At 65.9% G+C, this 44,706-nt stretch carries 35 protein-coding genes and 1 pseudogene (1 of these 36 cut by a window edge); 19 read left to right on the forward strand and 17 right to left on the reverse strand.

What is annotated here, in order from left to right; translation table 11 throughout:
* The 3 genes from ACFQ36_RS00750 to ACFQ36_RS00760 all read left to right on the forward strand — a co-directional run.
* Positions 1-580: the 3' portion of an Ldh family oxidoreductase gene (locus tag ACFQ36_RS00750; protein ID WP_377009579.1), read on the forward strand. It extends 398 nt beyond the left edge of the window; the window shows 580 of its 978 coding nt (coding positions 399-978); the start codon falls outside the window, past its left edge; its stop codon occupies positions 578-580.
* Positions 581-651: 71 nt separating this feature from the next.
* Positions 652-1,800: a proline racemase family protein gene (locus ACFQ36_RS00755; protein WP_377009581.1), complete on the forward strand. Its 1,149-nt coding sequence runs from the start codon at positions 652-654 to the stop codon at positions 1,798-1,800.
* A 193-nt stretch (positions 1,801-1,993) separates the two neighbouring features.
* Positions 1,994-3,106: an MFS transporter gene (locus ACFQ36_RS00760; protein ID WP_377009583.1), complete on the forward strand. Its 1,113-nt coding sequence runs from the start codon at positions 1,994-1,996 to the stop codon at positions 3,104-3,106.
* Positions 3,107-3,625: 519 nt separating this feature from the next.
* Here ACFQ36_RS00760 and ACFQ36_RS00765 read toward each other — a convergent pair.
* Positions 3,626-4,972, reverse strand: a complete 1,347-nt coding sequence (locus ACFQ36_RS00765; RefSeq protein ID WP_377009585.1) for an MFS transporter — start codon at positions 4,970-4,972, stop codon at positions 3,626-3,628.
* 480 nt (positions 4,973-5,452) lie between these two features.
* Here ACFQ36_RS00765 and ACFQ36_RS00770 point away from each other — a divergent pair, with 480 nt between their 5' ends.
* Positions 5,453-6,421: a LysR family transcriptional regulator gene (locus ACFQ36_RS00770; RefSeq protein WP_377009587.1), complete on the forward strand. Its 969-nt coding sequence runs from the start codon at positions 5,453-5,455 to the stop codon at positions 6,419-6,421.
* 120 nt (positions 6,422-6,541) lie between these two features.
* Here ACFQ36_RS00770 and ACFQ36_RS00775 read toward each other — a convergent pair whose 3' ends face one another.
* Positions 6,542-6,775 carry a hypothetical protein gene (locus tag ACFQ36_RS00775; protein WP_377009589.1) on the reverse strand — a complete coding sequence of 78 codons (234 nt, stop codon included), beginning with the start codon at positions 6,773-6,775 and terminating at the stop codon, positions 6,542-6,544.
* A gap of 1,022 nt (positions 6,776-7,797) precedes the next feature.
* On the opposite strand from ACFQ36_RS00775, the gene katG reads away from it, so the two are divergent.
* Positions 7,798-10,092 (forward strand): catalase/peroxidase HPI, encoded by a 2,295-nt coding sequence (gene katG / locus ACFQ36_RS00780; RefSeq protein WP_377009591.1) that lies wholly within the window; start codon positions 7,798-7,800, stop codon positions 10,090-10,092.
* Between the two features lie 501 nt (positions 10,093-10,593).
* A complete protein-coding gene (locus ACFQ36_RS00785) occupies positions 10,594-11,001 on the forward strand; it encodes an SRPBCC domain-containing protein (protein ID WP_377009593.1) in 408 nt (135 codons plus the stop codon).
* Between the two features lie 322 nt (positions 11,002-11,323).
* Here the strand turns inward: ACFQ36_RS00785 and ACFQ36_RS00790 are convergent, their stop codons facing one another.
* The 4 genes from ACFQ36_RS00790 to ACFQ36_RS00805 form a co-directional block, all read right to left on the reverse strand.
* Positions 11,324-13,015 (reverse strand): APC family permease, encoded by a 1,692-nt coding sequence (locus tag ACFQ36_RS00790; protein ID WP_377009595.1) that lies wholly within the window; start codon positions 13,013-13,015, stop codon positions 11,324-11,326.
* Positions 13,016-13,163: 148 nt separating this feature from the next.
* Entirely contained in the window at positions 13,164-14,666 is a 1,503-nt protein-coding gene (locus ACFQ36_RS00795) for an aldehyde dehydrogenase family protein (protein ID WP_377009597.1), read from the reverse strand.
* Between the two features lie 8 nt (positions 14,667-14,674).
* Positions 14,675-16,414, reverse strand: coding sequence for a choline dehydrogenase (gene betA / locus ACFQ36_RS00800; protein ID WP_377009599.1), 1,740 nt, complete (start codon positions 16,412-16,414; stop codon positions 14,675-14,677).
* Positions 16,415-16,939: 525 nt separating this feature from the next.
* Positions 16,940-17,524 (reverse strand): TetR/AcrR family transcriptional regulator, encoded by a 585-nt coding sequence (locus ACFQ36_RS00805; protein WP_377009601.1) that lies wholly within the window; start codon positions 17,522-17,524, stop codon positions 16,940-16,942.
* Between the two features lie 791 nt (positions 17,525-18,315).
* On the opposite strand from ACFQ36_RS00805, the gene ACFQ36_RS00810 reads away from it, so the two are divergent.
* The 9 genes from ACFQ36_RS00810 to aes all read left to right on the forward strand — a co-directional run bounded on the left by ACFQ36_RS00810 (position 18,316) and on the right by aes (position 27,755).
* Positions 18,316-19,125, forward strand: coding sequence for a TetR family transcriptional regulator C-terminal domain-containing protein (locus tag ACFQ36_RS00810; protein ID WP_377009603.1), 810 nt, complete (start codon positions 18,316-18,318; stop codon positions 19,123-19,125).
* The gene (locus ACFQ36_RS00815) at positions 19,122-20,009 is read left to right on the forward strand and encodes a 3-keto-5-aminohexanoate cleavage protein (RefSeq protein ID WP_377009605.1); all 888 of its coding nucleotides are present in this window, start codon (positions 19,122-19,124) and stop codon (positions 20,007-20,009) included. Before ACFQ36_RS00810 ends, ACFQ36_RS00815 begins: the two co-directional genes overlap by 4 nt.
* A 4-nt stretch (positions 20,010-20,013) precedes the next feature.
* Positions 20,014-20,985, forward strand: a complete 972-nt coding sequence (locus ACFQ36_RS00820) for a 3-hydroxyacyl-CoA dehydrogenase NAD-binding domain-containing protein (protein WP_377009607.1) — start codon at positions 20,014-20,016, stop codon at positions 20,983-20,985.
* Between the two features lie 11 nt (positions 20,986-20,996).
* Entirely contained in the window at positions 20,997-21,452 is a 456-nt protein-coding gene (locus ACFQ36_RS00825) for a thioesterase family protein (protein ID WP_377009609.1), read from the forward strand.
* A gap of 107 nt (positions 21,453-21,559) precedes the next feature.
* Positions 21,560-23,083, forward strand: a complete 1,524-nt coding sequence (locus ACFQ36_RS00830; protein WP_377009645.1) for an ABC transporter substrate-binding protein — start codon at positions 21,560-21,562, stop codon at positions 23,081-23,083.
* Positions 23,080-24,036, forward strand: a complete 957-nt coding sequence (locus ACFQ36_RS00835) for an ABC transporter permease (RefSeq protein WP_377009611.1) — start codon at positions 23,080-23,082, stop codon at positions 24,034-24,036. The genes ACFQ36_RS00830 and ACFQ36_RS00835 overlap by 4 nt, the downstream gene beginning before the upstream one ends.
* Positions 24,033-24,920 (forward strand): ABC transporter permease, encoded by an 888-nt coding sequence (locus tag ACFQ36_RS00840; protein ID WP_377009612.1) that lies wholly within the window; start codon positions 24,033-24,035, stop codon positions 24,918-24,920. Before ACFQ36_RS00835 ends, ACFQ36_RS00840 begins: the two co-directional genes overlap by 4 nt.
* Entirely contained in the window at positions 24,917-26,596 is a 1,680-nt protein-coding gene (locus ACFQ36_RS00845) for a dipeptide ABC transporter ATP-binding protein (RefSeq protein ID WP_377009614.1), read from the forward strand. The genes ACFQ36_RS00840 and ACFQ36_RS00845 overlap by 4 nt, the downstream gene beginning before the upstream one ends.
* Before the next feature lie 172 nt (positions 26,597-26,768).
* Positions 26,769-27,755 (forward strand): acetyl esterase, encoded by a 987-nt coding sequence (gene aes, locus ACFQ36_RS00850; protein ID WP_377009616.1) that lies wholly within the window; start codon positions 26,769-26,771, stop codon positions 27,753-27,755.
* A gap of 182 nt (positions 27,756-27,937) precedes the next feature.
* On the opposite strand, the gene ACFQ36_RS00855 is transcribed toward aes, so the two are convergent.
* The 9 genes and pseudogenes from ACFQ36_RS00855 to ACFQ36_RS00895 form a co-directional block, all read right to left on the reverse strand.
* The gene (locus ACFQ36_RS00855; protein ID WP_377009618.1) at positions 27,938-28,201 is read right to left on the reverse strand and encodes an SDR family NAD(P)-dependent oxidoreductase; all 264 of its coding nucleotides are present in this window, start codon (positions 28,199-28,201) and stop codon (positions 27,938-27,940) included.
* 72 nt (positions 28,202-28,273) lie between these two features.
* Positions 28,274-29,134, reverse strand: a complete 861-nt coding sequence (locus ACFQ36_RS00860) for a fumarylacetoacetate hydrolase family protein (protein ID WP_377009620.1) — start codon at positions 29,132-29,134, stop codon at positions 28,274-28,276.
* A gap of 97 nt (positions 29,135-29,231) precedes the next feature.
* On the reverse strand, positions 29,232-30,017 hold the full coding sequence (locus ACFQ36_RS00865; protein ID WP_377009622.1) for a 2-keto-4-pentenoate hydratase: 786 nt from the start codon (positions 30,015-30,017) through the stop codon (positions 29,232-29,234).
* A gap of 85 nt (positions 30,018-30,102) precedes the next feature.
* Complete coding sequence (locus ACFQ36_RS00870; RefSeq protein ID WP_377009624.1) at positions 30,103-31,683, reverse strand: aldehyde dehydrogenase (NADP(+)); 1,581 nt, start codon at positions 31,681-31,683, stop codon at positions 30,103-30,105.
* 81 nt (positions 31,684-31,764) lie between these two features.
* The gene (locus tag ACFQ36_RS00875) at positions 31,765-32,181 is read right to left on the reverse strand and encodes an ester cyclase (protein ID WP_377009626.1); all 417 of its coding nucleotides are present in this window, start codon (positions 32,179-32,181) and stop codon (positions 31,765-31,767) included.
* Entirely contained in the window at positions 32,178-32,720 is a 543-nt protein-coding gene (locus ACFQ36_RS00880) for a flavin reductase family protein (protein WP_377009628.1), read from the reverse strand. Before ACFQ36_RS00880 ends, ACFQ36_RS00875 begins: the two co-directional genes overlap by 4 nt.
* A 43-nt stretch (positions 32,721-32,763) precedes the next feature.
* Complete coding sequence (locus ACFQ36_RS00885) at positions 32,764-33,273, reverse strand: flavin reductase family protein (RefSeq protein WP_377009630.1); 510 nt, start codon at positions 33,271-33,273, stop codon at positions 32,764-32,766.
* Positions 33,270-34,595: pseudogene (locus tag ACFQ36_RS00890) on the reverse strand (flavin monoamine oxidase family protein); the annotation flags it as partial. The gene ACFQ36_RS00885 and the pseudogene ACFQ36_RS00890, both read right to left, overlap by 4 nt.
* Positions 34,596-34,615: 20 nt before the next feature.
* The gene (locus tag ACFQ36_RS00895; protein WP_377009632.1) at positions 34,616-36,016 is read right to left on the reverse strand and encodes an LLM class flavin-dependent oxidoreductase; all 1,401 of its coding nucleotides are present in this window, start codon (positions 36,014-36,016) and stop codon (positions 34,616-34,618) included.
* Between the two features lie 298 nt (positions 36,017-36,314).
* Between ACFQ36_RS00895 and ACFQ36_RS00900 the strand changes: the two genes are divergently transcribed.
* Both ACFQ36_RS00900 and ACFQ36_RS00905 read left to right on the forward strand, forming a co-directional pair.
* Complete coding sequence (locus tag ACFQ36_RS00900; RefSeq protein ID WP_377009634.1) at positions 36,315-37,673, forward strand: MFS transporter; 1,359 nt, start codon at positions 36,315-36,317, stop codon at positions 37,671-37,673.
* A gap of 706 nt (positions 37,674-38,379) precedes the next feature.
* Entirely contained in the window at positions 38,380-39,252 is an 873-nt protein-coding gene (locus ACFQ36_RS00905) for an IclR family transcriptional regulator (RefSeq protein WP_377009635.1), read from the forward strand.
* Positions 39,253-39,330: 78 nt separating this feature from the next.
* On the opposite strand, the gene ACFQ36_RS00910 is transcribed toward ACFQ36_RS00905, so the two are convergent.
* Both ACFQ36_RS00910 and ACFQ36_RS00915 read right to left on the reverse strand, forming a co-directional pair.
* Complete coding sequence (locus ACFQ36_RS00910; protein WP_377009637.1) at positions 39,331-40,089, reverse strand: SDR family NAD(P)-dependent oxidoreductase; 759 nt, start codon at positions 40,087-40,089, stop codon at positions 39,331-39,333.
* Between the two features lie 341 nt (positions 40,090-40,430).
* Positions 40,431-40,787: a hypothetical protein gene (locus tag ACFQ36_RS00915; protein WP_377009639.1), complete on the reverse strand. Its 357-nt coding sequence runs from the start codon at positions 40,785-40,787 to the stop codon at positions 40,431-40,433.
* A 470-nt stretch (positions 40,788-41,257) separates the two neighbouring features.
* On the opposite strand from ACFQ36_RS00915, the gene ACFQ36_RS00920 reads away from it, so the two are divergent.
* Both ACFQ36_RS00920 and ACFQ36_RS00925 read left to right on the forward strand, forming a co-directional pair.
* Positions 41,258-42,499, forward strand: coding sequence for an MFS transporter (locus ACFQ36_RS00920; RefSeq protein WP_377009641.1), 1,242 nt, complete (start codon positions 41,258-41,260; stop codon positions 42,497-42,499).
* Positions 42,500-42,564: 65 nt separating this feature from the next.
* Positions 42,565-44,328, forward strand: coding sequence for an IlvD/Edd family dehydratase (locus ACFQ36_RS00925; RefSeq protein WP_377009643.1), 1,764 nt, complete (start codon positions 42,565-42,567; stop codon positions 44,326-44,328).
* The last annotated feature ends 378 nt before the right edge of the window (positions 44,329-44,706 follow it).

Consider the following 44,706-nt stretch of genomic DNA (forward strand, 5'->3'; position numbering starts at 1 on the left):
CATCGCGGTGGCCGCGGCCAACAGCCCCGCCCTGATGTCCATCGGAGGCGCCCCGGAGCGCATCCTGGGGACCAATCCGCTGGCGTACGCCATCCCCAGGCCCGGCATGCTCCCCATGGTCATCGACCAGGCATCCTCCTCGACCGCCTTCGTTAACATCCGGCGTGCCGCCGAGGCGGGCGAGCCCATCCCGGCGGGCTGGGCGCTCAACGCCAACGGGGAACAGACCGTGGATGCCAACGAAGCCCTGGCAGGAACCCTGCTGCCCTTTGGCGGACACCGCGGCGGAAACATCGCCCTGCTGGTGGAGATCCTCGCAACGCTCTCGGGAGCCTCGTTCTCCCTGGACGCCGCCCCCTTCGAGCGCGGCTCCACCCCGCCGGACATCGGTGTGTTCCTGCTCGGTATTGATCCGGCCGGTTTCGCCGGCTCGGTCGAGCGCCTGTCCAAACAGCTTGGAGTCCTGCGCGACGAGCACCGGGTCCGCCTCCCGGCCCTGGAACTTACCGAACTGCCCGACAACATCGATCTGGATGCGGACATCCTCCAGCGCCTGCGGCAAGCCGCCGAGTCCCGCTGACGCCGCATCGAAGCCCCCACACCCGCGGCCGCCCGCACCCAGGCCCGAATACAACCAGGAAGGCTGCCAGCATGACTTTTCGACGGATGATCCACGCGGTGGAGACCCACTCCGGGGAACCCATGCGCGTCATCACCGGGGGAGCGCCCCACATTCCCGGCAACAGCGTCTACGAGCAGATGAAGTGGCTCGAGCAGAACGACGACCAGCTGCGGATGCTGATGCTGCGCGAACCCCGCGGCTACCCGCCGCTGTGCTGCAACCTGATCGTCCCGCCAAAGCACCCCGACGCGGCGGCCGGTTTCATCATCATGGAACAGGTCGAGTACCCGGTCATGAGCGGCGGAAACACCATCGCGGTGGCCACCGTCCTGCTCGAGACCGGCATGATCCCGATGCAGGAGCCTTTCACGGAGTTCAAACTCGAAGCGCCGGCCGGCCTCATCGCCATTAAGGCCGAGTGCCGCAACGGCAAGGTCAGGCAGGTCACGTTCGAGAACGTCCCGGCCTTCGCCGTCTACCTCGACGCCGTCATCGACGTCCCGGAGCTTGGCAAGGTGACGGTCGACGTTGCCTGGGGAGGCATGTTCTACGTCATCGCCGACGCCGCGCAGTTCGACTCCCTCCAGCTGGTGCCCGAACGGGGCCGGGACATCACCCGCATCTCGGCGCTCATCCTTAAAGCGGCCCAGGACCAGCTGCCGGTGGAACACCCGGACTACCCGGGCATCGGAATCACCATCTCCCAGCTGTCCGGGATTACCGACAACCCCAACGCCGACCGGAAGAACGCCGTCATGGTGGCCAGCGGCCCCGTTGATTTTGACAACCCCGCCACCTGGACCGGAGGAGTCGACCGCTGCCCCTGCGGAACCGGCACCTGCGCCAAAATGGCCACGCTGCATGCCAGGGGCGAACTCGGGCTCCACCAGACCTTCCGGCACGAAGGACTCCTGGGCACCGTCTACACCGGCGAACTGGTCGACGAAGTCCACATCGCCGGCCGTCCAGGAGTCGTTCCCAGGCTCAGCGGCCAGGCCTGGATCACCGGATTCAGCACCCACGTGCTCGACCCGGACGACCCCTTCCCCAATGGCTTCACGGTCGGCGACATCTGGGCCCCCTCCTCCCAGGACGAATGCGCCCCGCAGTTCGACTCTGCAAGCCTCAGGAACCTGGACAACGACCCAACAGGCGGGGACGTCGAAGCTTCGGTGTAAGTGCAGGCGCAGGTACCCCGATCCCGGATCTGGGTATCTGCGCTCCTGTCATCTCTCCCCGCCATCTTCATGGCCTACCAGAACCCGCAATCGGTTTCGCGAATTTCTCGGTTCCGGATAAGACTTGGCGTGAAAGGATCTTCAATAAAATATGGGCGCGTTCGGATATCTCGCCGCTTCTGTTCCACCAAGAATGGCGAGTGCCGGAGCGGCTGTAGCGCTTCCCATCCTGGCCGTGGAACAGATGAATGACGTCGCGGTCGGAGGTCTTCTGGTTGCTGCCTCGCTGGGTCCAAGCGTCCTGGCTGCCCCGTTGGTGGGCGCAGCCCTGGACCGGGCGCGCCGGCCAGGCCTTTTGGTCGCGGCGGCGGGGACGCTGACCGCCGTAGCCTTCGCGGTGACCGCCTTCGTCGGCCAGCTCCCATTGCCTGTTGTCTTGGCCTTCCTGATTGTGGCTGGGGCGGTGTCTCCCTTTTACATGGGCGGACTCTCCAGCTTCGTGGCCGGTGCTGTTCCGGACGTCCGCCGGGCCTTCGCCTACGACGCTCTCTCCTACAACGTTTCAGCAGTAGGCGGACCCGCCCTTGTAGCCATTATTGCCGCATTCCTGCCAGCCCAGGTTGCCCTCTGGGTTCTGGCGGCCGCCGCCGCCCTTGGCTCCCTGGCAGTACGCGCCGTCCGTCTTCGCCCGCATGTTCGGGCCGGGGGCTCGCCATGGCAGGCCATCAAGTCAGGTCTGCGCAGAATCTTCAGTCATCGGCCCCTGGCCGTCGTCACCGCCTCATCCACCCTGACCCAACTCGGCCAGGGCGGCCTGGCTGTCGCGGCAGTTGCACTCTCCATCGAGAGAATCGGATCACCCAGCGAGGGGGCCGCCGTAATGACTTCCTTCGCCATTGGCAGCCTCTTGGGCGCCCTCTGCGAGACAGCCCGCCCAACACGGCACCGCCCCCAGTACGTCATGATGGCCGGCTTCTTCGCCACGGGGTTGCTGACCATCGCGGCCGCATTCGATCTCGGGACGATGTGGACCATCATTGCCATCGGTCTATCAGGTGTCTTCACTGCATCCACGGCGGCAGCAATGCTCTTCCTGCGCAACCGGCACAGCCCGTCCCACCTCAGGTCGCAGGTATTCACGGTCAGCGCAGGGCTGCGAGTAAGCGCCTCGGCAGCGGGGGCAGCCTTGGCCGCTGCAGCCATCGGGTTCGGGGGAGCGGTCATTGTGGGCGCCGTGGGCCTCGTTTGGATTGTGTCAGCCGGTCTCATGAGCGCCTACCCGCGGGGCCTCCAAGACGAAGTGTAGAACGGTTCCAACCGGCCGCAGCGAATGCTGACGGTGCCTGGCGGGCAGTGCGACTTGGGCGGTCCCTACGGCGGAATTAGGCTCGATGGACTTAGAAGCTTTGCGCCTGGCTGCCGATCTTGGTCGAGGCGTCCGGGGTTCGTTCCCGGGCGGCTTCGCCAACCAGGCGCGGTGTCTGAGCGCCCAGCCGGGTTGGAGTCATTCGCTCGACTGCTACCTGGGCGGCCGTAGCTTCCCCCGCGGCTCGAAGCCAATACGGATTGTGCGCTGTATCTGGAGCAATTTCCAGGACGGAAGCCCCTTTGTGCGCCGGGCAGGTAATGCCGCCGTCGGACTCAAGCAACCTGGTGCCTCGCCGCAGACGGGTGTGGCGGGGGCAACAATCGCGTTAGCGGGCTCCTGGAGGAATGTGTGACTGTTCCCGACAGGTTCCAGCTGACAACCGGAGGTCCTCGTTTTGCGTCTATCCCGTCCCGTGTCACAGACTTCCCGGGACAGTACAACAGGCGCCGGCGTCGGTTAGTGCGAGAACCCGGCAGCCGTCTCGGTAAGGGTCTTCCCCTTGGTCTCGGGAGCCAGCCACTGCGACAAGATGGCACCGACAAGAGTGATCCCGGCGGCGATCAGCATGGTGGCCTGCGGCCCGTAGGTCACCATGGACCAGGGCAGCAGGAAGGTTCCGGCACCGGCCCCTACGCGGCTGACTGCGGTCGCGAACCCTGTTCCAATCCCGCGGATCTCGGTCGGGAAGACCTCCCCGGGGTAGATCCCGGTCAGCGTGGTGTATCCAGCATTGAGGAAAGAGAAGGCGAGGAAGCACGCCAGGACGACCCAGGCCGGTGCGCCCGCCCACAGGCCGATGATCAACAGGAGTACGAAGCACACCCACTGCGGCGGGACGGTCAGGACGCGGCGGCCGGCCCGGTCGATCAGGACCACCGTGAGGATAACGCCTGCGGTGGCGACCGCCGAGAGCCCCACCCCGCCGGCGAGTCCATGGCTGAGTCCGTAGCCCTCCAGCACGCTCCCGGCGAAGGTGGCGATAGCGAAGTAGGGGGTGACTGCACAAAGCCAGAACATCGAGCAGAACAGGGTGGCCCGCCAATACTGGTGTGAGAAAAGCGCCCTGATCTTGCCCTCGGCACGGTCGGGTTCGTGCTCGACGTCGTCCATATCGGAGGCATCGGCCATGTACCTGTGCGCCACCGCGCGGGCCTCGTCGTGGCGGCCCTTGTTCCACAGCCAGCGCGGCGACTCGGGCAGGCCGAGGCGGGCAAAGAACAGAATCACGGCAGGAAGGGTGCTCGAGCCCAGGATGATCCGCCAGTCCACCGTGGCGCTGGTGGTCAGCGCATAGCCCATAATGAAGGCGACCGTGAACCCGACATAGAAGGCGACCAGGGTCAGACCCATCAGCCGTCCCCGTATTCTGGCGGGGGCGAACTCCGACATCAGCGGCCAGCCGACGGAGTATTCGACGCCGACCGCGATGCCCATCAGCAGTCGGACCAGGAACAACTGCCACGGTTCGTGGACGACGAACTGGAGGGCTGAGCCGATGACGAACAGGCCCATGTCAATCATGAACAGCGGCTTGCGACCGAACCTGTCGCCGAGCCACCCGCCCACGGGTGAACCGACCAGGATGCCAACCAGCGAGGAGGCCACGATCAGGCCCTCCCACAACGGGGTGAAGCTCAGTTCGGTGGTAATGGTGCCGATTACCGTGCCGATGATCCCGAGGATGTAGCCGTCCAGGAACATTCCTCCGATCAAAACGGCGGTCAGCCTGATCAGGAAGCGGCGTTTGAAGGCCGCGACTGTGGCGTCGTCAGTAGTTGGCGTTGTGTTCTTCGTGGCATACACCGGTCGCTCCTTGCACTCAGGATTGATGACATGGGGTCTCTCCTTCTTCGTTGGGGAGAGATGTGCTTGCAAAAAGCCAGATTGGGTTCGACGACGTTTTCGTGGTCGCGGAGTTCCTCGCCCACGGGGTGGCCCTCATCGCCACCACTGTAATATGTGATCACATATCAGGTCAATGGAGCCGGCGACCCCGTGTAGATTTGTCCTGCGGCTCTTGGGAATCCTGCCGTGTCCTGCCGTGCCGCTCGGCGAGGCACAGCCAAGCCTTCGCTGCTTTCCTCAGCGGCGCAGAGATCCACGAGGTACTTGTCCGGGTTGGTGGCGAAGTCCTCCGGATCCTGGACCATACGGCGGTCCAGAGTTGCCGCCAGCATCGCATCGGCCTCTCTGCACGGACGAGTGGGTTCAGCTGCAATGATGGGTGGCCCCGGCCTTTAGATTGGTTGAAGTTGCTATAGATATGGTTTATGAATACTGAACATGGATATCGATCCGCGCCGGCTGCGCGTGCTTCTGGCCATTGCCCGCACGGGCGGGGTGCTTGCCGCCGCTGACGAGCTGCGGATCACCCCGTCGGCCGTATCCCAGCAGCTGAACAAGCTGGAGGACGAGACGGGGCATGCCCTGGTGGTGCGGACGCCGAGAGGCTCGGTGTTGACACCCGCCGGTCTGGCGATAGCTGAGGCTGCCGAGGAGATCGAGCGCGCGCTCAACGTCGCCCGCGCCCGGATGGAAGGCGGGGCAGAGCTGGCAGGAGTCGTGCGGGTGGGCGGATTCACCAGCTTTCTTCGGACCGTGGTGATCCCACATCTGCCCCAATGGCGCCTCCAGTACCCGCAGCTGCAGATCCGCATCGTTGAGGACGACCTGCCGGCGCTGATGCGGCTGCTCCGCCAGCGCGAACTCGACGCCGTGGTGGTCGAGCTCGATTCGACGGCGGCCGAGCAACGCCCGCTTCCCGCCGGAGTATCCGAAGAGCCGCTGCTGGACGAGCCATGGAAACTGGTCGTCCCCTCCGGAGCCCTGTTCGCCACCGAGAACATCGACCTTGCCCGCCTGCCGATTCCCTGGCTCGGCGTCGAGCCCACGGCAGCCAACGCCTCAGTAATCGGCCGGCTGCGCCGGGCGACGGGTGCCCAGGTGGAGACAATCCATCAGTACCAGGAGACGCTGACCGCCCTCGCACTGGTGGCTGCGGGGGAAGGTGTCGCCGTCATACCCGCCCTGGCGCTGAGCGGCGTGGTCCAGGACGGCGTCGACGTCCTGGACGTCCCCGGACTCGGCACGCGGCGCATCGTTCTGCGGCGGTTGGACCGGCGAAGGTCCATCAGCATGCCGGTGGACACAGTCGCACGGCTTCTACGGGAATCGGTTGCGGCGTTTGACACGCTGGCCGTGGCGCCGAGATCGGGGCCGCCGGGGTACGCCGAGCGCCGACCGCCGTCCTGACACCCAAAACGTCTCGGACCACATCCCGGTATAGCCATGATTCCCATCCCTCGGCGTAGTGGTAGTCATGGCAGTTGCGGGACCACGCAGCCAGGATGGCGGTTGAGGCCCGGCAATCGCCTAAGCGCGCACGGCCCGGCCAAGCGAACCGCCGGCCACCGCGGGATCCCGGACCCCGGTGCCCGGCGTGTGGCCGCAGGTCACCGGTGCGGGACCTGGAATCCCGTCCACCCGGGGCTTGAGGCGGCGCCGGCGGTATGCGCCGACCACGGAGTGAAGGCCCAGGGCGGCCCAGGCGAAATTGGACGCCGCACTCGGCCACGCCCCGTAGATCGCGCAGGCGGTCCCGGCCATCAGGCCGCCGACCGTGTTCAGGGCCCCATACCGGCACGACTCCGATGTGAGCCAACCTTTCCACAGCATGGCGTACGCCACAAAAGTTCCGACTGTTCCCAACCAGCCCAAAGCTGCCGCCAGCATCGCATCTCCCCTCTGCACGGACGTGTGATTACAGCAGCAATGATCGGCAAACAAGCCCTTTAGATCAATTGCATTCTGCTGCAGCCATGGTTTACCAACACTGAACATGAGACCCATCCGCCCCGGCTGCCCGTGCAGCTGGCCCTGATCCGCCTGTGCGGGGCGTCTCCCCGCCCGAGCGCTCCAGCGTCTATACCCATGCCGTGGAGGGCGGCGGCATGCTCACCGCCCGCACGTTTGGCGAGGATCGCGCCCCCGCCACGCTCAGATGGGGGAGCCTGCCCTCGAGGAGATGGCGGATACCTCTGCGGCCGGGCGGACGCCGACGCCGGAAACAGATCAGGCACGTCCCCTGTTTCCGTCCCACGGAAAAGACCGGAGCTGATGCTCACGGCAGGGAGCAAAACCAGCCAAAGGTTGGGCAACCTCTGGCAGCCTTACAGTTTCCGCCGGATGGCCTCGCGTCAGGTGCACGCGCAAGGTTCCGCAGTAGGGGCGTTGCAGTGCCTCGCCGAGGCTACCTTCGGCCAGGGGCAGGGGTTGCCGCCGTGCAGAGCCGGCTGGGGCCATGGTGCGGATGCGGATGCGGACCGGGCCGCAACCGGCCTGGCAAAACCAGCCTCTACGAGCGGCCGATAACCCCAAATGTCCGGACCGGTACCGGGCGCGGCCAGTGGCATCTTGCTTCCGCTGCGTTCATTTCGCGCTGCACTACGCGCAGGCTGTTGAAGACGTGGAACCCTTCGCTGTGGAGAGGCGGATGATGTCGCCGCGGGAGAGTCTTGTCCAATCAGCGCCAGGGGGACTCTCCCCGCACCGTCCGCTCATGGTCAAATAGGAGGGCTAGACCGGATGCCCGAGTCCGACCGCGGCCTCGGCCATATGGAAGGAAGCACATGACCGATCGCCAGGACCACCCCCCGATCCCCACCCCGGGAAGCGCCCAGGGTCTGGACCGCAAGGTTGAGGGTGGGTGCCCCATCGCCCATGACAGCGTGACCTCGCGCGGCAGCGAGAGCGAGAACCCGGCGATCGACTCGCCGCAGCCCAAGGCGCACCGGCCGCGGACCATCGCGGACTGGTGGCCGAACCAGCTCGACCTCTCCGTGCTCCACGGCCACCACCCGGCGGGCAACCCGCTCGGCCCCACGTTCAGCTATCGCGAGGAGTTCCAGAAGCTCGACGTCGAGGCGCTCAAGCAGGACATCATCCAGGTCCTGACCACTTCCCAGGACTGGTGGCCCGCGGACTTCGGCCACTATGGCGGCCTGATGATCCGGATGAGCTGGCACGCTGCCGGCACCTACCGCGTCCACGACGGCCGCGGCGGTGCGGGGGGCGGCAGCCAGCGGTTCGCGCCGCTCAACAGCTGGCCGGACAACGCCAACCTCGACAAAGCCCGGCGGCTGCTGTGGCCGGTGAAGCAGAAGTACGGCCAAAAGCTCTCCTGGGCCGACCTGCTCGTCCTCGCGGGCAACGTCGCCCTCGAGTCGATGGGCTTCAAGACCTTCGGCTTCGCCTTCGGCCGCGAGGACGTGTGGGAGCCCGAGGAGATCTTCTGGGGGCCCGAGGACACCTGGCTCGGCGACGAACGCTACATCGGCGAAGGCCAGATGGCGGAGGAGGTCGGCTCCACCGAGATGGGCCTGATCTATGTCAACCCCGAGGGGCCGATGGGCAATCCGGACCCGCTCGCGGCCGCACCGTTCATCCGCGAGACCTTCAAACGCATGGCGATGAACGACGAGGAGACTGTCGCGCTGATCGCCGGCGGCCACACCTTCGGCAAGACCCATGGCGCCGGCGATGCCGACGCGCACGTCGGCCCCGAGCCGGAGGCCGCCAACCTCGAGGCGCAGGGCCTGGGCTGGCTCAGCACCTACGGGACCGGCAAGGGGCCGGACACGATTACCTCCGGCCTCGAGGTCACCTGGACGGACAGGCCGACCGAGTGGAGCAACCGCTTCTTCGAGATCCTGTTCGAGCACGAGTGGGAGCTGGTCAAGAGCCCCGCCGGCGCCCACCAGTGGGTGGCCAAGGACGGCCCGAAGATCATCCCGGACCCCTACGATCCGGAGAAGAAGCACCGGCCGACGATGCTCACCACGGATCTCTCGCTGCGCTTCGACCCTATCTACGGGAAGATCTCGCGGCGTTTCCTGGAGAACCCGGACGAGTTCGCGCTGGCATTCGCCAAAGCGTGGTACAAGCTGCTGCACCGCGACATGGGCCCCGTCGGCCCCCACCTGCTCGGACCCTGGGTCCCCGAGCCGCAGCTCTGGCAGGACCCCGTTCCGGCAGTCGACCACGAGCTGATCGACGAGCAGGACATCGCCTCGCTCAAGGCCCAGCTCCTGGACTCAGGCCTGTCCGTCTCACAGCTCGCCAGCACGGCATGGGCCGCGGCGTCCACCTTCCGCAAGACCGACAGGCGCGGCGGCGCCAATGGGGCACGGATCCGGCTGGAGCCCCAGCGCGGGTGGGAGGTCAACGAGCCCGAGCAGCTGGCGACTGCCTTGCAGGCGATCGAGACGGTGCAGCAGCAGTTCAACTCCGCCCAGACCGGGGGCAAGAAGGTCTCGCTGGCAGACCTGATCGTCCTCGGCGGCTGCGCGGCGGTGGAGAAGGCTGCGAGGGACGCCGGCAGCACCGTCACCGTGCCGTTCCGGCCCGGCCGTACCGACGCCTCCCAGGACCAGACCGACGTCGAGTCGCTCCAGTACCTGCAGCCGCGGGCGGACGGGTTCCGCAACTACGTCCGCCCCGGCGAGAAGCTCCAGCCGGAGACCCTCCTGCTCGACAAGGCATACCTGCTGGATCTCTCCGCACCGGAGATGACAGCGCTCATCGGCGGCATGCGCGCCCTGGGCGCCAACATCGGCGGTTCCGCCCACGGCGTCCTCACCGACAGGCCCCAGGTCCTGACGAATGACTTCTTCGTCAACCTGCTCTCCCCGGGCACCCGGTGGAAGGCATCGGAGGCGGAGGAGAACGTCTACGAGATCAGCGACGTCGTCACCGGCGAGCTGAAGTGGACCGCCACACCGGTCGACCTGGTCGTCGGCTCCAACTCCCAGCTCCGGGCGCTGGCCGAGGTCTACGCGAGTGACGACGCCGGGGAGAAGTTCGTCAACGACTTCGTGGCGGCCTGGGTCAAGGTCATGGAGCTGGACCGCTTCGACCTGCACTGACCGAGGCGTCCGGGGCCGGCCGCAGATGCGGCCGGCCCCGGAGCGGCCGGCCGACGGCGTCCAGGGGATCGTGGAGGATGGACCCGATCTGCTAGCCAGCGGGCGCCGCCGCAATTGTTTGCCAGGCTGTTGAACGAATTGGCCAGCAGCTTGCTGACCGTGCCGGGAAGGCGGAGTTCAGCGAGGAAAAGCGCGCCGGTAATTGACGATATGTCGAGTACGGATTGAGTCCGCGAGGGACCGGTCCCTGCCTGGTCGTCGCTATCATCCCAAGCACTGCGGGAGGCGGCGTTCCGTCATATGCGCCGTTATGAGGCAGTTGCCTGCCGACCTGGCAGATGCGTTGGTGATCGGCCGGAGCGCGGAGCGGGCCGGGTGGCGGTGTCCCGCGACGAGGGCACCGGCGGGCCCGACCGGCTTGGCGGGGGAATTCCCAGGCTCCGGGCCGGTCCGTGCCATGATTGGGTGTTTGTTGCCGGACCTTTTTGAGGAGAAAGTGCCATGACCGAGAACACGATCCGGCTCGAGCGCCGCTTCACATATCCGCCTGCAGTGGTATGGACCGCCCTTGTTACCCCGGACCTGTTGGCGCGCTGGTGGGTGCCCGGCGACATTGCGCCTACGGCCGGGCACCGGTTCACGCTGGATATGGGTCCCTGGGGTAAGCAGCAGTGCGAAGTCCTGGCCGTGGAGCCGGGGGAGTCAATCACTTTCCTTCTGGCCGAGGGACAGCTGGACACACCCGTGACGTGGCGTCTTGAGAGTGCCGACGGCGGGACCGTCCTCCATCTCGAGCACGCCGGCTTCCGGGTTGACACCCCTATGGGCCGGCAGGCCTTCCAGGGCATGGGCAGCGGCTGGCCCGAGGTCCTCTCCCGGATCGACCAGGTCCTCGCCGACGCGAAGTAGGCGAACGGTTGGGGCATGTCTGATAAATGCCTGGTCCGGGCGACCGGGGAGTCCGGGACGGCGGCTGACGCGCAGGCGCCGTTACCGGCAGCGGGGCGGCGTGGGCGGCATGCCTTGCCGGCAGGTGCCGGTGGTTTCGCCGTGCCGGGGTGGTTCCCGGCCCTGCGGGCAGATCGCGGTGGTCGTTGGCAGCACCGGCCCGGACGCCGCCCCGAGACACCTGGACGAGCATCCCTCCGCCGGTGGACATTGGCGAAGGGATGCTCGTCCAGGGCTACGGGTGCCGTCCGGCCCTCGTGCCCATTATCCGCAGCGGCCCAACCTACGCCCCGGGACCCTTCTCTGACATGGCAGCATTGGCTGCCAGTGCGTCAGGGATCTCACTGACAATGCCTGCAGGGGACAGGGTGGCTCCGGGGACAGGGCCCGACACCGGTTGGGTGGCAGCCGAAGGTTCGGCGTGGGCGGAGCCCGACGACGGATGTGCTGTGACGGCCGCGGCGTGCTCGACCAGCACACCCGTTTGGTGGCGGATCTTCAGGCGGTAGAGGAGCGCGCCGCCAATCACGACGGCACCAACGAACAACACGCCGCCCCACTGCAGGTACCACTCGAACGGCGGAACGGAGTTGTAGATCTCCTGCCGCGGCCAGATCAGGTTCAGGGTCATGGCCCCGCCCCAGAGCACGGCCAGGATGTTCACCGGCAGGCCCCACTTGCCCAGGCTGAAGCCGGCCTTGCCGGCCGCTTCCTCCTTCAGCGGCCACTTCCGCAGGAACCTGTTCCGCAGCAGGGGCACGGTGACCAGCAGGTAGGACAGGTAGATCAGCACGATGCTGATGCTGGACATGATGGTGAAAATCGCCGGCTGCATCACGTTGACGACCAGCGGGATCACGGCGATGACCCCGATGACGATGGCTGCCACGGTAGGTGTCCGGCGGACCGGATCCACCTTGCTCAGCTGCCGGCTGAACGGCAGGTTGTTGTCCCGGGCCATGGCGAACATCATCCGGATGGCGGCGGCGTGGACCGCCAGGGTGCAGACGACCACGGCCACGACGATGCACACCAGGAAGGCCTTGCCGAAAGGGCCGCCCAGCACCGAGAGCACGACGTACTGCAGGCCGCCGTCGGCAGAACCTACCTTCGGATCGCTGAGGTCCGGAGCTGCCAGCAGCCCGCCGAGCAGGATCAGGCCGCCCAGCACGAAGGAGGCGGTGACAGCGCGCAGGATGGCCTTCGGCGCCGTGCGCTTGGGGTCCTTCGTTTCCTCGCCAAGGGAGCTGGCGGTGTCAAAGCCATACATGACGTAGCCCGATGCCATGGCGCCGATCAGGAAGACGCCGAAGAAACCCAACGGGTGCCCTTCGCCGTAGCCTGCGGTGTCGAAGAGGACTTCCGGACCACGGACCACATGCCAGCCCAGCGCCAGGACCAGCAGCACGGCCGCAACCAGCTCAACGAATACGCCGACGCTGTTGATCAGGGTCATCAGCTTCACGCCGAACGCGTTGATCAGCGTGGAGACACCTATCATGATGCTGGCCAGCAGTACGCCATTGACCGCAAAGTCGTACTCACCGGTGCCGTCGCCGATGATCTGGAAGCCGGACCAGATCTGCGGCAGCGTGATTTGGAGGGCCAGCGCGACTGCTCCCAGGGCCATCATCGAGGAAATCAGCAGGAGCCAGCCTGCCAGCCAGGCGTAGGTGCCGGAGGAGAGCCTCTTGGCCCAGTTGTAAACCGATCCGGCCACCGGATAGCGGCCGGCTAGTTCAGCGAAACAGAGTGCGACCATCAGCTGGCCGACGAAAACGATGGGCCAGGACCAGGCGTAGGCGGGTCCGGCCATGGAGAAACCAAAATAGAAGAGCTGAAATACGCCGGTGAGGATGGAGATGTAGCTGACTCCGGCGGCGAAGCTGGCGAATTTGCCGATGCTGCGGTCCAGGGTTTGGGCGTAGCCGAACTCGTCCATACCGCCTGAGTCAGTCTTTGTGGGTTCCAACATCTGAGCTCCTAGTCGAAATAGCACGATGGTTCCCGCGCGGGCGCGGGTGTTGGTTTCGGCAGGGTTGCTCCGGTGGCGGGCGGCGCTGCCCACGGCCGGAGTCCTGCCGGTTTCCCCTTGTGTTGGTGCTTGGCTGGTAATGCCCGTCTTAGCCTTCCGAGCCGAACCAGCGGCTGGGGCCGGGCTGGATGTTCTGCCAAATGTGTTTTGCCTCGCGGTACTCGTCGAGTCCCGCGCGGCCAAGCTCGCGGCCGATGCCCGACTTCCCGAAGCCGCCCCATTCGGCCTGCGGGACGTAGGGGTGGTAGTCGTTGATCCAGACCGTTCCGTGGCGGAGGGCGGACGCCACGCGCTGCGCCCTGGATGCATCCGAGGTCCAGACGGCGCCGGCCAGGCCGTATTCGGTATCGTTTGCGATGGTAACGGCCTCAGCCTCGGTCCGGAATGTTTCGACCGTCAGCACCGGACCGAAGGACTCCTCCTGCACCACGCTCATGCCCGCGCGGCAGTTGCCCAGGACGGTGGGCGGGTAGAAGAATCCGTCGGCGAGCGGCCCCTCGTCGGGGATGTATCCGCCGCAGAGCAGTTCGGCGCCTTCGGCGATTCCGGCCTGGACGTAGGCGTGGACCTGGTCGCGGTGTTTTGCGGAGATGAGCGGGCCGGTCTCGGCGCTGGCATCGAACAGGCCGCCCATCCGGATTTTCTGTGCCCGTTCCACCACTTCGGCCACGAAGCGTTCGGCGATGGATTCCTCGATGACGAGCCGCGCCCCTGCCGAGCAGACCTGGCCGGAGTGCAGGAAGACGGCGGTCAGCGCGTTGTCGACGGCTGCGTCCCAATCCGCGTCCGCGAAGACAACGTTGGGGTTCTTTCCGCCGAGCTCGAAGGCGACGCGCTTGACGGTTTCGGCGGCCGCGGCCATGATCGTCTGGCCCGTCGCCAGGCTCCCGGTCAGCGAGACGAGGTCCACACGCGGGTCCGAACTCAGCGGAGGGCCGACTTTCGACCCGGTTCCCGTCACGAGGTTTGCGACGCCGGCGGGCACGCCGGCTTCTGTGAGCGTCTCCATGAGCAGGATGGACGTGGAGGGCGTGAGCTCGCTCGGCTTCAGCACGAAGGAGTTCCCGGTGACGAGGGCGGGCGCCACCTTCCACGCTGCCTGCAGGAGAGGGTAGTTCCACGGTGCGATGAGCGCGCACACGCCGAGCGGTTCGTAAACCACGCGGCTGATGGCGTTGGGCCGCCCCGTGTCGATTACCCGGCCCGCGTCGAGACCTGCGATCTTTCCGTAGTAGCGGAAGCAGGCGGCAATGTCGTCAATGTCGTACTCGGCCTCCACCAGGCGCTTGCCCGTGTCCAGGGCCTCGGCGCGGGCGTATTCAGCCTTGTCCCGCTCCAGCAGGTCGGCGACCCGGAGCAGGACCGCGCCGCGCTCGATGTCGCTAAGCCGCCGCCACGGACCGTGGTCGAACGAGTGGCGCGCACTCGCAATCGCCCGCTCCGCGTCCTCTGGTGTGGACGAAGCGACAACCGCCACTTCACGCCCGTCCGCAGGACAGCGCACGACTGTCTTCCCGCCGTCGGACGCTTCCTGCCAGGCGCCGTCGAGGTACAGGCCGGGGGCCAGGGACAGTTCGGTATCCAAGCTCATGCGCTGCCCTAGCCCTTCGCCGCGACGGTCTCGGATTCGGCGGCGCGGCGTCCTGCCTGGTGTCCTGCACGCGCGCCCCGCTCCAACGGGCTGGTCCCGTGCCGGTAGAACTCGGCATGCAGGGGCGCCAGGGGCGTCTTGCCGGCGATCAGGTCGGCGGCCTTCTCGGCGAGCATCATGACCGGGGCGTAGATGTTGCCGTTGGTCACGTAGGGCATCGCCGAGGCGTCCACCACCCGCAGGCCGCTGGTGCCGTGGACCGACATGTCCAAGGGGTCCACCACGGCCAGCGGATCCGAGGCCGGCCCCATCTTCGCGGTACAGGACGGGTGAAGCGCCGTTTCGGCGTCGCGGGCCACCCAGTCGAGGATCTCGGCGTCGGTGCGGACTTCGCGTCCCGGGGACAGCTCCCCGGCGTTGAACGGCGCCAGGGCGGACTGGCCGAGGATATCCCGGGCGATGTGGATTGCTTCGACCCATTCCCGGCGGTCCTGCTCGGTTGAGAGGTAGTTGAACAACATGGACGGGTGGACGGTCGGGTCCGTGGACTTGATTTTCAAGGTTCCGCGGGCGTCGGAGTACATCGGACCGATGTGCACCTGATAGCCGTGCTTCGCATCGGCCTTCTGTCCGTCGTAGCGCACCGCCACCGGCAGGAAGTGGAACATCAGGTTCGGGTAATCGACGTCCTCGTTGGACCGGACGAAACCACCGCCTTCGAAATGGTTGGTGGCCGCAGGGCCCTTGCGCCCCAGGAGCCACTGCAGGCCGATCAGCGGGTACCGCCACAGGTCCAGGTTCGGCTGCATGGACACCGGCTGGCTGCAGGCATGCTGGATATACACCTCCAGGTGATCCTGCAGGTTTTCGCCGACGCCGGGGAGGTCCACCACGGGGCGGATGCCCAGCGACTTCAGGTGCCCGGCTTCGCCCACCCCGCTGAGCTGGAGCAGTTGTGGAGTGTTGATGGCTCCGCCGGACAGAATGACTTCGCCGGCGTTGACGACATGGGTCTTGCCATTGCGGCGGAAGGTGACACCGGTGGCCACGTTGCCCTTGAAGTTGACCTTGGTGACCAGGGCGCGGGTGAGGACCGTGAGGTTGCGGCGGTTCCTGTTGGGGCGCAGGTAGGCGCGGGAGGCCGAGAGCCGCCGGCCCTTGTGGACGTTGCGGTCGAAGGCGGCGAAGCCCTCCTGGCGGTAGCCGTTGACGTCGTCGGTCAGCGGGTACCCGGCTTCCTGGGCTGCCCTGAAGAACGCCTGGAACAAGGGGTTGGTGGCAGGGCCGCGCTCCAGCACCAGCGGGCCGTCGTGGCCGCGGAGTTCGTCGTCGGGGTCCGCGGCGAGGACGGTTTCCATGCGGTTGAAGTAGGGCAGGCAGTGGGCAAAGTCCCAGGTTTCCATGCCCGGGTCCGCACCCCAGCGCTCGTAGTCGAGAGGATTGCCGCGCTGGAAGATCATGCCGTTGATGGAGCTGGAACCGCCGAGGACCTTGCCACGGGCGTGGGCGATCCTGCGGCCGTGCATGTAGGGCTCCGGGTCGGACTCGTAGCGCCAGTCATAGAACGGATTGCCGCTCGGGAAGGTCAGGGCAGCAGGCATTTGAATGAAGAGATCCCAAGGGTAGTCGCTTCGTCCCGCCTCGAGGACCAGGACGCTGCGTGTCCCTCCGTCGCTCAGGCGATCGGCGAGCACAGAGCCGGCACTTCCCCCACCTACGATGACGTAATCGTAGTTCATATCTGTCATGCTGCAAACTCTCCTTCTACTCGGTTGCTTGGTGCGGATCAGTCGCCGAGGCGCCGCTGATAGCCCTGGCGCCGTCAGGGCCCAAACCCCGACGCTGGCAGCAGGAATCAGCACCCGGGCGCGCTTAGCACATCCAAAGGTGGTCAGTATCAGTGATTTATTTGGGGAGCATCACTTGTGTATGCGCTCCCCGCGGAGGTAAAGCCCTCCGTTCGACCCACGAGCCACAGCGCGACGACGTGTTCCCCTAAGCCCGGCTTTGCGGATTGCCCGCATGGTCCGGAATTGCGGGCAAGCCGGGTGTTCCCTGGGCCGGGAACCGGGGATCGGCCGTGAAGCCCGCTTTATTTCCGCGGACCCCGTTCGGTGTGGCGTAGGTCATACGATGCAGATTAGTGCAGGTTGAACAAGTGTTCAAGACTTGCGGTTGAACAAATGTTCAAGAATAATTGCGCTCGCTGCCGCCGGATGAAGTGAACCTCGGGACTCCTGAGGCTTGTCGGCCCAGGCCATGGCCTTTTCCCGCTAAGCGGCGAAGGCGATCTCCTCCGTGCGGGCGATGCTCCTCTGGATGGATGCTTTGTCTACGCCAAGGAGCGCTGTTAGCCACATGCCGTTTTGTACAACGACAATGTCGGCTGCCCGCTCCCTGCATTCATCGCGGGAAAGCCCGGGTCTGGCATTGCCGATCAGCGTCGCGAGCCCGTCCAGGTACCGCTCGAACGCCGCCGCATTAATCAGGGCGAAGCCCTCATCGGCCTGCGCCAGGGCCCACAGGTGCAGGCGCAGGGACAGGTACTGGGTGGTCAGGAATTCCGGGCCGGCAACGCGCCGAAGGGCCTTGCGGAGCTGTTCGTCCGGGGACAAGGCCGGATCGGGGGCGACCAGCATGAGGTCGTGCTCGTCGATCCGGTGCAGGGCCGCACGGATCAAGCTCGACTTGTCTTCGTAGTAGTAGTTCACCAGCCCCAGTGCGACGCCGGCTTCGCGTGCTACGGCGCGCATATTGACACCTGAGATGCCGTGGCGCGACAGCAGGCCCAGTGCCGCTTCGAGAATGCGCGACTGCCTATCAACCTGTTCGCCGGAGTTCACGGTGCTTGTATCCACCCGGCCAGACTATTGCGAAACCCGCCGCGGGCGCATCCCGCCCGCCGGCGGCGCGGCCAGACCGGAGGCCGCCGAGGGAGATGGGGCCGGGCGCGAGGAAGTGCATGGGGAAGGACTGCGTGGAGAAGAAGTGCCGGCCGCCCCAGGGCAGCAGTCCGGGCCGGCCGCTCGGAGGCACCGTGGTGCGCGGTGTCGCCATGGGGCTGTCCCCGCGAGGTTCCGGGTTCTGGCCCGCCCGTCCTGCACCATGAACTCCCAGCAGCTTATGCCTGATGCTCTCTTTGACAAACGGTCAGATTCGGTTCGGCCGTGTCTATGGGTTGGCCGGGCCGGATGAGCGTGAGATGGGAAATATTGGCGAATGCCATTCGCCTGACCGCTCCCTCCATCGTCGAGACGGAGGGCGCGACAAACCAGGACATCGCCTTGGCCCCATTCGGCGCGGCGTCCGATCTAACGGGCGCTGCGCAGCAGCTGAACTGTCGGCGATAGAGGCCGATGGTTCATCGAGCGTGCGGTCGAGGATGTTGCCTTTCCATGAGTGCCACCATCAAGACCGAGAGGCCCGCCGCTGGTTCTTCCGTCAGTCAGAGGCGGGTGGCTGTTTAGGCCTTCGGGGTCCGCCACTGTTGGCCGCAGGGAGCGCGGGGGCCGGTCCACGACAATCGCAATTTTCTGACTTTTAGTTAAAAGGCATTGCTAAAATCGCAAACGTGGACTAGTTTCGGTCCATGGCAATAAATGAGATCGAGGTCACAGAGCGCGTCCGGATGTCTATCCGGAACTCTGGAATGGCGCAGCGTGAGGTCGCGCACCATATGGGTTTGGACGAAACGAAGCTCTCCAAGGCCCTCAATGGGACGCGGCGCTTCCATCCGGAGGAGCTGACCAATCTGGCAGACATCACCGGCGTGACGGTGAACTGGCTGCTGTCCGGTTCAGACGAGGCGCACGGTCCGTCCGTGCCACCGCCAGCGAAGATCCTTCCGACGAGGCATTCGGAGAACAACGAACACGCCCAAAAGAGGCGTGCGATCATCGAGGCGGCCTGGTGGCTCCTGGCTCGCCGCGGGTATTCGGCGGTACGCATCGCCGATATCGCCTATGCCTGTAACATGAGCACGGCCGCCGTCCACTACTACTTTCCCACGAAGCGCGAGATCTTCGCCGAAACGCTGCGCTACTCGATCAAGCTGGCTTTTGACCGCCAGATTGCCGAGCTGCACTCCATCACGGATCCGGTCCGCCGGCTTAAGCGGCTGATCGAAATCCAACTTCCGGCCGGTGAGCGGGGCAGCGCGGAATTCTCCATCTGGCTGCAGACTTGGGCTGACGTGGCCGTCAATCCGTCGGGGAGAGAGAACCATGCGCAGGGCTATCGGCGTTGGTACAAGACCGTGGAGGACGCGATCGTCCAGGGCCAGGAGGCGGGCGTAGTCGTCGATGTGCCCTCCGACCAGCTGGCCATGGAACTCACCAGCCTCATCGACGGCCTGGGCATCAAGGTCCTGACCGGCATCCTGCCTTCGGATCAGATGTTCAGCCATATCGAAAGTTTTATTGACCGAAATATCGTCCTACCACAAGGGAGTCCTGCATGAACCGCAAGGTCATTGTCACCTGTGCCCTCACCGGTGCCGGGGATACCACCGGCAAGAGCGAGCACGTACCCGTCACCCCCGAGCAGATCGCGGACAATGCCGTCGCGGCCGCCCGTGCGGGCGCATCGGTGGTGCATATCCATGTGCGCGACATTGAAACAGGACGGGGCTCGCGCGATGTGGCGCTCTACCGCGAGGTGGTCCGTCTGGTCCGCGAGAGCGATGTGGACCCGGTCATTAACCTGACGGCCGGGATGGGCGGTGACCTGGTCCTGGATCCCGGGCAGCCGACCAAGCAGCTGCCCGGAACGGATCTGGTCAGCGGCCTGGAGCGCCTGGCACACGTGGAGGAACTGCGGCCGGAAATCTGCACGATCGACTGCGGCTCGCTCAATTTCGGCGAGGGAAGCCAAGTCTATATCAGCACCCCGGACATGCTCCGCGAGGGCGCCGAGCGCATCCGGGAACTTGGTGTAAAGCCCGAGATGGAAATCTTCGATACCGGGAACCTGTGGTTTGCCAACATTATGGTGGAGGAGGGGCTGATCGCCCCGCCGCCGCTCTACCAGCTCTGCATGGGCATCCCGTACGGCGCGCCGGCCAATCCCGGGCTGCTGCAGGCGATGGTCAATATGCTGCCCGAAGGCGCACAGTGGACTTCCTTTGCCATCGGCCGTGACCAGCTGCCCTGGGTGGCTCAGTCCGTCGTGCTGGGCGGGCACGTCCGGGTAGGGCTGGAAGACAACCTCTACCTGAGCAAGGGCGTGAAGGCGACCAATGCGCAGCTGACCGAACGTGCCATCCAGATCATCCATGACCTCGGAGCCTCGGTGGCCACACCGGACGAGGCCCGCGAAATCCTGCAGCTCGAGAAGAAAGCCTGACGCCATGACTACCGAAGAGTTTGCGCCCTTGGATATGAACGACGTCGACACGGTCGCCTGCGTGGGGATCGGCACCATCGGTGGCGGCTGGGCCGCCTACTTTCTGGCCCGCGGCTACCGGGTGAAGGCGTGGGACCCCTCGCCGGATGCCGAAGTGAAGCTGCGCCGGCTTATCGACGCCGCGTGGCCTGCTTTGACGAAGCTGGGGCTGGCGCCGACGGCGTCGAAGGACAACATCACCGTCCATGCGGACTTGGCCGAGGCCGTTTCCGGCGCCGGTTTCGTGCAGGAGAGCGCGCCGGAGGTCCTGGAGCTGAAGCAGTCCCTGCTGGCGCAGATTGACGCGGTGGCCGCACCCAATGTCGTTATCGCCTCCTCGACCTCCGGCTACGGCATGACGGAAATGGCCACGGCAGCAACGGACCCGTCCCGGCTGGTGGTCGGCCACCCCTTCAATCCGCCCTACCTGATCCCGCTGGTGGAAGTGGTGGGCGGCGAGAACACTTCGGCGGCAGCTGTGAAATGGGCCTCGGCCTGGTACGAGCACATCGGCAAGTCGGTGATCACCATGGACCGGGAAGTGCCCGGATTCATCGCCAACCGTCTCCAGGAGGCCCTGTGGCGCGAGGCGCTGCACATGGTGGACAACGGCGAGGCGACAGTCGAACAGATTGATCTGGCCATCACGGACGGACCGGGGCTTCGCTGGCCCATCCAGGGCCCTATGCTCACTTTCCATCTGGCCGGGGGCGAAGGCGGCATGGCCCACATGCTCGATCATTTCGGCCCGTCCCTGAAGTCCCCGTGGACACGGCTGGATGCGCCGGAGCTGACCGCCGGACTGCGCGACGCGGTGATTGCCGGCTGCGACGAGGAGGCCAATGGCCGGTCGGTTGCCGACCTGGTGGCCGAACGGGACGAGGCGATCATTGCAATCCGTAATGTGCTGGCGGCGCTCAAGGCGGACCAGCCATGACGGGTACGGCGGTGGGTGTACTGCCAGCCTACCGGTGCGCGGTCCAGCCGGACTGGATTGACTACAACGGGCATATGTCGGAGGCGTTCTATGTGCTGGTCTTCGGCTTCGCCACCGACCAGGTCATGGACCGGTTGGGGATGGACCAGGCATATCGGGCAGCGGCCGGCAGTTCGCTCTACACCGTTGAGGCGCACGTGCGGTACCTGGCCGAGACAGGGCTGGGGGCCGAGCTGACCGTGACCACTCAGATTGTTGGTGCCGGGGCGAAGAAGCTTCATCTGGCCCACGAGATGCGTACCGGGGAACAGGTCATAGCCACCGAGGAATTGCTGGCCCTGCACGTGGACCAGAACTCGGGCCGCAGCACCCCGTTTCCCGTTCCCGTCCTGGGCAGCATCAGCAGATTCAGAACCGGCCTCGAAGGCGAGGCACCGGATTGGATCGGCAGGAAAGTCACCTCCTAGCCGCTCCCTCTGAGAAAGAAGGATCCGTGGAAGCATCTTCTCTGCGCAGCCTGCCGCCTGGCGCAGCTGCGCTCCATCCGACCCGCCGCCGGGTGCTGGGTCTGGGAATGGCTATCGGACTCGGCGGCCTGCTGGCGGCCTGCGGGGCGAATCCGGCCGCCGTCCTGGTCAATCCGGACGGGCCGCCGCAGCGCGGGGGCCGGCTGCGGGTGGGACTGGCCGGAGGCGGTGCGGTGGACAGCCTGGACGCCCACTCCTCCGTCAGCACCACCGACATTGCCCGGGTAGTGAACTTGTACGAACCGCTCCTCTACCGGGACGAAAACTACGAACTCAAACCGCTGCTGGCCACCCGGGTCACGCCGTCCGCCGACGCCCGGGTTTGGACAGTGGATCTGCGCCGGGGCGTGAAATTCCATGATGGCCGTCCCATGACCGGACGCGACGTTGCGGCCAGCTTCAGGCGCATTGTCAATCCGGACGATCCCAAGAGCGGGGCCGCGGCGCTGGCCATCCTGGATGAAGTGGCTGTACTCGGTGAGCACAGGGTGGAATTCCGGCTCAGCAGTCCCAGCGCGACGTTCGATGATTCGCTGGGTCAATACACGCTGGGCATCGTCCCGGAGGACTACGACCCGGCCGGCCCCGTGGGCACCGGCCCCTTCAAATACCGGTCCTTTTCCCCGGGGCGGAACAGCGTCTTTGTCCGCAACGAGCATTACTGGCGGGAGGGGGAACCCTACCTGGACGAGCTGGAAATCCTGAACTTCAGTGACGACGATTCACTGATCAACGCCCTGCTCTCCACCCAGGTGGACGCCATCGGCCAGATTCCGCTCGCACTGCTGGAAGTCATCGAGGCCGACCCCCGGATCAGCATCCTCAAGTCCGAAACGGGTGCCTGGATGCCTTTCACCATGCGCGTGGACAGGCCGCCCTTTGATGATGTCCGCGTCCGTCAGGCTTTCCGCCTGGCGGTGGACCGCGAGCAGATGATCGACCAGGTGCTCAGCGGCAACGGCAGCCTGGGCAACGACATGTATTCGCCCTTCGACCCGGGTTATCCCTCCCACTTGCCCCAGCGCGTGCAGGACATTGCCCAAGCCAGGAAACTGCTGGCCGAAGCCGGCTACGCTGACGGGCTCACGGTGGAGCTTGTCACCGCCCCCATTCAGTCCGGTGCCGTGGAAGCGGCACAGGTCTTCGCCCAACAGGCGGCCGCCGCCGGCATCACCGTGAAGATCCGCCAGGTGGACACCACCACCTTTTTCGGGGACAGCTACCTGAAGTGGGACTTTGCGCAGGACTTCTACTACACCCGCAACTACCTGCCGCAGGTTGCCGCCAGCACATTGCCCACCGCACCATTCAACGAGACGCATTGGAACCATCCGGAGTTCAACGCCTTGATTGAGCAGGCCACGGGCACAGTGGACGCGGCCGAACGCAATGCACTCATCGCCAAGGCCATGGAAATCGAATACAACGAAGGCGGCTACATCATCTGGGGCCATGCGAACCAGGCGGACGCGTACCAGCAGTATGTAGCCGGACTGGTGCCTAATCGTACCGGCCTGGCCCTGTCCGGTTTCGAATTCCGCCGCGTCTGGCTAGGAGGTACCCCGTCATGACCGCGATCATCCTGCGCCGGCTGGCCACCAGCGTGCTGATCCTGCTGGCCGTGTCCGTGCTGGTCTTCGTGGCCACCCTGCTGCTGCCCGGCGATCCGGCCCAGGCGATCCTGGGCCAGCAGGCAACACCGGAGCGGCTGGCCGCCCTGCGCGAGCAAATGAACCTCAACGACCCGGCATGGCAGCGCTACCTGTCCTGGCTGGGAGGCCTGCTGACCGGAGACTTCGGGGTCTCGGCGGCCTCCGGCGGCCCGGTAGCGAACCTGCTCGGCGAACGCATCGCTGCCTCGCTGGTGCTGCTGACGGCCGCCAGCCTCATCAGTATTCCGGCCGGGCTGCTGGTGGGGACCTACAGCGCGCTCCGCCACGGCCGTACCGGGGACCACGTTGTCACCGGTACCAGCCTGGTCCTGGCTGCCCTGCCGGAGTTCGTCATCGGCATTGTGCTTGTCACGCTGTTCTCCACGACGGTGTTCCCCATCCTGCCGTCGGTGACGATGGCTCCGCCGGGCGAAGCCGTCTGGAACTACCCACTCCAACTGGTACTTCCGGTCATGACGCTGGTGCTGATGGTCACACCGTATATCGCCCGGATGATGCGGGCCACCATGCTCGAAGTGCTGGACTCCGGCTATGTGGAAATGGCCCGGCTGAAGGGAGTGCCGGAGCGCCAGGTCATCCTGCGCCACGCACTGCCGCACGCTCTCTCTCCGGTGGCTCAGGTGGTCGCCATCCAGCTGGCCTGGATGGCCGGCGGCGTCGTGGTGGTGGAGTTCCTCTTCCGCTACCCGGGCATTGGCCAGGCCCTCGTGGACGCGGTGGCCAACCGCGACGTCCAAGTGGTCCAAGCCCTCTCGATCCTGGTCGCCGCGGTGTACATCGTGGTCAACCTGCTGGCCGATGCCGTCGGAATCCTGACTAATCCCAAGCTACGCACAGGGGGCGCCCGATGAGCGTCATTGATTCACCACAGACCATTGCCCGCGAAGTCGAAACTCCTCCCGGGCTTTTCCGGCGCCTGATCCGGCAGCGGCAGGCGAAGGTCGGCATCGGCCTGGCCGCCGCCGTCGTCCTCCTGGCGCTGCTGGGACCGCTGCTGCTGCCATGGGCCACCGGGTACACCAGCACCGAGTTTGCCGGCCGCCCGTTCCAGTCCGACGGCATGCTGGGCACCGACAACCTGGGCCGCGATGTGTTGTCCCGCTTCCTCGGCGGGGGCCTGCGGCTGCTGATGTACGCCGCCCTGGCAACCCTGCTGGGCATGGCGCTGGGAGTGCTCGTGGGCATGACCGCGGCGTACCGGGGCGGGCGGGTGGACGGCATCATCATGCGCAGCAACGACGTCCTGCTGGCGCTGCCGCAACTGGTCTTCGCCCTGCTGGCCATCACCGTGCTCGGCCCTCAGGGCTGGGTCCTGGTGGCCGTCATCGGCATTACCCACGCGCCGCGGATCGCCCGCGTAACGCGTTCGGCCACCATGGCTGTGATTACCGAGGATTTCATCCGCGCCGCCGAAATGTACGCCGTCCCGAAGTGGAAGATCCTGGTCCAGGACGTGCTGCCCAACATCACAGGCCCGTTGATGGTGGAACTCGGCCTGCGGATGACCTACTCCATCGGCGCCGTTGCCTCGCTGTCCTTCCTGGGACTGGGCATGCAGCCTCCCACTGCGGACTGGGGCCTGATGATCAATGAGAACCGGATTGCCCTGGTCGTCCAGCCCTGGGGTGTCCTGCTGCCGGTGCTGGCCATCGCCGTCCTGACGGTCGGAACCAACCTCATCACTGATTCCTTGGCCCGCGCCGCGGCCAACTCCAACACGGGAGCAAGCAAATGAGCAGTCCGGTCCGGGAAGACACCATGACCACCACCCCTGTCCTGAGCGCGGAGGGACTCAAGGTCGCCACGGCATCCGGGGACGAGATCGTGCACGGGGTGTCCTTCGAGCTGCGGCCGGGCAAGATCCTTGCCTTGGTCGGTGAATCCGGATCCGGCAAGACCACAGCCGGGCTGGCGTGCCTGGGACACTTCCGGCAGGGGCTGGTGCACACCGCGGGCTCCGTCCAGCTGGCCGGTGCCGGGCAGACCGGGAACCTGCTGGATCTGCCGGAGTCCCAACGCCGCAAACTGCGCGGCGGTGCCATCTCCTACGTCCCCCAGGACCCGGCGTTGTCGCTGAATCCTGCCATGAGGATTGGTGACCAGATCCTGGAGGTCCTCCAGATCCAGGGTTACGGATCGTCGGAGGCGGACCGCCGGGCACGCACCGCCGAGGTGCTGGCCGAAGTGGGCCTGAAGAACGACCCGGCCTACCAGCGCCGCTATCCGCACCAACTGTCCGGCGGCCAGCAGCAGCGTGTGGGCATCGCGATGGCCTTCGCGTGCCGGCCGGCAGTGATGGTGCTGGATGAGCCGACCACGGGCCTGGATGTCACCACGCAGGCGCTGGTGCTGCAGACCATCGCCCAGTTGGCTGAACGGCACCGCGTCGCCGGCCTGTACATTACGCACGACCTGGCGGTGGTGGCCAAGGTAGCGGACGACGTCGCGGTCATGCTCTCCGGCGAAGTCGTGGAGCAGGGCCCAACGGATCAGGTGCTCTACCGGCCGCAGCACGACTACACCCGGAAGCTCCTGGCCGCCGTGCCGGACCTGGCCGGCAGGCGCCAGATAGGCCGGGTGACCGCAATCGCCGGCGCCCGGGCCGTGGTCCCCGATCCGGCAGGACGCCCGTCTCCTGAAGTACCCGAAGTGCGCGAGGGGCAGAACCTGCTGGAAGTGGCGGACCTGCAGTTGGCCTACGGCAGCAACCAGGTGCTGGCCGGTATCAGCTTCACCTTGGGGCAGGGCGAGTCCATGATGCTGCTGGGCGAATCCGGTTCGGGCAAGACAACGCTTTCGCGGTGCATTGCCGGCCTGAATGATGATTACTCCGGCCGGGTCTGCCTGGACAGCCAAGAACTGGCAGCAGGCACCCGGGCCCGCACCACGGAACAGCGCCGGCGCGTCCAGTATGTGTTCCAGAGCCCCTTTTCCTCGCTGAACCCGCGCCGGACGATCTGCGAATCGGTGGAAGTTCCGCTGCTCATGTCCGGCAGGATGGGCCGGAAGGAACGGCGGCGGCGGGTGCGCGAGGCGCTGGACCAGGTCCGGCTGGGTGAAAGCTACCTGGACCGGCGCCCCCGCGACCTGAGCGGCGGCGAGCGCCAGCGTGCGGCCATCGCCCGTGCACTGGTCAACGCCCCGTCCCTGCTGGTCTGCGATGAAGTCACCTCCGCGCTCGATGTTTCCGTGCAGGCCTCCATCATCGATCTGCTGCGCAGCCTGCAAAACGAATCAGGCATGTCCATGCTTTTCGTTACCCACAACATCGCCCTGGCCCGGCATATCTCCCAGCGCATGGCAGTGCTGCAGAACGGACGGATCGTGGAAATGGGAAGCACCGACGAGGTTCTCGACAACGCCCAGCACAGCTACACCCGCGAGTTGCTGGCCAATGTGCCAACCCTTTAGAGAACCCTGCCGGGCAGCGCGTAACTGCCTATTCACAGCACGACGGCGGCTTGGCCGCCGGTGTCCTCGATGCTCAGGTGCCGCCGTGCGGGCCTGAAGGCCAGGGCGGACGTCGTTGCGCCCGCAGCCCTCGCCGTCGCCGCCTCAAAATAGCAGGAAGGAGTAACCGTACATGAACAAGATCGATGTCCTCAGCCGGTTGACGCCGCAGATGCGGGCCGTATTGGAGAAGCAGGACGGGCTGGCCGCCGGCTCTCCGGCCATTGCTGCCGACGATGTTGAAGCCCTGCGGGCCGATTATGCGCATGAACGTGTGTTTTGGAACGAGGGCGGGCCCCGCATGGCGGAGACCGTCGACACGACGGCGCCGGGGGGCCCCTTCGGCAGTGTGAAGATCCGCATTTACTTCCCCTCGATGGAGGACCACCTCCCGGCGATCGTCTACATCCACGGCGGCGGGTATCTCGTGGGCAGCGTCGACACGCACGACCGGATCTGCCGTGTCCTTGCCGCGGAAACGGGCGCCGCGGTCGTGAGCGTCGACTACCGGCTCTCGCCCGAGGCGCGCTTCCCGAGCGCCATCCGGGAGTGCGCCGCGGTCGTGGAGCACCTCCGCGTCCACGGCCCGGACCACCGCATCGACGGCAGCGACCTGGCGTTCGCGGGCGACTCCGCCGGGGCGAGCCTTGCTCTCGGGACTTACCTGTATCTGCGGGACGAACTCGGAAACGCGGACGGCATCCGGGCACTCCTCCTCTATTACGGCATGTACGGACTGACGGACTCCGTGTCGCGCCGTCTGCTCGGCGGGCCGTGGGACGGCCTGACGCGCGAGGACATGGAGGCGTACTCGGCGATGTACACGCGGTCGGCGGCGGACCTGCGCAGCCCGTACATCGACTGCCTGTCGGCGGACCTCGCCGCGGGTGTGCCGCCCTGCTACATTGTCTCGGCCGAGCTCGATCCGCTACGCGACGACAGCCATGCCCTCGCCGCGGTCTTCGCCGAACTCGGGATTCCGCACAGGCTGGAGGAGTTCGCCGGTGTGCTCCATGCCTTCCTCCACTACGGGCGCATGCTGGACGAGGCAACGCAGGCCCTCACCCGCGGTGCGGCCTTCTATGCCACCCAAGGTTTGCCGGTCCTCCCCGGCAGCTAGGACTTCGGTCGCCTCGTGAAGTAGTGCATGGCGCGGCAGCAGAGGCGTTGCTGACTGCAAAGGATGTCCAGGGAAACCTTGAAGTTCCCAGCCGAAACGGAGATTTGAACATGGCTTCAAGCGTGCCTGCCGTCATTGTCGCAACGGCAGGCACGCTTGAAAGGAAGGGGTCTTGACGGCTTTCAGCACCAGTTGATGTCAGGCCTGTCGGCGATGGTTTCCGGTAGGGGATTCCGCATCGGGGGCAGGGCGATGCCGGCATTATTGACGAGGATGTCGATGCCCCCGAAATGCCCGGCCGCCTGCTCGACGGCCGTGGAGGGCGCCGAGGGGTCGCTCAGGTCCGTCTGGATGCCGAGAACGCCCGGATGCTGTGCAAGGCAGCGTCCAGGGGCCCGCGTTGAACGACCGCCACCTGGGCGTCTTCCTCCAAAAGCGGTTGACAATGCCGCGGCCTATTCCCTGTCCTCCGCCGGTAACGAGGGCAATCCTGCCTGTCAGTTGCGCTGTTCTTGCCTTTACTGATGTTCCGTGGCTTGAATCCGGTGGCGCATTTCGCCCACGCCACGCATATAAGTGACCAGTTCGTCTCCCGGTGCCAGGAAGCGCCGGGGTACGCGGCCCACTCCTACTCCGGGAGGGGTACCGGTGAAGATGACATCTCCAGGGAGCAGAGGCGTGGTCCTGGACAGGCGGGCGATGATCTCGGGCACCGGAAAGACCATGTCCGAGGTGCTGCCCTTCTGGACCTGTTCGCCGTTAATGGCACAGCACAGTTCGATGTTGTCGGGGTCCTCGAACTCGTCCGGGGTAACCAGCAGCGGTCCGATCGGACCGAATCCCGGGAAGGACTTTGCGAGGCTGTACTGCGGTGCCGGCCCGGCCGCCTGCATTGTGCGTTCCGACAAGTCCTGTCCTACGGAAACTCCCGCGACGTGGCTCCAGGCCCTTCCCGCGGGGATGTGCCGGCCGCCGCGGCCGATGACTGCTACGAGCTCAACCTCCCAGTCCACGGTCCCCGGTGGCAGTGAGATGGTTCCGTAGGGGCCGGCCAGCGAGGTGACAAACTTCGTGAACACGGTCAGATCTTCGGGCACCGCCAAGGAGGCTTCCGCTGCGTGATCGGCATAGTTGAGTCCGATCGCGAAGACCTGCCGCGGGTGCGGTGCCGGATTGCCAAATTCATGGAGCGCCACATCGGCCAGGGGCTTGCCGGATGCGCCTTGGAGGGCGGGGGCGACCTCCAGGAGTTCGTCCCAGCGGTCGTAGCAGTCCTGGATGCGGGGGCTGAAACGCCCGCGGGTTTCCTGCGGGACGTCGACAATTTCATTATCCGCAGTGATGAGCGTCAGGCGGTTGGAGATATTGGCCAGGCGCATGCGTGGTCCTTCAGGTGGGCGGGCTGGATACCGGATGGTCAGTTGCTGGCCGGGTGTGGCCGGCCCGAGGGCGGGCCGCACCCGGCCAGGTCCTTGCTCAGGCCGAGACGTCGAATTCGACGGTGCCCCAGCCTTCAAAGGTTCCTGACCAGCGGCCGGCTTCCTTCACGGGGACCGCCTGCAGGCAGCTGCCGGGGAGTATGACCTGGCCGGCTTGGAACGCGACGTCGTAGTCGGCGAGGCGGTTGACGAGCCAGGCGACGGCGGCAAGCGGGTTGCCCAGGATGTTGCCGGTGGTTCCGCTGATGACTTCCCGGCCGTTGAACCGCAGGACGCCGCGGGTGTCGCGCAGGTCCAGGTCGGTGACGCGGCGGGGGGTGCCGCCAAGAATGACCGCGCCCGTCGAACCGTTGTCCGCCAGCGTGTCCGGAAGGCCGATCGCCCAATCCTTGACCCGGGAGTCGATGATCTCAATGGCCGGCAGAGCAAACTCGATGGCATTGATGACGTCGGCAACGGTGGTGTTCGGGCCGCGCAGGGGCCGGCGCAGCACGAACGCGGGCTCGAGTTCGACGAATGGCTCGATGAACCTGTCCCTCGCCAGCATGGTGCCTTCGTAGGCGAAGGTGCTGGCCAGCAGGTGCCCGTAGTCCGGCTGGTCGAGGCCGAAGGCGTCCTGCATGACCTTGGCGATGTTGCCGAGCTTGTAACCCACAAGACGGTCGCCGTTGGCGACGGCGTGGGCGACGTTGATCTTCTGTACTTCGAACGCCGCGTCGGGGTCCAGTCCCGGCCAGGTCTCGGTCGGCGCCGCGATGGGTTCGCCCTGCTGCCGGGCGGTGCGAAGGGTGCCCGCGATGTCCTCGAGTGTAATGGTGGACATGGGATGAAGTTCCTTTCGGATGGTGGATTTCCGGCCCCGGACACTGTTGCGAGAGGGTGTCCGGGGCCGGAAGAGCGGGGGCTGGCTACCGGTATTCGGGCTTGCCGTCGACGAGCCGGTTCACCTGCCAGGGGTTGGCATCCTGCAGGGGCGCGGGAAGCAGCTGCTCGGGGAAGTTCTGGTAGGAGACGGGCCGCAGGAACCGGTGGATGGCCAGGGTGCCCACCGAGGTCGTGCGCGGGTCCGAGGTCGCCGGGTAGGGGCCGCCGTGGACCATGGCGTGGCCGACTTCCACTCCGGTGGGCCATCCGTTGATGATGATCCTGCCGACCTTTTGTTCCAGGGTGGGGATCAGGCCCGCGGCGAGGGCGTAGTCCTGATCGGTGGCGTGGATGGAGGCGGTCAGCTGGCCTTCCATCCTGTTCGTGGCCTGGACCAGGTCCTCGACGTTCTTGTAGCGCACGACGAGGCTGGCTGCGCCGAAGACTTCTTCGTGGAGGACGGGGTTATTGGTGAACGTGTCGATGCCGGTGCCGAAGACCGCCGGTGCCGGGGCATTGGCCGTGGCGCCGTCCTGGCCACGGGCGATCAGGTCGACCTCGGCAACGGACTCGATGGCGCTGAAGCCTTGCTCCCAGGTGGAGGCGATGCCCTGGGTCAGCATTGTCTGACCCGGGTGCCCGGCGACGGCCCGGGCGACGGCGTCGGCGAATCGATCTCCGGCCTCGCCGGCAGGCACGAACAGGAGCCCGGGCGAGGTGCACAGCTGGCCCGAGCTGCCGGTGACGGAGGCGACGTATTGGCGGGCCAGGGTCTCGATGTCGCCGTCGAGGACGCCTGGGAGCACGTAGACCGGGTTGATCGAGGACATCTCGGCGTAGACCGGGATGGGCTCGGGACGGGCGGCGGCGGTGCGCATCAGGGCGGTGCCGCCGGCACGGGAACCGGTGAAGCCAACGGCCTTGATGGCCGGGTCGGCGACCAGGGCCTGGCCGATGCTTGTGCCGGAGCCGTAGACGAGGGAGAAGACGCCGGGGTGCAGGTCCAGGTCGCGGACGGCCCGGGTAACGGCCTGGCCGACCAGTTCCGAGGTGCCGGGGTGGGCATTGTGTGCCTTCACGATCACCGGGCAGCCGGCCGCGAGGGCCGAGGCGGTGTCCCCGCCGGCGGTGGAGAAGGCCAGCGGAAAGTTGCTGGCGCCGAAAACTGCGACCGGTCCCAGCGGGATCTGGCGCAGCCGGATGTCCGCACGGGGCAGGGGAGGGCGGTCGGGCAGGGCGGGATCGATGCGCACACCGCGGAAATCACCCTCGCGCACGACGTTGGCAAAGAGGCGCAGCTGGCCGGTAGTGCGGGCCCGTTCGCCGCGCAGCCGCTCGGTTCCCAGCCCCGTCTCTGCCGCAGCCCGCTCGATCAGCTCGTCACCGATTGCTTCGATGTTGTCGGCGATGGTTTCCAGGAACCGGGCGTGCCGCTCCGGCTCGAGGCTGCTGAAGGAGGCGAAGGCCTCCGCGGCGGCGTCAGTTGCGGTCCTGAGCTGGGCATCGCTGATCAGGGTGTAGGCCGGTTCAAGATTTTCGTTCGTGGCCGGGTTGGTGCCGAAGGTCGTGCCGTCGGTGCCGGTGACGGATTCCCCGGCGATCAGGGAATGTCCGGTAAGTGTCATCGTCGCGTCTCCTGGGTGAAAGAAAGTGTGTGCAGGCGGCGGAGCGGCGCCGCCGCCTTGATGGTCGATTGCGGGTCCGCTTCAGTTCCCGGCGCCCAGGTGCCAGATGCCGAGTGCGGACAGCAGCTCCCGCGGGTCCCAGACAACCCATTCCTCGGCGAGTTTCCCGTCTTCGAAGCGCAGGAAGGAAGCCCCGGTGACGGTGATGGCCCGGCCCGTGGCGGGAACGTCCATGAACGTGCCCTGGTGGGTGCCCCGGGTCTGCCAGTGGATGGCGGCGGTGTCACCGTCTTCGATGATGTGCAGGATTTCGGTGGCGGTATCGGGGAAGGCTTCGTGGGTGGCCTCGATGGTCTTGCGCAGGCTGGCGTAGTCCTCGCTGCCGGTCTTGGACCGCCGGACGTATCCGGGGGCGAGGAGCTGTTCGAAGGCCGCCGTGTCACCGTGGCCCCAGGCCTGGTTCCATGCGTGGAGGATGGTTTCCCGCCGGGTGCTCATGATGCGCTCCTTGTTTCTTCCGGGACAGGGACTTCGATGGGCTGGTACTGGCCGAATTTCCCGCCCCGGAACAGCAGGGCGTCGCCGCTGCCTTCGGACATGTTGGTGACGGCGCCGACGACCATGTAGTGGTCACCGACGGCGACCTCGGCGGTGACCACGCAGTCGATCCAGGCGGTCGCCCCGTCCAAGTGCGGCGTGCCCAGGGGCCCGGTGGTGCAGGGCACGTTCTCCAGCTTCCGCGGGCCCTTCCGGGACAGGGACCGGCAGACGGGGACCTGGCCGTCGGCGAGGATGTTCGCGGTGAAGTTCTGCAGCTTGCGCAGCTTCGGCCACGTGGAGGAGGACTTGTCGACGCAGAACATGACCAGCGGCGGCTCCAGGGAGAGGGACTGGAAGGTTCCGACGACCAGGCCAAGTTTTTCATCGTCGTCGTTGATGCCGGTGATGGCCGTAACGCCGGTGGGCAGCTTGCCCAGGATCTGGCGGTAGTAGGCCGGGGTGATGTCCGCCGGAGCGGCGGCCGGAGTGATATCCATGTCAGTTTTCCTTGATCAGATGGTTTCGATCAGGCGGTGCCGGTCACGCGGTTTCGCGGAAGCTGCCGAAACGGCCGCCGTGGAAGATGAGGGGCGTTCCCTCACCGGGCGTCATCTCCAGCACGCTGGCGATGACGATCAGATGGTCCCCGGCCGTGATCTGCTGCTCGACCCGGCAGTCGAACCAGGCCAGCGAGCCGTGGATGTGCGGGGTTCCCCAGCCGGATTCGGACCAGGCCACGGTGCTGAGTTTGTCCCCGCCCTTCGCCGAGAGGGCGCGGCAGACCTGCTGCTGGTCTTCGGAGAGCAGGCTGATGCCGAACCGGCCGGCCGCTGCGATCTTCGGCCAGCTCGTGGAGGTGTGCGTGACGCTGAACGTCACCAGGGCCGGGTCCATGGACAGCGAGGCAAAGGTTCCGACGACCATGCCGTTCTGCGCACCGCTCACCGGATCGGTCGAGCAGACGGCCGCGACCCCGGTGGGCAGGTGCCGCATGACGGCACGGTAGTGGTCCGAATCGATCGGGCGGGCAGCTGTTGCCGTGGCGGTCATGGCTTCTCCTCCTTCAGTTCCGTGTGCACGTTGCGGGCGGCGCGCAGGCCGGACTCGATGGCCCCGTCGAAGAAGCCGGCCCAGATGTTGGCGATGTCGCCGCTGGCGAAGTGCAGGGCTCCCTCGCTGGCCTGCTGGTCCTTCAGGTATTTGGTCAGCTGGCCGGGACGCTGGATCTGCCAGGTCTCCTCGGCGTACGGGTCGGTCATCCAGTGGTGGCCGGCCACCTCGAGGACCTCCAGGTCGTCGCGCCATACCCTGATGGCCTCGGCGACCTGTGCGATGTCGGTGACGTCGATCCGGTCCGCATCGGCGCCGAAGCCGACCAGCACGGCGTCGTCCTCGCCGATGAATTCGGTGCGGATCACCGACAGCGGCTTGTCCTGGGCGGAGTAGGCGAAGAACGGCTTGATTGGGCCCCTGACCCGGATCCAGGCCTTCACGCCCCGGGACGCGGTCTTTTCCCGGCTGGCGGCGAGCTTGCCGTCGGACAGGGCAGGCACCACGTCGAGCTTGTGCAGGATGTTCTGCGGGACGGTGATGACGACCTTCCTGGCCCGGATTTCCCGGCCGTCGCCGTAGGAGACGGCGGCCCCCCGGCCGTCGTGGCGGACGGCGGTCACCGCGGCGTTGAGGCGGATGTCGGCGCCGGAATCTGCGGCGATGGCCTTCACCAGCGTGTCATTGCCGTCCTTGAGGCGGAAGATCGCCGAGGCCTCGTGCATCAGGTGCCAGTGCCCGGCCGACGCGGCGGTCCAGCGCAGGGCGTTGACATAGGCGCACTGGTGAAGGGGCGCGTTGAAGTGGCCCACCCAGGCGGCCTCGTTGGCGTTGCGCTCGTCCTCGGAGAGGTCCAGCTTGTCCAGCATTTCCTGCAGGTTGTACCGGTCGGCCTCGGCCAGGTCCTCGTTGGTCAGCGGCGCGTCCGGGCGCGGCAGCCACTTCATGGTGTCTTCGAGCAGCCGGGTCATGCCCGGGTCGATCAGGTCCATGAAGTCTTCCAGGGTGCCGCGGCGCACTTCCTTGCCGGCCAGCCAGAACGTTTCCTCCGAGCGCGGGCCGCGGGAGACCTCCAGGCCGTAGCGGGTGACCTCTGCCCAGACATGGGGCTGGGTCCAGTGCAGCCAGTTGCCGCCGATCTCCAGCCTCCGGCCCAGGCGGTCATCGGTCCACAGGCGCCCGCCCAGACGGTCGCGGGCCTCCAGGACCACCACGTGGTGGCCGCGGTTGCCGAGCTCACGGGCAGTGACCAGGCCGGCCAGGCCGGCACCGATGACGACTACGTCGGTCTGTTCAGTCATTGAAGTATCTTTCGTCGATGTATCTGTTGTGGCGGCGGCGCTTAGCGGGTGGCTTCGCTAAGGTGCCTGGCGCGGTGTGCAGTGGCCGGGTGGGAGTCCAGGGTGTACCTGTGGCCGGGGAAGAGCTTTTCGCGCAGGGTTACAGGGTCCTGGTCCTCGGTGCGTGCGGGGGAGACCAGGCCTTGGGCGCGGAGCTCCGGCAGGGCCAGCTCAATAAAGTCTTCCCAGCCGCCGGGCTTGGTGATGTAACTGAGGTTGATGCCGTCGACGTCGGCCTCCTCGCGCCAGCGGCGCAGTTCGGCGGCGACCGTCTGCGGCGAGCCGATGATCGTGGAACCGGTGCCGCCGACGGCGAGGAATTCCGCGATCTGGCGCGGGGTCCAGTCCCGGTCCGGGTCCGCCTTGGAGAACATGTCCACCATGGACTGCCCGGCCTTTGTGCCGACGGACCGCAAGGGGGTGTCCAGGTCGTACTCGGACATATCGATGCCGGTCCAGCCGCTGAAGCGGGCCAGGATTCCATCGATGGGTGCGTTCTCCACGGCCTTTTGGTACTTGGCCCGGGCTTCCTCGTCGGTGGGGGCGACCACCACGGTGAGCAGGATGACCACCTTGACGTCCCGCGGATCGCGGCCTGCGTCGGCCACGGCCTGGCGGACCTTGGCGACGGTGCGCCTGGCTCCCTCCACGGACGTGCTCTGGATGAAGACCGCTTCGGCGTGCTTGCCGCCGAATGCCATGCCCTTGGAAGAGGAGCCGGCCTGGAACAGCACCGGGGTGCGCTGCGGGGAGGGCTCGCACAGGTGGAAGCCGGGCACCGTGAAGTGCTCGCCGGAATGGTTGATCGGGTGTACCTTGGCCGGGTCGACGTAGGTGGCCGACGTTGCGTCGCGGACTACGGCGCCCTCTTCGAAGGAGGACTCCCACAGTTTGTACACGACCTCCATGTACTCATCGGCCAGGTCGTAGCGCTCCTCGGGGGAGAGCTGCTGCACCTTGCCCAGGTTCCGGGCAGCCGCTTCCGAATAAGAGGTTACGATGTTCCAGCCGACCCGGCCGCCGGTGAGGTGGTCCAGAGTGCTGAACTTGCGGGCCAGCAGATAGGGCGGTTCATAGGTCGCCGAGCAGGTCACCCCGAAGGTCAGGTGCCTGGTCACGGCGGCCATGCCGCTGATCAACACCGTCGGGTCATTGATCGGGAACTGCGCGGCGTCGCGCAGCGCGGCATCCCCGTTCCCGCGGAACACATCGTGATAGCCGAGGTTGTCGGCGAAGAAGATGCCATCGAAGCCGGCCTTCTCAAGCGTCTGCGCCACACCCGTCCAGTACTGCAGGTCGGTGTAGCGGTGGCCCTGGTCGCCGTCGTTCCGCCAGGACCCGGATGTCAGGTGGGCCGGGGCGAAGACGTCAAAGGCAAACAGGCTCAGCGGTTCGTTTTTCATGGCAGCGGGCCTTCCTTGGACTGGTGCCGATCGCAAAACTTCTGGTGAAAGTCGTTCAATAGATGAACGTTGCGTTCAATTTACGTGTTAGCTGACTCACTGTCAAGACGTGGGCACGGCCATGGAACCCTCGATCCAACTCTTGACAGTGGCATGTGATGGGTGTCATATTTTGATCACCGCGTTCGAAAGTTGAACGTATTCATGGCTCGGCCACCATCCCCAGATTCCCGCCGTGCAGCAACCGCCGGCACTTTCACTCCGCTGGACAAGCAAGAAAACAACAAGGAAGTTCACCGTGAATCCACGTGTTACCTCGGCCCCCGGGCTGTCGCTGGAAGCTCCGCCGGTGCTGGACCCGCAGAAGAAGCGGTTCCTGTACAAGCTCACCGCCGTCATCTCCGGCGGCATGTTCATCGACGGCTTCATCCTCGGCGGGATCGGCCTGGTCATGCCGGCCCTGACTGCTGATCTCGGACTGTCCCTCGCCTGGCAGGGCCTGATCGGCGCCTCGGCCCTGATCGGCATCTTTTTCGGCGGGCCCATCGGCGGCTATCTGGCGGACAAGATCGGCCGCAAGCCGATGTTCGTAGTCGATCTGGCCATCTTCCTCGTCGGCTCCGCCGCCCAGTTCTTCGTCGCCGAGCCGTGGCAGCTCTTTGCCATCCGCCTGCTCATGGGGCTGGCCATCGGTGCCGACTACGCCATCGGCTGGCCGCTGTTGGCCGAGTTCTCACCGGCACGGCTCAGGGGCAAGCTCCTGGCCGCCCAGGAAGTCGCCTGGTACGTCGGCTACCTGGGGTCCTATGCGCTGGGGTACTTCATGGCCTCCGCCATCCATGCCGACTGGCGCATCATCCTGGGCATGAGCACCGTCCCGTCCCTGATCGTCTTCCTGCTTCGCCTCGGGAGCCCCGAATCTCCGCGCTGGCTGATCAGCAAGGGACGCGTCGAGGAAGGTATGGCCATTGCCCGCGAGTACATGGAGGAGGCCGAAATCCAGGACATGTCCAGCGAAAAGCGCGAAGCCACCAGTTTCCGCAAGCTGTTTTCTCCTGAGTACCGCAACTCCACGATCTTCATCTGCATGTTCTGGTTCTGCAACGTCACCCCGTACTTCGCCATTGCCACTTTCGCCCCGATCGTGCTCGAAAGCCTGGGCGTCGAAGACGGGCTGAGCGGAGCGCTGCTGCTCAACGGCGTTGTCGTCGCCGGTTCCGTGACCGCCATGTTCCTCATCGAACGGGTCGGCCGCCGCAAGCTGGCCATCCCCCCGCTGTGGATCAGTGCAGCGGCCCTCATCGCGATTGGCCTGCTCGCGCACGTCTCGCCGCTCGTCATCCTTGTCTGCTTCGTCACCTTCTCCTTCGCCAACGCCCTCTCCACCGCCTTGACCGGGGTTTATCCGGGCGAGATCTTCCCCACCGAAGTCCGTGGTGTCGGCGTGGGCTTCGCCACCGCGTTCTCGCGAATCGGAGCGGCTGCAGGTACCTTCATCCTGCCGCTGTCGGTCAATGGCCTGGGTGTGGGCGCTACCATGCTGATCGCAGCAAGCCTCTGTGTCGCGGGCGCCGTCATCTCCCAGTACCTGGCTCCCGAAACCAGGGGCCTGAGCCTGAACGAAACATCTGCACCGCTGCACAAGGTGGCAAAGTAGCCGCAGCCGGCTGGGGAACGGCCACCAGTCCATGCGAGGGCTGTTCCCGGACATCCGTCAATGCAATGGAAGGGCCCGTCAATGGGAAGGGCGTCCTGCCGGGCCTGCGCCGGGGAGGACGCCCTTCCACGCGGTGGGGGTACCCGCACGAGGCGCACGGAGGGGCTGAAATCCACGAGGTGCAACAGCTGATCGAGGCCGCGCACCTTGCCACCGCTTCCCCCTCTTGGCAAGCGAAGCTATGGCCCAACCCGGCGAAGCCGCCGGTATCCGGCGCCGACGCCCGGCCATCCGCAGGACGACGCGCTGTGCATTCTGATGGTTGAAACTGCGGGGGCTGGCCGGCGAAGGGGCAGACGGCATCCTGGCGGACATTGCATGCAGGTGCAACGCCACCGGCGTCGTCCCGGGTATTTACACGGGAGAGCCCGGATTGTCCGAAAAGATGGTTGCCCTCGGCTTCCGATTCATGCCCGTCGCCTCGGACAGCGGCCTTTTGGCGGTTGCACGCAACGCTGTCGCCGCATCCGAACCGCCGGCTTTGCCAAAAGTCCCAAGTTAGTCCGAGGAACCGAAAGTTGCCTGTCGTGCCCGTTTGGGGCCTTCCTGCCGGGAAAGACCCCAAATCCGGTCCAGAGAAGTTACTCGCCTTAACGAAAGCGAGGTTGAACGCCCAGTTCGGTATGTGAAAGGGCCTAGGATGGGAGTGGCAATCGAAAGTCAGGGCCGCCGGCCCTTGAGCGGACGCGAACCGGGAGTGGAAATGACATCGGGACGAAGCGCAGAGCCGGAGTCGGCATCGGAAGGCGAGGCGTCGACTTCTCCAGAGCCCCTTGACCTGGTCAACAAGTCTGTCGTCAAGGCTACCGTTCTGCTGAGCGAACTGGGCCGCCACCGGCAAGGTATCACAGCCACCGAAATAGCCCAGGCCGTAGGCATGACCCGTCCTACAGCCTTCCGCCTGCTGCTGAGCCTGGAACAGACAGGCTTTGTCGACCGCGTCGACAATCGCTACATGCTTGGGTGGCAGATGGCCCGGCTGGGCCGGCTGGCCGATCCCTATGCCGGAGCCGTGGCCAGAATCCAGCCCGTCCTGGACGAATATGCCGGCAGGTTCAACGAGACGCTCACTTTCGTCATGGTGAGGGGTGAAGTGGACCACCAGGTAATCGCCGAAGCTTCGGGCTCCCGCTTCCTGACATCCAACCAGTACCTTGGCGGAACCTACCCGCTGCATGCCAGCGCCACGGGAAAGCTCATCCTCGCCGAACTGGGCGATGAGAAAATCGCAGAGGTGCTGCCTAAGAAGCTGGACTCCTACACCTCGCGCACGCTCACCAGCCGGGACGCGCTCCTCCAGGAGCTGCACGAGATTCGGGAGAAGGGTTATGCCGTCATCGACGACGAACTTGAAGAGGGCCTCTTCGCAGCCGGCTGCCCGGTCCGCGATCCAGCCGGCGTACTCATCGGCATTCTGACGATCAACGGACCCACCCAGCGTCTCAAATCGGATCAGCTCCCCGAAACGATTAATCAGTTGCGCCAAGCCGCAGACGAGGTCGCCAAAGCCCTGGCTTAACCGGAGCCCCATTCTGCCGCTGCTCTTTTCAGCGGCACTGGCATTTGATCATTCCAGGTCCGGCCCCCTGTGGGATTGTCAGAACGGCAGCGGCAGCTTTGCGGTCCTGCCGCCGTCGAGCACTATGGTCTCGCCGGTCAGGAAGCTCGACCTGTCACTTGCCAGATAGACGGCAAGATCCCCGACCTCAGCGGGCTGCCCGACGCGCCTCAGGGGGTGCAGACGGTTCAAGGCCTCGCGAGCTGCCACCGGATCAGGTTGGGAAGCCAGATAGGCCTCGCTTAGTTCGGAAGTAATCCATCCGGGAGCAATCGCGTTGCACCGGATGTTTTCCTCGCCGAGATCGACCGCCATGGCGCGGGTCATGCCGTGGATGCCCGCCTTGGAGGCGCAATAGGCGGCATGGCCGGGATTTGCCCCGAGTCCTTCAATGGAGCCGATATTGATGATGCTTCCCCCACCCCGCCGCTGCATGTGCGGCAGCGCGGCTTGTGCCAGGAACAGCGGTGCCCGCATATTGAGGGCGATCATCAGGTCCCACTCCTCTAGCCGGATTTGGGAGATGCTGCGTTCGAACATGATGCCGGCGTTGTTGACGAGGATGTCGAGGCCCCCGAAGTGTTCGGCCGCCCGCTCGGCTACCACGGACAGCTCAGAGGTGGCGCTCAGGTCCGCCTGGATGCCGAGAACGCCGGGGTACTGCTCCAGTGCAGAATCCAGCGGTCGGCGTTGGACGACCGCAACCTGGGCTCCTTCCTCCAGGAATCGGTCAACGATGCCGCGGCCTATTCCTTGCCCCCCGCCGGTCACCAGGGCGATCTTGCCTGTCAGCTGCATTGTTCTTCCTTCCACTTTCCGACCGGCTTAACGCCCGTGACCAAAGGATTTCTTGCCTGCGGTGGGCGATGGCGGCGAACGCGATGGCTGATCCGACCGTGCCCTGGACGCTGACGGTGAGGCCGGCGGTGCGGGCAATGTCGCGCTGGCGCCGGCCGAAGGTCAGCCCGCCGGCCTTGGAAATCTTCAGCCCGATCCCAAGGGGGCAGCATGTTGATCATCCGCAGCGCGGTTTCGGGCAGCACCGCTGCGGCCATTGTGTCGGGCAACGCCATATCGGGTCCTTCCTTCTCTTACAGCAGCGCCTCGTTATCGGCCCCGCATGCGTGCTGCGGATTGGGTCAGGGGTGGGCGGCGCCTCTGGGCTTGGTTGTCTGTTTACCCGGGTTTGCTTCGGTGAAGCCCGGTTGCGTGGGGGCCGGTGGTAGGAGCTCGTCGGGAGCCAGTTCCGGAGTATTGCTTGACGCTGCCGGTGGCTGGTCGCGGCGTTGCAGGCGGGCCAGGGCGACAATGCTAATGAGGCACCAGACGCTGTTGGTAGTGACGGAGGGCCAGGCGCCGTGGTAGGCACCGTTGACGAGCAAGGCGGACGAACCGACGAGGTTGGCCGATTGGAAGAGCCTGCCATTGTGGATCAGTCCCATGGAGAAGGCGGCATAGGCGGCCAGGACGATGAGTGCTCCGAGCCATCCGCTCATTTCGGCCAGCCAGGCCATCGGTTCTCCATTCTAATGTTTGCGTTGCTGGCCGCCGTGCCGCTGCGCGTGTGTCACTGAAAACACGGGGCGATCCGGGGAGACGTCCTTCCGGCCGGCCAAGGCCTGTACTGGAAAGTCGGACAGTGGGAACGTTCATATTCTGAATTTTGCGTTCAATTTAATATGTTGCCCGCGTCACCGTCAAGGATGGAAGTGTGAAGCGGCGCACTTGACCATGTCGTGATCGATGTCATAAGTTTGAACGCAGTGTTCATTTTATGAACATTGGACATCATGTGCCTTGAATCATTCAGACTCCCCGAGGCGGTCCAAATGCCTGGCGCCCCGACGGAAAAGGAATTTTCACTGTGACCTCTACGAGCATGCAAGCGCCTCCGGACAGGCCCACCCCCGGGCAGGCGAAGCACCGCCGCTTCCTTCACAGGCTGAGTCTGGTGATCGGTGGGGGCATGTTTATCGACGGGTTCATTCTCGGGGGCATTGGTGTGGTCATGCCTGCCATTACGGATGAGCTGCAGCTGTCGGCCGCCTGGCAGGGGCTGATCGGGGCCTCAGCACTGATCGGTATCTTCTTCGGCGGACCACTCGGCGGCCATCTGGCGGACAAGGTGGGCCGCAGGCCGATGTTCATCTTCACCCTGGCGGTTTTCCTGGTCGGCTCGGTCGCCCAGTTCTTCATTGCCGACGTGTGGTCGTTGTTCCTCGTTCGGCTCCTGATGGGCATGGCGATCGGGGCGGATTACGCCATCGGCTGGCCCCTGCTCGCCGAATTCGCGCCGGCCCGGCTGCGGGGCAAGCTACTCGCCGTTCAGGAGGTCGCCTGGTACGTCGGGTACCTGGTCTCATACGCCCTGGGTTACGCCCTGGCCGGTTCCGCCGCCATGGATTGGCAGATCGTACTTGGCCTGAGCACCATCCCGTCGGCCATCGTCTTCCTCATGCGGCTGAGCATCCCCGAGTCCCCGCGCTGGCTGATGAGTAAGGGGCGCACCCGGGAAGCCGAAGAGCTCGCTTCCCGGTACATGAGCCAGGAGGAACAGCGTGACCTTAAGGAGGAGAAGGTCCGCAACGGCAGCTTCCATAGCCTTTTCTCCGCAGAACACATCAAAGGCACTGCCTTCATCTGTGTTTTCTGGATCTGCAACGTCACCCCCTACTTCGCCATCGCGACCTTCGCCCCGGTTGTCCTCACCCAGTTGGGCCTCGAGGACGGCCTGACCGCCGCGCTGGCGCTCAACGGCATCGTGGTCCTCGGTTCGGTCTCCGCGGTCGTGCTCATTGAGCGCGTCGGCCGCCGCAAGCTGGCCATCCCGCCCTTCTGGATCTCCACGGCCGCTCTGGTCACCGTCGCTCTCTTCGCCGGCGTCTCGCCAACGGTGGTGATCGTCTGCTTCCTGACCTTCTCCTTCTTCAACGCCGTGTCCACCGCCCTCACCGCCGTCTACCCCGGCGAGGTTTTCCCGACCGAAATCCGCGGATCCGGTGTCGGATTTGCCACCGCTGCCTCGCGCGTCGGCGCCGCCGTAGGCACCTTCATCCTTCCCGTTTCCATGGAAAGTCTGGGTGTTGTGACGACCATGATCTTCGCTGCCGCCATCTGTCTCATCGGCGGCATTGTCTCCCACTTTTTGGCTCCGGAAACCAGGGGCCTGGTCCTGAGCGCCACCGCCGGGGCACGCACCCTGAAATAGCCCGAAGTCCTTGGCCCCGCCGACACACGGCGGAGCCCCGTAACCTATCCATATTCGAGGCAATAATGACAGCTGGGGGAGCCACTCCGCCTACCGGCCTGCGGTCCAACCTGGTGAACTACGGAGACGCCGAGTTCGCACTGTTCCTGCGTAAGGCGTTCATCAAGGGCGCCGGGTACAGCGATGAGGTGCTCGACCGCCCGGTGATCGGCATCGTCGATACCGAAAGCGGCTTCAATCCCTGCCATGGCAACCTGGCACAGCTCATCCGGGCGGTCGAGCGCGGGGTCATGATGGCCGGCGGGTTCCCGGCCTCCTTCCCTACGATCTCGTTGCACGAGAGTTTTTCCCACCCTACGAGCATGTTCCTGCGGAACCTGATGTCAATGGACACCGAGGAGATGATCCGGGCCCTGCCCGTTGATGCCGTGGTCCTCATCGGCGGCTGTGACAAGACCGTTCCTGCCCAGCTCATGGGGGCTGCCTCCGCCGGGCGGCCGGCCATTCAGCTGGTGACCGGGTCGATGCTCACCGGTTCTCACCGCGGACGCACGGTCGGAGCGTGCACCGATTGCCGGGCCTTCTGGGGCAGATACCGTGCCGGGCAGATCGATGACGGAGAGATCGCCGAGGTCAACGGGCGTTTGGTGGGCAGCGTGGGTACCTGTTCGGTGGCCGGTACCGCCAGTACCATGGCCTGCGTCACCGAGGCACTGGGCATGTCCTTGCCCGGCAGTGCGACCCCGCCGGCGGTCACGGCAGAGCGGATGCGCATCGCCGAGCTGACCGGCCGGCGCGCGGTGGGCCTGGCCAGGGAAAAGCTGAAAATCAGCAAGGTCCTCACCCCGGCGGCGTTCGAGAACGCGCTGCGGGTCCTGCTGGCCATGGGCGGATCCACCAACGCCTTGGTCCACCTGGCCGCCATTGCCGGGCGCTGCGGCTACCGTCTGGACCTGGACCTTTTCGACCACATGAGCCGTGAGACCCCCGTGCTGGTCAACCTTAAGCCGGCCGGCAGCCACTATATGGAAGACCTGCACCGGGCCGGCGGCGTGCCCCGCCTGCTTCAGGAGATCCGCGACCTGCTGAACCTGGATGCCCTCACGGTGACCGGCAGGACTCTCGGGGAAGAACTCGATGAGGCGCCGGAGCCTTTCGACCAGGACGTGGTCCGGCCCCGGGAGGCACCGGTCTATCCGTCCGGCAGCATCGCGGTCCTGCGCGGCAACCTCGCCCCGGCCGGAGCCATCATCAAACAGGCCGCAGCGTCCCCGGAGCTGCTCGAACACCGTGGCCGGGCCGTGGTCTTCGAAAGTGCTGAGGATCTCGCGGCCAGAATCGACGACGAGGATCTGGACGTAAAGGCCGATGACATCCTGGTGCTGAAAAACATCGGACCGGTCGGGGCCCCGGGCATGCCGGAAGGCGGCTACATCCCCATTCCCCGGAAACTGGCCCGCGCCGGGGTCAGGGACATGGTGCGGATCTCCGATGGCCGGATGTCAGGCACCGCAGCCGGCTGCGTCGTCCTGCACGTCTCCCCGGAGGCAGCAGTGGGCGGCCCGCTGCAGCATGTACGCACCGGGGATAAGGTCGTCCTCAGCGTGCGTGATCGCCTCCTTCACCTGGATGTCAGCGAGGAGGAGCTCACGGCCCGGGCACAGGAGACCCGCGGACATCAGTGCCCCCGCCCTACACGTGGTTACGCCAAGTTGTTCGTCAACGAGGTCACCCAGGCGGAGGAAGGCTGCGACTTCCGCTTTCTGCAGGCTGACACGGCTGTTTCCAGTGTTCCCCTCCCGCGCTCAGACACCGCCGCCTCTCCGTAGGAAGCCGGGATCGGCCCTGCGCAAGAGCTGCCGTGAGCGGCTCCGGTGGGTACGTGCGGCGTGGGCCGAAGGCAGGCGGCCATCGAAGGGTGCCGCCACGGGACGCAGTATGAACACTGTGTCATGAACACTGTGTCGGTCGGGCTTCCGCAGGCCTCTGCCGCGCAGTTGGTGCAGGTGCGTGCCGGCCAGACGGCCCGGGACCGTGAAGGTTAGTCCCGGGCCGCGGTTGCGTCAGTAGGCCTTGGTGCGTTGTTCGACGATGAGGTGGATCAGGGCGAAGGTCTTCTCCTCCTCGATGGCCTTCAGGGCCGCCTGCACGGCGGCGGGGACCTCGGCGTCGGTCTCGACCCTGATGCCGAAGCCGCCGAAGGCCCG

The sequence above is a fragment of the Arthrobacter sp. GCM10027362 genome, assembly GCF_042679445.1.
Taxonomy (GTDB): domain Bacteria; phylum Actinomycetota; class Actinomycetes; order Actinomycetales; family Micrococcaceae; genus Crystallibacter.

What these genes read in the sequence shown, in the direction of transcription:
- ACFQ36_RS00755 (WP_377009581.1), top strand. Translation starts at nt 652, where the DNA reads ATGACTTTTCGACGGATGATCCACGCGGTGGAGACCCACTCCGGGGAA.
- ACFQ36_RS00760 (WP_377009583.1), top strand. Translation starts at nt 1,994, where the DNA reads ATGGCGAGTGCCGGAGCGGCTGTAGCGCTTCCCATCCTGGCCGTGGAA.
- ACFQ36_RS00770 (WP_377009587.1), top strand. Translation starts at nt 5,453, where the DNA reads ATGGATATCGATCCGCGCCGGCTGCGCGTGCTTCTGGCCATTGCCCGC.
- ACFQ36_RS00775 (WP_377009589.1), bottom strand. Translation starts at nt 6,775, where the DNA reads ATGGCCGGGACCGCCTGCGCGATCTACGGGGCGTGGCCGAGTGCGGCG.
- katG (WP_377009591.1), top strand. Translation starts at nt 7,798, where the DNA reads ATGACCGATCGCCAGGACCACCCCCCGATCCCCACCCCGGGAAGCGCC.
- ACFQ36_RS00785 (WP_377009593.1), top strand. Translation starts at nt 10,594, where the DNA reads ATGACCGAGAACACGATCCGGCTCGAGCGCCGCTTCACATATCCGCCT.
- ACFQ36_RS00790 (WP_377009595.1), bottom strand. Translation starts at nt 13,015, where the DNA reads ATGTTGGAACCCACAAAGACTGACTCAGGCGGTATGGACGAGTTCGGC.
- ACFQ36_RS00795 (WP_377009597.1), bottom strand. Translation starts at nt 14,666, where the DNA reads ATGAGCTTGGATACCGAACTGTCCCTGGCCCCCGGCCTGTACCTCGAC.
- betA (WP_377009599.1), bottom strand. Translation starts at nt 16,414, where the DNA reads ATGACAGATATGAACTACGATTACGTCATCGTAGGTGGGGGAAGTGCC.
- ACFQ36_RS00810 (WP_377009603.1), top strand. Translation starts at nt 18,316, where the DNA reads ATGGCGCAGCGTGAGGTCGCGCACCATATGGGTTTGGACGAAACGAAG.
- ACFQ36_RS00815 (WP_377009605.1), top strand. Translation starts at nt 19,122, where the DNA reads ATGAACCGCAAGGTCATTGTCACCTGTGCCCTCACCGGTGCCGGGGAT.
- ACFQ36_RS00820 (WP_377009607.1), top strand. Translation starts at nt 20,014, where the DNA reads ATGACTACCGAAGAGTTTGCGCCCTTGGATATGAACGACGTCGACACG.
- ACFQ36_RS00830 (WP_377009645.1), top strand. Translation starts at nt 21,560, where the DNA reads ATGGCTATCGGACTCGGCGGCCTGCTGGCGGCCTGCGGGGCGAATCCG.
- ACFQ36_RS00835 (WP_377009611.1), top strand. Translation starts at nt 23,080, where the DNA reads ATGACCGCGATCATCCTGCGCCGGCTGGCCACCAGCGTGCTGATCCTG.
- ACFQ36_RS00840 (WP_377009612.1), top strand. Translation starts at nt 24,033, where the DNA reads ATGAGCGTCATTGATTCACCACAGACCATTGCCCGCGAAGTCGAAACT.
- ACFQ36_RS00845 (WP_377009614.1), top strand. Translation starts at nt 24,917, where the DNA reads ATGAGCAGTCCGGTCCGGGAAGACACCATGACCACCACCCCTGTCCTG.
- aes (WP_377009616.1), top strand. Translation starts at nt 26,769, where the DNA reads ATGAACAAGATCGATGTCCTCAGCCGGTTGACGCCGCAGATGCGGGCC.
- ACFQ36_RS00860 (WP_377009620.1), bottom strand. Translation starts at nt 29,134, where the DNA reads ATGCGCCTGGCCAATATCTCCAACCGCCTGACGCTCATCACTGCGGAT.
- ACFQ36_RS00865 (WP_377009622.1), bottom strand. Translation starts at nt 30,017, where the DNA reads ATGTCCACCATTACACTCGAGGACATCGCGGGCACCCTTCGCACCGCC.
- ACFQ36_RS00870 (WP_377009624.1), bottom strand. Translation starts at nt 31,683, where the DNA reads ATGACACTTACCGGACATTCCCTGATCGCCGGGGAATCCGTCACCGGC.
- ACFQ36_RS00875 (WP_377009626.1), bottom strand. Translation starts at nt 32,181, where the DNA reads ATGAGCACCCGGCGGGAAACCATCCTCCACGCATGGAACCAGGCCTGG.
- ACFQ36_RS00880 (WP_377009628.1), bottom strand. Translation starts at nt 32,720, where the DNA reads ATGGATATCACTCCGGCCGCCGCTCCGGCGGACATCACCCCGGCCTAC.
- ACFQ36_RS00885 (WP_377009630.1), bottom strand. Translation starts at nt 33,273, where the DNA reads ATGACCGCCACGGCAACAGCTGCCCGCCCGATCGATTCGGACCACTAC.
- ACFQ36_RS00895 (WP_377009632.1), bottom strand. Translation starts at nt 36,016, where the DNA reads ATGAAAAACGAACCGCTGAGCCTGTTTGCCTTTGACGTCTTCGCCCCG.
- ACFQ36_RS00910 (WP_377009637.1), bottom strand. Translation starts at nt 40,089, where the DNA reads ATGCAGCTGACAGGCAAGATCGCCCTGGTGACCGGCGGGGGGCAAGGA.
- ACFQ36_RS00915 (WP_377009639.1), bottom strand. Translation starts at nt 40,787, where the DNA reads ATGAGCGGATGGCTCGGAGCACTCATCGTCCTGGCCGCCTATGCCGCC.
- ACFQ36_RS00920 (WP_377009641.1), top strand. Translation starts at nt 41,258, where the DNA reads ATGTTTATCGACGGGTTCATTCTCGGGGGCATTGGTGTGGTCATGCCT.
- ACFQ36_RS00925 (WP_377009643.1), top strand. Translation starts at nt 42,565, where the DNA reads ATGACAGCTGGGGGAGCCACTCCGCCTACCGGCCTGCGGTCCAACCTG.